Source organism: Bacillus cereus group sp. N14 (assembly GCF_016483555.1).
Lineage (GTDB): Bacteria > Bacillota > Bacilli > Bacillales > Bacillaceae_G > Bacillus_A > Bacillus_A wiedmannii.
Genome location: NZ_JAEHBQ010000020.1, coordinates 1 through 57,671 on the forward strand (window position 1 = coordinate 1; position 57,671 = coordinate 57,671).

The window sequence follows — 57,671 nt, forward strand, 5'->3', positions numbered from 1 at the left end:
GCGGAAGTAGTTCAGTGGTAGAATACAACCTTGCCAAGGTTGGGGTCGCGGGTTCGAATCCCGTCTTCCGCTCCAATAAAATTTAACATGGCGGCATAGCCAAGTGGTAAGGCAGAGGTCTGCAAAACCTTTACCACCGGTTCAAATCCGGTTGCCGCCTTTCTTTTGTGCCGATGTGGCGGAATTGGCAGACGCGCACGACTCAAAATCGTGTTCCTTCGGGAGTGTCGGTTCGACCCCGACCATCGGTATCATGAACAGCGTAAAAAACTCTATACAATTAGTATAGAGTTTTTTTGTGTTTTCTTTTCATTACATGACAAAATAAGCACAAAAAGTGTACGGTGAGTAAACTGCGAAACATTAAAAGGATAAAAACAAACATTCATTTTTATCCTTTTAAGTGTGGTATTCTATAAAATTCCAGCAAAATATTGTATATACAATATTCCCTTCGAGCACTCTAGAGAGAATTTCTCCACCCCGGTGACATGAAGTTAAATCCGATAGCACCAGTAGATATTAGTATATTATCAACGGTTAAGTTTGTAATTTCTAAAAACCTCTTTTCAAACTCTTCTTTGTTGTACTTGTACATAGTTGAGTGACACGCCCACATGTGCGTTGAAGTACTCAACCAATCTCCTAATTCCTTTAATTCAGGAAACGACTCAAATTGAATTGGTTCATCTAATTTCATGAATCTCACTTGATAGATAGTTGGGTTTAACTTCTCTCCTATTCCTTTCAGACCATGTGCTTTTTTCTCATGTGAATGTGTCATAATTCTCCCTCCATCTTTCTTCAAATTTTTTCCTGTTTTTATTATATAACAATAGAAAGTAGTTATAGGAATATTATGGAAATATGTATCGGCGATATAAAAAGACTCTAACATTTCTGTTAGAGTCTTTTTTGTTAAATTATACTATGTGCTTCTAAAATTCGTAATAAATGTAGAAATTCATGTATAATATAACTTGTCGAAAGAACAAAATGATAGTAATTTATATTATGTCTGTAATATGAATCAAAAATGAACTTTTTATATTTCTTTTAAAAATGTGTTGAATACACATTATATTTCATATTAATATTTTTATGTAGATTTAAAACGGGAAAGAGAGTGGAAAGTATGGGTCGTAAATGGAATAATATTAAAGAAAAAAAAGCATCAAAAGATGCAAATACAAGCCGTATATACGCGAAATTTGGACGTGAGATTTATGTGGCAGCAAAACAAGGCGAGCCAGATCCAGAATCAAACCAAGCGCTTAGAGTTGTATTAGAACGTGCGAAAACATACAACGTACCAAGAACAATTATTGATCGTGCAGTTGAAAAGGCAAAAGGCGGTTCAGAAGAAAATTATGACGAGCTTCGTTATGAAGGATTCGGACCAAACGGATCTATGGTAATTGTAGATACACTTACAAATAACGTAAACCGTACTGCAGCAGATGTACGAGCTGCATTTAGCAAAAACAGTGGTAACATGGGTGTAAACGGTTCTGTAGCTTACATGTTTGATGCGACAGCTGTTATCGGTCTTGAAGGTAAAACATCAGATGAAGTTCTTGAAATTTTAATGGAAGCAGATGTTGATGCACGTGACATTCTAGAAGAAGAAGATTCTGTTATCGTGTATGCTGAACCTGATCAATTCCATTCCGTACAATCTGCACTTAAAGATGCTGGTGTTGAAGAATTCACAGTTGCAGAATTAACAATGCTTGCACAAAGTGATGTAGAACTTCCTGAAGATGCTCAAGAACAATTTGAAAAAATGGTTGATGCATTAGAAGATCTAGAAGATGTGCAACAAGTTTACCACAACGTAGACTTAGGAGAATAGTACGATAGAAGCCCCTATTCATTTAACGGATAGGGGCTTTTTTTCATGAAGTTAATTAAGAGGATGAATTAGTAAAGGTATTTTGTTTTAGACAGGGAATATGCTTATAGGGATATATGAAATAATCATTATTTCTAGGAGGTTTAATATGGAACATAAAACACCAAAGCATATCGTTGCTGTAGCAGGTTATTTAACAAATGAAAAAGACGAAGTGTTATTAGCTAAAGTACATTGGCGATCGGATACGTGGGAGTTGCCAGGAGGACAGGTGGAAGAAGGAGAAGCGCTCGATCAAGCTGTTTGTAGGGAAATAAAAGAGGAAACAGGATTAACGGTGAAGCCTATCGGTATTACAGGAGTTTATTATAATGCTTCCATGCACATTCTAGGTGTTGTTTTTAAAGTGGCATACGTGAGCGGTGAAATACAAATTCAGCCTGAAGAAATACAAGAGGCTAAATTTGTTGCTTTAAAAGAAGAGAATATAGATGAGTATATAACGCGTCCTCATATGAAATCCAGAACGCTTGATGCGATGAGAGCAACACATTGTATTTCGTACGAAACGTGGGAAGTGCAGCCATATAATTTAATAGGTAGATTGTAAAGAAAAGAGTAGCCGGTTTGAGATACAATCAAATCACTACTCTTTTTTGTATACTGTTTAAGAAAAAGGTCAAAATAATAATAGTGCTAGTATTGATTTCAGGAACGTTTGTTCTGTATAATGTATGATATATTGTATACATTTAGATTACTAGATACTTACAAATATATATTTTGTAGATGATATAATGAAAATAGGATGTTTTAATAGGGAAGTATAGGCTTAAGGTATACTCTGTTATTGGTTTAGCATAATCTATATTCAATATTTCAGATGAATAGTAGATAAAAAAGGACTGTGATACAATACTTTTTTATCCAACTATTTGCCGGGCAGCCCGATTGGTGAGGGCTGATTAAAGTTTCACTTTATACCTTACAATGATGTAAGGTACGTGTAAGAGAAATCGATGGGATATTTTTTTACAACAAGGTATTCTTAAAGTAAGAGTTATACGCTGTGTGGAAAAGAGGTGTTTAAGATGAAAGAACGAGTATTATCTAGGGTGAACTATCATCAAAAAGTTGCATTAAATCCAATGACTAAATTCTTTTATAAAGCCATTATTTTATTATTATTGTTAAGTTTTACGTTATTATTCATTGGAAATGTAATGATCGAGCAAAGTGATATTAGTAAATTACATGTACCGGCTAAGTTAGAGGTGCCAGAATCATTAACACATGCATTTATTGCGACAGAGGATAAAAGGTTTTATCATCATAACGGTTTAGATTATATAGCGATTGTCAGAGCGTCTGTTGAGAATATAAAAGCTGGTGGTGTTGTGCAAGGCGGAAGCACAATTACACAACAGTTATCCAAAAATGCTTTTTTAACGAATGAACGTACATTTTCTCGTAAGTGGAAAGAAATTTTTTATACGAAAAAAATTGAACGTACATTTACGAAGGATGAAATTTTAAAATTGTATGTAAGTAATATTTATTACGGAGAAGGAGCATGGGGAATTGAAAAAGCAGCAAACCTTTACTTCGGTAAAAAGGTGAGCCAATTAACGTTGGCTGAAAGTGCAATGATGGCTGCTGTAGTAAAGGCACCCGCTTATTACTCACCTGCACAAAATTATGATAAGGCCGTAGAGAGACGAAATGTCGTTTTGAGATTAATGGAGAAAGAAGGCTATATCAATCATAATGAGTATGTGCAAGCAGTTAGTGAGAAGTTAGTAATTCGTCATGATATAAAAACAGAGCAGTCGATGTTAAATAGTGCTCGTGAAAAAGCAGTAAGCTAAAGGAAGTTCCTACATAGGAGCTTCCTTTTTTTGAATAAATTGTGACAAATTGTGACACAATATCGTCACAATTATTGTGTTTTTGTAATTTATGTGAGCGTGTTCATTGCGTGACATATATAAGTGTTGATATTATGTGTATTGTGTACAATGCTGTATACAGAATATGAATTTAAAGAGGAATGTATATGAAATCAAATAAACTCATGGCTCTTGGTGTAGTTTTTTCTATCGCAGTATTGATTGTAATCGGAACAATTGCGTATAGCATCATAAATGACAAAAAAGATAAAGGGAATGAGATGTTTGCTTATTCCACACAACAATCTTTAGGGAAAGATGATGCCCCAGTTAAGGTAGTTGAATTTGGAGACTTCAAATGTCCTGCTTGTCGTACTTGGGATGTAACAGTATTACCACGATTAAAAGAAGAGTATATCGATAAAGGTAAAGTGCAGTTATACTTTATTAACTTCCCATTTATCGGAAAAGACTCTGATTTAGGTGCAGCAGCTGGTGAAGCAATTTATAAACAAGATCAAGATTCATTCTGGATTTTCTATGATGAGATTTATCAAAGTCAAAAGAAAGACACGGAAGAATGGATTACAGAAGAATTACTTCTTAACATTGTGAAAGAAAAGCTTCCGAAAGTTGATGTAGAACAATTTAAGAAGGATTTACACAGTAAAGAAATGAAAGAAAAAGTACGTAAAGATTCAGATCGTGCTCAAAAATTAAAAGTTCAAGGTGCTCCTTCAGTATATATCAACGGAAATCTTGCAAACCCTGATTTCGATAGTATGAAGAAGGCGATTGATAAAGAATTGAAAAAGTGATGAGCTACTCATCACTTTTTCGACTTTTTTCGATAAAATTCTTGCTTCCGTTTTTTTTACATGCTATACTACTTTACATAAGTTATTCTAATATCTTATATTTATTTCATATTTGCGGGTGTAGTTTAGTGGTAAAACAAGAGCCTTCCAAGCTCTGGTCGAGAGTTCGATTCTCTTCACCCGCTCCAAATTTTATTAAATGTTTTTCTATAAATTGTGATCAACGCAGTGTTTCGTTTCTAAGATAAACGAGGCATTGCGTTTTTTAATGTTTGAAAAACATAATTGTATGCGAAAATAGAAGTAAAGAATAGTATTCCAAAAGTGAATTACTAACCAATATAGTCGTTACATATGGGATGGATTCATCTGAGGAGGCGATTAGGAATGGATTTTGAACAATTAAAGCAAGATGTCATTGCGTATAGTAAAACAATTGGTATAGATAAAATAGGCTTTGCTAGTGCTTCACCATTTGAGGAATTAAAACAGCGCTTAATCCAGCAGCAACAATTAAATTATCAATCTGGATTTGAAGAGCCTGATATAGAAAAGAGAACGAACCCACAGCTTCTACTACCTGGTGCAAAATCAATTATTGCGATTGCATTAGCGTATCCTTCAAAATTAAAAAATGCACCATTAAGTAAGCGTGGAGAACGCCGCGGGATTTTTTGTCGTGCCTCTTGGGGACAAGATTATCATCTTGTTTTACGAGATCGTTTGCAAAAATTAGAAGCATATTTAATTGAAAAACTTCCCGATATAGAAGTTAAGTCAATGGTTGATACGGGTGAATTAAGTGATCGAGCTGTTTCGGAGCGTGCCGGTATTGGGTGGAGCGGTAAGAATTGCGCTATTATTACACCTGAATTTGGTTCGTATGTATATTTAGGAGAAATGATTACAAACGTTCCATTCCCACCAGATCAGCCGATAGAAGATCAATGTGGAAGCTGCACGAAATGTATTGATATTTGTCCTACAGGTGCTTTAATACAAGGAGGACAGTTAGACTCCAAGAAATGTATTGCATTTTTAACACAGACGAAAGGATTCCTACCGGAAGAATATCGTGACAAAATAGGAAACCGTATATATGGATGTGATACATGTCAGACTGTTTGTCCGAAAAATAAAGGAATGGATTTTCATAATCACCCTGAGATGGAACCAGATCCTGAGTTAGTTAAGCCGTTATTAACGCCACTTTTAACAATTAGTAATCGTGATTTTAAAGAGAAATATGGGATTATGTCTGGTTCATGGAGAGGTAAAAAGCCGTTGCAACGAAATGCGATTTTGGCACTTGCGCATTTTAAAGAAGCATCAGCAATTCCTGATTTAATAGGTGTTATGAAAGATGATCCAAGACCGGTACTTCGCGGAACGGCAGCATGGGCACTTGGGAAAATTGGTGGAGATGGCGTGGGCGAAGCCATTGAAAAAGCGATGCAACGTGAGAAAGACGAAGAGGTTATTCATGAAATGAATCGCGGACTTGAATTGTTAGCGCAGAAAAAAGAGTAGATAATATCTCCCTTTTTCATATTGTAATATGGGAGGGAGACGAAATGGTTGTAAAAGTAAATATTGAAAAGCAAGTACAACAATTTTTAGGGTATATAACGGAGAAACGAACAAATGTGGATGGTATTGCTGAAGATTTATTACAAATAGCACAGAGAAAGAAACAATTGTTTCAAAAACGTAGTGCACATATAGTGAAAGCAACTGCGGACGTTTCTTTCATGAGACAATTAAATAATAGCAATCATCAAGAAATTGATTATCAAATACATTTTAAATATTTAATTAAGCATAAAGAATTATTTTATATCGAAGAGGAACAACTAAAACGAAGAGTTTGTTTAAATAATAGCCGGGTAATAGGTGATTATGCTATTGAAGTGCCAGAAGCAGTTGGAATGAGTGAGACGTTAGAAAGGGAAGTTACAAAAGAGAAGTACGGTTCTTATCAGTACAACCGTTTAGAGGCAGTTAAATATGCAGAGCGTTGGTGGGATGATCGAAACCCTGTATATCGTAATTTCCCTGATAATTGTACGAATTTTATTTCTCAATGTCTTCATACTGGAGAAGTACCAATGAATGGATATCCTAATATTCGCAAAGGATGGTGGCAAAGGGAGAATCAGTGGAGTTGGAGCTGGGCTGTCGCACACTCTTTTTATTGGTATTTGTCAGGTGCTACAACAGGGCTTCGAGCTGAAGCGGTAGAAAGGCCAGAGGACCTTATTCTTGGTGATGTCATCGCTTATGATTTCGAGGATGATGGTAGGTGGAATCATACGACGATTGTAGTAGCAAAAGACGCAGATGGTATGCCGCTTGTAAATGCACATTCAGCGAATAGCCGTCGGCGTTATTGGAACTATGAAGATTCTAGTAAATATACACCACAAATGAAATATAAATTCTTTCATATTATTAATGGGTAGAGATTTTTCGCTCAAGTGGTATAATACGTAGTAGACAAAAAACAGAGGTGAATATCGCGTGGGAGTACATGTTGTTTTATATCAACCAGAAATTCCAGCAAATACAGGGAATATTGCTCGTACTTGTGCAGCAACTGGAACAGAATTACATTTGATTAGACCGCTTGGATTTTCAACGGATGATAAAATGTTAAAGCGTGCAGGATTAGATTATTGGCAGCACGTGAAAGTTACGTATTATGATTCAATTGAAGAATTTTATGAGAAAAATAAAGACGGTGAATTCTTCTATTTAACAAAGTATGGCGAGAAAGCTCATACAGCATTTGATTATAGCAAACGTGAGAAGGATTACTATTTTGTATTTGGAAGAGAAACAAACGGCTTACCAGCTAATGTAATCGAAGAAAATTTCGATCATTGTTTACGTATTCCAATGACTGATAAAGTGCGCTCATTAAATTTATCTAATACAGCAGCTATTTTAATTTATGAAGCATTCCGTCAACAAAATTATCCGGGATTAGATTTAGAAATTGTTTATTAAAAGTCGCCATATGGCGACTTTTTTTCTAAAAATAAAAATAAAAATAATATGTAATCATACATTTAAAAAAGGGTACATATTCATATAGAATGGGATATATGAATAAAAATAGATTAGACGGGTTGAGATAAATATGAAGGAACAATATAATAATCAAAATACCTTTTTAAGTATGATAGATATGGATTTAATAAGAAGAGGACTATTACATGTTATTCAAGATTTAGTATTTATTGTGAAAGTTATGGATGAGGAAACCTTTAAATATATTTATGTAAACAAGATAGGTATGGATTATGCGAAGCTAGGCGAAGAATGTTATGGAAAAACGTTTGCGGAAGTATTATCAGAAGATACGGCGGAAATATTGCGAGTGCAATATGCAAAAGTAGCGAGCGAAGCGAAAGCACATACCTTTTGTGATGTAGTTAGTTTACCAAAGGGTGAGTTACATTATGAATCTTCACTTAATCCTGTATTCGACGAAGAAGGAGTATGTCAGTTTATTATTTGTATTACGAGGGATATCACAGCTCAGATTGAGGAAAAGGCAGAGATAGAGGAAAAACAAATGTTGTTTAAGTCGTTATTAGAATATAATAATGACTCCATTATATCTATAGATTCTATAGGTAGAATTGCATATGCAAATCCAGCAACGTATGAAATATTTGGATATCGATATGAAGAATTACATAATAAATTTATTTTTGAATTTATTAATAAGGAATATGAAAAAGATTTTCAAATCATATTTAAAGGAGCCCTGCAAGGAAGGGCAAAACAAATTGTTTCAAAGAAATATGTTCATAAAGAAGGGTACGAGCTCTATATTTCTTTGAGAACTATTCCGATTATTGTGAACGCCGAAATTGTTGGGGTATATATTGTTACGAGGGATGTTACAAGACAAGTATTGAATGAAATGCGAACAGAATATTTAGCTTATTATGACCAATTAACAGGATTAATGAATAGAATTTCATGTGCAAATAAGTTAAATGTTTTTTTAAATGATAATACAGAGTTTGCGCTTGTTTTTATAGATTTAGATGAATTTCACCTTATTAATGATACTTTTGGTCATAAAGAAGGAGATAAAGTATTACAAAAAGTTACAGAATGTTTAAGCAGTTTTCAAATAGACGGTATGCACTTATTTAGAGAACACGATGATCAATTTGTTATGTTAATAGAAAATATAACGAAAGAACGTGTAGAGATAGTTGCAAAAAGAATATTAAAAAAGATTAGTGAACATTTTGTAATCGAAGAAGAGGACGTCTATTTAAGTGCGTCAATCGGAATTGTAATGGCTCCAACAGATGGAGAGGATGAAAAAATATTATTCCAAAGAGTTGATGCTGCTTTGGAAAAAGCAAAAGAAAAAGGAAAAGGGCATTATCAGTTTTATTGCAGTGGATTAGATTGTGAGCGTGAACAAAGATTTATAATAGAAAACCAATTGCATCGTGCTATAGAAAAAAATGAATTCTGCTTGTATTATCAGCCACAAATGAATATTGAAACGAAAAAAATAGCGAGTATGGAAGCTTTAATAAGGTGGGAGAATAAAGAATTAGGATTTGTCTATCCCAATCAATTTATTCCGCTAGCAGAAAGAACAGGATTTATTATTAAGCTTGATGAATGGGTAGTAAATGAAGTGTGTCGGCAAATACGTGAATGGTTAAATAAAGGATATGAAGTTGTCCCGATTGCAGTTAATATTTCAGCCAGGCACTTTCGCTCGATTACATTAATAGAGATGATTACACGGGCGTTACATAAGTACAATGTACCAGCTCATCTATTAGTGATAGAGGTTACAGAAGGGGCCCTTATGCATAAAGACATATCGAAAAGGGTATTGCTACAATTAAAAGAACAAAATTTAAAGATTCATTTAGATGATTTTGGGACGGGATATTCATCTTTAAGTTATTTAAAAACGTATCCAATTGATACGTTGAAAATCGATCGTTCTTTTATGGAAGGTATACATGTGGATGAACGTGATACGAATATTACAGCTGCAATTATTCATTTAGCTCATACTTTGGAATTGAATGTAATTGCAGAAGGTGTAGAAAAAGCGGAACAAATACAATTTTTGAAGGAAAAGAATGTGAAGTTTGTGCAAGGTTATTATTATAGCCGACCTTTATCAAAATATGATGTGGAAAATGTGTATTATAAATGATTGATAAAAAAAGTGATGTGCTAAGAAGCACATCACTTTTTATGTGTACCGGGTTTATCATTGTAACCAGATGTGAAAATAGCTGTAAGAAATGTGAGTGATACACCTAAAATTAATAATAATTTCATACTAATATCCCTCCTATTTTTCAGTTTACGAATCTTAAATATGAATCAAAATGTATGTAAGGTTCTTGGAAGAAAAGAATTTATTTAAAATGAATAGAGGTGTAAAAACTTTAATACCTATATTATACAGAATTTTCTTTGAATTTTGGAGAGAATTTTATAGCAATACTGTATATTTCATTTTGATTTAAAGAATGTTTAAGGACATCCTAGCATACCTTTTATAATAATCCGATTGAACAAGGAGATGGGGGAGGAGCTATAATGGATATTCTAAAAAAGATTGAACAGCATCGAGCAGCAGAAGAACGGTTACAATGGGAAGGTACGTTTGCGGAGTATTTAGAGCTTGTGAAGGAAAGACCATGGGTGGCTCAAACAGCACACTCTCGCATTTACAATATGATAAAAGATGCTGGAATCGAAGAAGTAGATGGTAGAAGAAAGTATAACTTCTTTAGTAATCAGCTATTTGGATTAGAGGATGCTTTAGAACGTCTTGTGGAGGAATATTTTCATCCATCTGCAAAACGATTAGATGTTAGAAAACGTATTTTATTATTAATGGGTCCTGTTAGTGGAGGGAAATCAACATTAGTTACGATGTTGAAACGAGGATTAGAAACATATTCACGAACAGATCGAGGAGCAATTTTTGCAATTAAAGGCTGCCCAATGCATGAAGATCCACTTCATTTAATTCCGCATCATTTACGGGATGATTTCTTTGGTGAGTATGGAGTTAGAATTGAAGGGAATTTATCGCCACTAAACGTAATGCGTCTAGAGCAAGAATATGGTTCAAGAATTGAGGATGTAGTTGTAGAGCGTATTTTCTTCTCGGAAGATCGCCGTACAGGGATTGGTACATTTAGCCCGTCTGATCCTAAATCACAAGATATCGCCGATTTAACAGGTAGTCTGGACTTTTCAACAATCGCAGAATATGGTTCAGAATCAGATCCACGAGCGTATCGCTTCGATGGAGAATTGAATAAGGCAAACCGTGGGATGATGGAATTCCAAGAGATGCTAAAATGCGACGAGAAGTTTTTATGGCATTTATTATCGCTTACGCAAGAAGGGAATTTCAAAGCGGGAAGATTTGCGCTTATTTCAGCAGATGAATTAATTGTAGCGCATACGAATGAAACGGAGTATCGTTCCTTCATAGCAAACAAGAAAAATGAAGCGTTGCATTCAAGAATTATTGTAATGCCAGTTCCATACAATTTACGAGTGAGTGAAGAAGAACATATTTATGAAAAAATGATTCGTGAAAGTGATGTATCCAATGTGCATATTGCACCGCACACACTTCGCGTTGCAGCAATGTTTACGATTTTAACTCGTTTAAAAGATCCGAAGCGTCCAGATATTGATTTAATTAAAAAGATGCGTTTATATGATGGAGAAACGGTAGAAGGTTATAATGCGATTGATGTAGAGGAGCTGCAACGTGAATATCAAGATGAAGGTATGAGAGGTATTGACCCTCGTTATGTTATTAACCGAATTTCCTCTACAATTATTCGAAAAGAGGTACCATCTATTAACGCATTAGATGTACTTAGATCGCTCAAAGACGGGTTGGATCAGCATCCGTCAATTAGTAATGAAGATCGAGAGCGTTATATGAATTTCATCTCATTAGCGAGAAAAGAATATGATGAAATTGCGAAGAAAGAAGTACAAAAAGCATTCGTGTATTCATATGAAGAATCAGCGAAGACACTTATGGATAATTACTTAGATAACGTTGAAGCATATTGCAATAAATCGAAATTACGTGATCCATTAACAGGTGAAGAAATGAGTCCAGATGAAAAGCTAATGCGCTCAATTGAGGAGCAAATTGGAATTTCAGAAAATGCTAAGAAAGCATTCCGTGAAGAAATTTTAATTCGCATTTCTGCTTATGCGCGTAAAGGAAAACGCTTTGATTATAATTCACATGAGCGTCTTCGCGAAGCGATTCAGAAAAAACTATTTGCTGATTTAAAAGATATAGTGAAAATTACAACATCAACGAAAACGCCAGACGAAAATCAGCTTAAGAAAATCAATGATGTTGTTGCACGCTTAATTGATGAGCACGGCTATAATTCTTCATCTGCGAATGAATTATTACGCTATGTAGGTAGTCTGCTAAACCGATAGTTTGATAACAAAACGCTGTCTCTTGTATTTTGCGGGACAGCGTTTTATTATCCATTTATATGTGTAAAGTGTCATACCTTGTCCAAATGTAATAAATTAAGATGCAATTTCATGAATTTATTGTCAATTATTTTTACAATATGCATATGATAGAGTAACCAACCATTCATACGAAAAAAGCCAACACAATACAATATGTTGCAAAGTGTAAATGTGTGCAACTATGCATTGTGTTTCTTTCTTATCAACGGCTGAATATTTCTTTCTAGTATGTGAGTGGCAAAATTTTGTTTAGGATGCTCGGAGTATTATATGAAAAACGTTATATATGTTTATGGGATGAATTTCGATGGGCAGTTATCTTTCATTCTAGCTTGCACAGTATAAAACAAAATTTCTAGCTTACTGTTCATAGGGGAAGACAATTACAGTAAGGAGGGAAAGAAATGGGTGAAGAAAACCAACCAAATTATACGATTTCACAGGAAAACTGGTCCCTCCATCGCAAAGGATATGACGACCAACAACGCCATCAAGAAAAAGTACAAGAGGCAATTAAGAATAATTTACCCGATCTTGTAACAGAAGAAAGCATAGTTATGTCTAATGGTAAGGATGTTGTAAAAATACCGATTCGTTCTTTAGATGAATATAAGATTAGGTACAATTATGATAAAAACAAACACGTTGGGCAAGGAAATGGTGACAGCAAAGTTGGTGATGTCGTTGCGAGAGATGGATCAGGTGGTCAAAAGCAAAAAGGACCAGGAAAAGGGCAAGGAGCAGGGGATGCGGCTGGAGAAGATTATTATGAAGCTGAAGTCTCTATTCTAGAATTAGAGCAAGCGTTTTTCAAAGAATTAGAGCTGCCTAATTTAAAGAGAAAAGAAATAGATGAAAACCGGATTGAACATGTTGAATTTAATGACATTAGAAAGACTGGGTTATGGGGAAATATCGATAAGAAACGAACGATGATATCCGCATATAAACGAAATGCGATGCGTGGTAAAGCATCTTTTCATCCGATTCACCAAGAAGATTTAAAGTTCCGTACTTGGAATGAAGTATTAAAGCCAGATTCAAAAGCTGTTGTATTAGCGATGATGGATACGAGTGGATCGATGGGAATATGGGAGAAATATATGGCACGTAGCTTCTTTTTCTGGATGACGCGATTTCTACGAACGAAGTATGAAACAGTAGATATTGAGTTTATTGCCCATCATACGGAGGCAAAAGTAGTTCCAGAGGAAGAGTTTTTCTCAAAAGGAGAAAGTGGCGGAACGATATGTTCTTCTGTATATAAAAAAGCACTCGAGCTAATTGATAATAAATACTCACCAGACCGCTATAATATTTATCCATTCCATTTTTCAGACGGTGATAATTTAACATCAGATAATGCTAGATGTGTAAAGCTTGTCGAAGAGTTAATGAAGAAGTGTAATATGTTTGGATATGGGGAAGTGAACCAGTACAACCGCCATAGTACCCTCATGTCAGCCTATAAAAATATTAAAGATGAGAATTTTAGATATTATATTTTAAAGCAAAAAGCAGACGTATTCCATGCGATGAAGAGCTTTTTTAAAGAAGAATCCGGAGAAAAAATGGCATAACCCCCTTAAAAAGGGGGTATTTTTTTGTTACCTTTTTATTTTTTTAGTTGACAATGATAATGAAAATCATTATCATTTATTCGAGATATGATTACATTTAGATTTATATATTTTGGAGGAGATGTAAAGTTGAAAAAAAATAAAAGAAAACATATAAATGCGATGATTATCGCTGCGGCGTTATCACTTCCATTTGCTACGTATTCAACGCCTGCTTTAGCGGCAGTAGCAATTGAGGCGAATAAAACGGGCCAAGGTTTAGAAGATGGTACATATGACGCTGTTATTAAAGCGTATAAAGATAAAACAAATGAAGAGTCTATGGCGGCTGTTTATATAAAAAATCCGAAATTAACAATTGAGAATGGAAAGAAAATTATTACGGCAACGTTAAGTGATAGTGATTTCTTCAAATACTTGAAAACAGAAGATATTCATACTCCTGGTGTGTTTCATGATGTAAAAGTAATATCAGAAGATAAAAAGAAAAATGGAACGAAAGTGATTCAATTTGAAGTTGGAGAATTAGGGAAAAGATACAATATGCAGATGCACATTTATATTCCGACAATGGCTTATGATAATAAGTATCAAGTGCAGTTTGAAGTAAATACATTAAATTTAGAAAACAATGTTCCAAAAGAACAAAAGGAAAATAAAGAAGAACAAAAGGAAGAAACAAAAAATATAGTAGTGGATACAAAATTACAACAATACATTAATAGAAATACTTTAGGTCGAAAAGATATAAATGCACCAATAACGAAAGCCGATGCACTACAAATTAAAAACTTAGACATATATGGTGGGAAGGGCATCAATAATCTATCCGGTTTAGAGCATATGGTAAATTTAGAAAAGTTTACATTAAATGAGTCTGCAGTAAGTGACATATCACCAATTGCTAACTTGAATAATTTGAAGTCTTTAGATCTTTTTTCTAATCGAATTGAAAACATTGAGCCAATTGCTGGGCTGACTAAAATTCAAATTCTTTCTTTAAGAGATAATAAAATTACTGATTTGACGCCATTAGGTAAATTGAAAAAAGTTAGAGTATTAGATTTAGTCGGTAATAAGATTGAAGATATTAAGCCGCTATTTACAATGGCGTCTCTCGGTAAATTGTATTTAGCTAATAATAATATTAGTGATTTAACAGGAATGGAACAGTTAAATAAAGTAAAGGAATTATGGATTGGAAATAATAATATTACTAATCTTGAATCTATTAGTAGAATGGAGAGCCTTACTAACCTTGCAGTGAGTGATGCAGAAATTACAGATATTACACCGCTAGCTAAAATGAAAAAATTACAATCACTTGATTTAGAAGAAAATTATATTTCGGATGTTTCATCACTTAGTGGGCTAACTAATTTATACGAACTTAATTTAAGTGCAAATGAAATTTCTGATGTAAGACCTATTCAAGAGTTTGGAAAGCGTTTTGTCGTTAAAGTTCACAGACAAAAAATCTTTTTGAATGAAGGCGTAGTAAATGAAGATAGTAAAATTCCTATATACGATTTAAATGGCGAATCTCTTCAAAGTATTAAATGGATTAGCGAGGGGGGAACACAAAATAATGGTTTTGTAAAATGGGACAGCCCTGGAGAAAAATCATATGAGTTTAATTTAGAAACAGGTTCTTCAGAGAATAAATTACGTTTTAATGGAACTGTTATTCAAAAAATAGTTAAAAATCAAGAGGGGACGAATGTTGTTCAAGATAAGGAACTACAACGATATATTAATAAAAATAATTTGAATAGAACTGATTTAGAAGCCCCTATTACGAAAGAAGATTTATTAAAGATTAAAACATTTAAGATAACTAATGGGCAGGGTAACGGTATAAAAGATATTTCTGGCATAGAGTATATGTCGAATTTAGAAAGTCTAGAGTTAGAAAACTTAGAGCTGAAAAATATAGCATTTATCTCGGATTTGAGAAGTTTGAAATCTGTAAGTTTAGCACATAATCAAATCGAAAATATTGAACCATTTTCTAAACTAGAGAAGTTGGAGAAGTTAAATATAAGCAATAATAATGTGAAAAATATTGAACCATTATTTAAAGTTAATTCATTGAAAAAATTAACAGCCTCAAATAATAAAATTAATAATGATACTATACAAGGAATACAACAATTAAAAAATCTATCCGTATTAATATTGAACAGTAATGAAATTAGTAGTGTAGAAGCAATTAGTGAAATAAGTATGTTGAATGAACTGGAATTAATAGGAAATCAGGTGGTGGATATTGAACCATTAAGTAAATTGAAAAATTTACAATGGTTAAATTTATCAGATAATCGAATTAAGGATATATCAATCTTTGCTTCGATGTTAGATTTAATTAGTTTAAAACTTCCTGGAAATGAGATTCAGGATATAAGACCAATTATACAACTGTCTCAATGGTCAACAATTGATATTAGAAGGCAAAAAATTTTTTTAGATGACGCACAAGTAAATCAAAAAGTGAAAATCCCTGTATATGATGTGGAGGGGGAACCGCTTGAGAATATTACATTAAAAAGTGAGAGTGGCACATTTAATGAGGACGAGGGTACAATCGTATGGAGTACTCCAGGAGAAAAGAAATACGATTTTGTTTTTGATGGAACGGAGTATTACGGGCTTGGTATATGGTTTAGTGGTGAAGTTATACAGAATATAGTAGAGAAACCGGAAGCGAAAGAAGAAGTAAAAGAGCCAACAAAAGAAGTTGAAGGGCCGAAAGAAGAAGTAAAAGAACCAGCAAAAGAAGTTGAAGGGCCGAAAGAAGAAGTAAAAGAGCCAGCAAAAGAAGTTGAAGGGCCGAAAGAAGAAGTAAAAGAGCCGGCAAAAGAAGTTGAAGGATCGAAAGAAGAAGTAAAAGAGCCGGTAAAAGAAGTTGAAGAAACAAAAGAAGAAGTGAAAGAACCGGTAAAAGAAGTTGAAGGTACAAAAGAAGAAGTGAAAGAACCGGTAAAAGAAGTGAAAGAGGAAGTAAAAGAGCCAACGAAAGAAGTTGAAGAAGCGAAAGAGGAAGTAAAAGAGCCAACGAAAAAAGTTGAAGAAGCGAAAGAGGAAGTAAAAGAGCCAACGAAAAAAGTTGAAGAAGTAAAAGAATCAGCAACAGGATTGGATCAAGAGCCAAAAGGGAATAATCAAGTTGTTGAAAAAGAGGGAAGAAAAGCAGATACTTTAAATAAACAACATGCTAATAAGTTTGAGGAAGATAAGAAATCTTTACCATCAACAGGCGGTGAAGCTAGCACATCGACTTTACTTTCTGGAATAACACTTGTTCTTTCCGCACTAAGTATGTTCGTATTTAGAAAGAGATTATTTAAGAAATAAATAACGTTTAATCTTATTATTATATATAATTAATTTTTACTTTTTTGAGAAGACATTATCATGGCAGTTTCATTAGAAACATGCATATGATGATGTCTTTTTTTATGAGAGAAGGATATTACTGGGGATTGTCTAGGTGTATTAGAAATGGAAGAAAGCAGATTATTGTCGGGAGATAAAGGGTGATTTGTTCACGATATGTACAAATTATAGGAAGAAATAATATGAAATATTGCATTTTATATTGTTACATCTAGATTTTATGTTAAATTCTTCAAGGGAATATATAAATAGGGGGCAATGATATGAACAAGAAATCAAAGATTAATAAAGTGATGCTTAGTATTAGTACAATGGCGCTATCGTTAGGAGCAATTCAAACGAATGTATCAGCAGAAGAAAAGGTGCCATACAATGTATTGCATTCGAAACCAGTTGGAATAGAAAAACCAGTAGATGAAGTTGGGCAAATTTCGAAAGCAGAGGAAACATTATCGTTTCAAGAACGTTTAAAAGTAGGAGACTTTTCACAGCGACCAGCATCTATTATGAAGAGCTCAGAAGTAAAGCAAATTAAAGAAAGCTATTCAATGGCTGATTTAAACAAAATGAATAATCAAGAATTGGTTGAAACGCTAGGAAGTATTAAATGGAATCAAATTACAGACTTATTCCAGTTCAATGAAGATGCAAAGGCTTTTTATAAAGACAAAGGGAAAATGCAAGCAGTTATAGATGAATTAGCTCACCGAGGTAGTACGTTTACGAAAGATGATTCAAAAGGAATTCAAACGTTTACGGAAGTGTTACGTTCAGCTTTTTATCTCGCATTTTACAATAATGAATTAAGCGATTTAAATGAGAGAAGCTTCCAGGATAAATGTTTACCTGCTTTAAAAGCAATTGCAACCAATCCAAACTTTAAGCTTGGTACATATGAGCAAGATGCAGTCGTATCTGCATACGGTAAATTAATTAGTAATGCTTCAAGTGATGTGGAAACGGTTCAATACGCATCGAATATTTTAAAACAATACAATGATAATCTTCATACGTATGTAGACGATCGTATGAAAGGACAAGCTGTATACGATATGATGCAAGGTATTGATTATGATATGCAATCTTATTTATTTGAAACTCGTAAAGAAGCAAAAGATACAATGTGGTACGGGAAAATAGATGGATTTATTAATGAAATAAATCGTATTGCTCTTTTAAATGAAGTAACACCAGAAAATAAGTGGCTCGTTAATAATGGAATTTATTTTGCTAGTCGTTTAGGGAAGTTTCATAGTAATCCAAATAAAGGTTTAGAGGTTGTTACACAAGCAATGCATATGTATCCGCGTTTAAGTGAGCCGTATTTTGTTGCAGTAGAACAAATTACGACAAATTATAACGGAAAAGATTATAGCGGTAATACGGTAGATTTAGAGACGATACGTAAAGAAGGAAAAGAACAGTACTTACCAAAAACGTATACATTCGACGATGGATCTATCGTATTTAAAACAGGAGATAAAGTATCAGAAGAAAAAATTAAGAGACTATATTGGGCTGCAAAGGAAGTAAAAGCACAGTATCATCGTGTAATTGGGAATGACAAAGCATTAGAGCCAGGTAATGCAGACGACGTATTAACGATAGTAATCTATAATACTCCAGACGAATATCAGTTAAACAGACAACTGTATGGATATGAAACAAACAACGGTGGCATTTATATAGAAGAAACAGGTACATTCTTTACATATGAGCGTACGCCAGAACAAAGTATTTATAGCTTAGAAGAGTTATTCCGTCATGAGTTTACTCATTATCTTCAAGGTAGATTTGAAGTGCCAGGTTTATTTGGAAGAGGAGATATGTATCAAAATGAAAGATTAACTTGGTTCCAAGAAGGAAATGCAGAATTTTTCGCAGGATCTACTCGTACAAATAATGTAGTACCGAGAAAGAGCATCATTAGTGGATTATCATCTGATCCTGCAAGCCGTTATACAGCAGAGCGCACATTATTTGCTAAATATGGTTCTTGGGATTTCTATAATTACTCGTTCGCATTGCAATCTTATTTATATACACATCAATTTGAAACATTTGATAAAATTCAAGATTTAATTCGTGCAAATGACGTGAAAAATTATGATGCCTATCGTGAGAATTTAAGTAAAGATTCTAAACTAAATAAAGAGTATCAAGAGTATATGCAACAGCTAATTGATAATCAAGATAAATATAATGTACCGGAAGTAGCAGATGATTATTTAGCTGAACATGCACCAAAATCGTTAACAGCAGTAGAGAAAGAAATTAGTGATACGTTGCCGATGAAAGAGGCAAAAATGACAAAACATAGCTCCCAATTCTTTAATACATTTACATTAGAAGGTACATTTACAGGTAGTGTAACAAAAGGTGAATCCGAAGATTGGAACGAAATGAGTAAACGAGTAAATGAGGCACTAGAACAACTGGCGCAAAAAGAATGGAGTGGCTACAAAACTGTTACAGCATACTTCGTCAATTATCGTGTCAATAGTTCAAATGAATTTGAATATGATGTAGTCTTCCACGGTATCGCAAAAGATGATGGAGAAAATAAAGCTCCAACGGTTAATATAAATGGACCTTATAATGGGCTTGTAAAAGAAGGAATTCAATTTAAAAGTGATGGCTCAAATGATGAAGATGGAAAAATTGTTTCTTATTTATGGGAATTTGGAGATGGCAGCACAAGTGCAGAAGTTAATCCAATACATGCATATGAAAGAGAAGGAATTTATAAATTAGCGTTAAGAGTAAAAGATGATAAAGGTAAAGAGAGCAGAAACGAAACGACTGTTACGATTAAAGATGGAAGTTTAACAGAATTAGAACCAAATAATCGTCCAGAGGAAGCAAATCGTATCGGGCTAAACAGTACTATAAAAGGTAGCCTTATCGGCGGAGATCACACCGATGTTTATACATTTAATGTAGCATCAACGAAAAATATCGATATTTCCGTTTTAAATGAGTATGGAATCGGGATGACATGGGTGCTTCACCATGAATCAGATATGCAAAATTATGCCGCTTACGGTCAAGCTAATGGAAATCATATAGAGGCAAAATTTAATGCAAAACCAGGTAAGTATTATTTGTATGTATATAAATATGATAATGGCGATGGAACGTACGAATTATCAGTAAAATAAGTGCTTTTCCAATGTATGTTTAACTTTACTTTTTGTGGAAAATAGTATATTATATAGATATATAATATATCGGTTATTTACTAGGAGGAGCCTGTCACAATAGGTTTCTCCTGTTCTTTTTTAGGGGACTGTCATACAGGCTTTTCTTTAAAGGGAAAATAACTGAAAATTAAGAACTATAATCTTTGAAAGAGGTGGGGCATACATATAACAAAAAAGGGATTGTTTAAGAGAGGGGGATAAGAAATGGATTTGTTTGGTTATCCACTTGAAACAATTTATTTATACGGATTTATTATTGCTACTATACTCACTGTTATTTATATCTTTTTTGGAGATATATTTGAATCCATATTTAGTTTTGGAGGCGGATCTGTATCCGTTGTTACTTTATTACTTAGTTTTTTCGCCATGTTATGTGGACTTAGTTATATAGGAGAATATTTATTCTCCTTTAATAGCATTCTTATTTTCGGGTCTGCATTTGCTATATCCTTTATTGGTGTTTTCATAATGAAAATATTAATTTTAAAGCCGATTGCAGAAGCAGAACAAAACACTGTGCAGCGTATGGATGAATTTATTGGTTGTAAGGGAGAGGTTATTACGACTATTCCTACAGAAGGGTTTGGTGAAGTATTAATTTCCTCCCAATTTGGAAACAATGCAATCCTAGCTAAAACAGTTGGAAAGAAAGATATTTCACAAGGAACTGAAGTTATTATCGAGGGAGTCCAAGATGGTGTTCTGCTTGTACAGAACATTGCTTATTCTTTAAAGAAACCAAAATTATAAGGGGGAATTTACATGACGATTCCATTAATTATCGGTGGAGTATTACTCGCAATTTTAATTCTACTCATTTTAGTATTCATTACAAAGTATCGAACAGTTGGACCAGATGAAGCATTAATTGTTACTGGAAACTGGCTTGGTGGCGGGAAAAATGTAGTTACCACTGATGATGGAAAGAAGATTAAGATTATTCGTGGCGGCGGTACTTTCGTAGTTCCGATTATGCAAAGAGCAGAGCCTTTAAGTCTATTAAACTACAAATTAGAAGTGGGAACACGTGATACGTATACGAAACAAGGTGTTCCGATTACAGTAAATGGTGTTTCTATTATTAAAGTAGGGTCTACCATTGAAGAAGTTTCTACAGCAGCTGAACAATATTTAGGAAAAGAAACAGAAGAGTTGAAAATAGAAGCAAAAGAAGTTTTAGAAGGGCATCTACGTGCTATTTTATCTTCTATGACAGTAGAAGATGCCTATAGTAATAGAGAGCAATTTGCTCAGAAGGTACATGAAGTAGCTTCTACAGATTTAAAGAAGATGGGACTTCGCATCGTTTCCTTTACAATTAAAGAAATTATGGATAAGAACGGTTACTTAGATGCACTTGGTCAGCCACAAATTGCGATGGTTAAGCGTGATGCAACAGTTGCAAATGCAGAGCGTGAAAAAGAGGCGCGAATTGAAAAAGCTCGTGCTGAGAAAGAAGCGAAAGAAGCTGAGTATCAACGTGATGCACAAATCGCTGAAGCTGAAAAACATAAAGAGTTAAAAGTACAATCTTATAAGAGAGACCAAGAACAAGCTCGCGCAGATGCAGATCTTTCCTATGAATTACAACAAGCAAAAGCGCAACAAGGTGTTACAGAAGAGCAAATGCGCGTTAAAATCATTGAGCGTGAAAAGCAAATTGAATTAGAAGAAAAAGAGATTGCGCGTCGTGAAAAGCAATATGATGCAGAAGTAAAGAAAAAGGCAGATGCAGATCGCTATGCTGTTGAACAATCAGCAGAAGCGGAAAAAGTAAAACAAATGAAAAAAGCAGATGCAGATCAATATAAAATTGAAGCGGAAGCAAGAGCACGTGCAGAAGAAGTTCGTGTAGAAGGTTTAGCGAAGGCGGAAATCGAAAAAGCGCAAGGTCAAGCAAAAGCAGAAGTACAAAAAGCACAAGGTACAGCGGAAGCAGATGTTATCAGATTAAAAGGTTTAGCAGAAGCGGAAGCGAAACAAAAAATTGCAGAGGCATTTGAGTTATATGGCCAAGCGGCGATTATGGATATGGTTCTTAACATGCTTCCAAGTTATGCGAAGGAAGTTGCAAGCCCACTTAGCAACATTGATAAAATTACAGTTGTCGATACAGGTGGCGGTGGTAAAAATAGCGGTGCCGGAAAAGTTGCAGGTTATGCGACTGATTTAATGGCAACGATGCAAGAAACATTAAAAGCTTCTTCTGGCATTGATTTAAAAGAGTTATTAGAAGGATTTGCTGGAAAAGGAGCAGTACAACAATTATCAAACGATAAACCTGTTGTATCTGTAGTAGAAGATGCGAAAAAAGAAGTAGAAAAAGATAAAGAATAGTAAAGCGGGAGGAACCTCTAGTAAGTGAGATACTAGAGGTTCTTCTGTGAATTATAATATTTCGAATAATATACATTTTTATATATTGTTTTAATTATTTAATTTATATAGAATGAAAAAGGTATGTATCAACTCTTCAATAGAGAAAGAGATAGAGATAGAGAGTCGCATTGATACATTTAAATCGTATGATTTATATAAAGAAATTAAATGTAAAACAATTACATTTAAAACGGTATGGAGGGGTAGAAATATGTTTCAAGGGAAATTAAGGAGTAGTAGTTTAAAAGCAAAGTTACTTGTGTCATTTGTTATCATTTTGATTCTTCCAAGTATTGTAATTGGTTGGACTTCTTATCAGCAAGCGAAGACAAACTTTAATGAGACGATTTCACAATCGGCGAAAGACAATATAAAAATTTTGGATAATGTAATTAATAAAGAATTGGATAGTAAAAAAGTAGATGCAGTTTATTTTACGAAACTATTTACACAATCAAGTTACCAAACGGATCAAATACAAAATATCCAAAATAAACTAGAAGAATATAATAAGTTACATCCAGAACTGGAAGCTATCTATACTGGATCCAGCAATGGGCAGTTTCTTCAATCACCGTCTATTCAAATGCCAGAAGGATATAATCCTACAGAAAGAGATTGGTATAAAGAGGCAGTGAAAAAAAGTGGAGAAGTAATTATTACAGCTCCATATAAATCAAAAACGACAGGAAATATTGTTATTACAATAGCAAAACAAAATGAGGATAAGAGCGGTGTTCTTGGTATTGATTTAATTATTAATGATATCGTAAACACTTCAAAGATGGTTAATATCGGTAAAAGTGGATATGTAGCAATTTTTGATCAAGATAAAAATGTGGTAGCGCATCCAACGATGAAGCCAGGTGATAAGGTAGAAGAGAAACTTGAAAAAGAGTTGTACAAACAAGAAACAGGTGATTTTAATTTCAGATTAGATGGTGAAGATCGTCATATCACTTTTAAAACAAATAAGATAACTGGATGGAAAATAGCAGGAATTATGCCTGCAAAAGAAATTATTGAAGCTGCTGAACCTATTTTCTATAAAACGATAACTGTTATTGGTATTTCATTAATAATTGGTGGGATTTTAATTTACTTCATAATTGCTTCTATTATTAATCCGTTAAAACAACTTGTTATATCGTCGAAAAAGATTAGTGAAGGCGATTTAACAGAATCCATTACAGTTCATTCTAAAGATGAAATTGGACAGCTAGGAGAAAGCTTTAACGAGATGGCAGCATCATTACAGAATGTCATTTCCAATATAAATACTTCAGCAGGTCATGTAGCGGCATCTTCAGAAGAATTAACAGCTAGTATGAAGCAGACGAGTGAAGCAACTGAACAAATTACACAAGCGATAGAGCAAGTGTCGAGTGGAGCGGAAATACAAACGAAAGAAGTCGAAGAAGGCGCAACATTATTAGAAGAAGTTACAGAAGGAATTCAACGTGTGGCAGACAGTTCTTCATTAGTATCCACAGCATCTATGTATACGAAGAAAAAGGCTGAAGATGGTGGGAAGTTAGTTGAACAGACGGTGAATCAAATGCAATTAATCCATGAGTCTGTTTCACAATCAGATAAAGTTATTGTTTTGCTAGATGATAAGTCGAAACAAATTGGAGCAATCCTTGAGGTAATTCAACATATTGCAGAGCAGACAAATTTATTAGCATTAAATGCTGCAATTGAGGCTGCGAGAGCTGGAGAACAAGGAAGAGGATTTGCCATTGTAGCAGATGAAGTGCGAAAGTTAGCAGAACAATCAGGACAGTCTTCTACGGAAATTGGAAAACTAGTAAAAGAGATACAATTTGACATAAAAGAAACAGTAAGCTCTATGAAGCAAGTTGGGACAGAAGTACAATCAGGACTTGTAGTTGCAAATGAAACGAAGCAAAGCTTCGCTGAAATATTGAAGTCTACAGATGATACAGTTGTACAAATTGATAGTATGGTAGAAGTAGCGGAACAAATGACAGTAGATGCAAAACAAGTTAGTGCATCTATTAATGAAATTGCAGCTACAATTGAAGAAAATGCAGCAAGCGTTCAAAATATTGCTGGTTCTTCAGAAGAACAATTAGCTTCGGTAGATGAAATCAATGCAGCAGCAGTTCATTTATCGCAAATGGCAGAAGAATTACAAGAGATGATTGGGAAATTTAAAGTGTAATAAAAAAATGTTAAGAAACGAGGTAGTAATTGTACTTCGTTTCTTTTTTTGTGAAGATAAAAATAAAGAAATATAGAGTAACCGTGTTATGATTAGTTGTAATTACAAAAGACTGTAAATTCATTAAATTCTATCTTTAATTATGTTAGGGGAATGGTTTTGAAATTTAAAAAGTTAAAACTACAACCGAGAATTACAATAACAATTAGTACACTTATTCTAGTCGTACTTCTATTAACAAGTTATTTATTTTATTACATATTGTCTGAAACGGTAGAAGAGCAAATTGGGAAACGGGCTTTGCATGTTGCGAAAACAGTTGCTGCTATACCTGAAATAACGGAAGCTTTTCAAAAAGAAAACCCAGCTTCTATCATTCAGCCAATTGCAGAAAAAATTCGAATTGATACAGATGCTGATTTTATTGTAGTTGGAAACAAAGAGGGGATTCGATATGCACATCCTAAGCGAGATAAAATAGGAGAAGCAATGGTTGGTGGAGATAATAAAGGAGTTCTATTAGAAGGAAAATCTTATATTTCGAAAGCAACTGGATCATTAGGTCCTTCATTACGCGGCAAAGTTCCAATCCGTAATCAGGAAAATGAAATTATAGGCGTGGTGTCTGTTGGATTTTCAATAGATGATATTCATGGAGCGGTAGAAGTATATGGAAAGCGTGTATTTTGGATTACAGTAATAGGTCTTTTAATCGGGATAATTGGTTCTATATATTTAGCCGGAAGTATAAAAAGAATGATGTTTGGGATGGAGCCAGAAGAAATTTCATCTTTATATGAAGAGCATAGTACAGTGATTCAATCTGTACGTGAAGGGATTATTGTCATTGATCACAATGGCATGATTAGTTTAGTCAATCAAGCGGCTTATGATATTCTTTCGTTAGATGAACAGCGTAATATTATTGGAGAATTTATTTTAAATGTAATTCCTAATTCAACGATACTAGATGTACTTCAAACTGGTGAAGAACAGTTTGATCGTCAATTAAATATAAAAGGGCAGGCTGTTATTGCGAACCGTCTACCTATTAAAGTGAAAAATAAAGTAACTGGCGTTGTATCGAGCTTACGTTTGAAATCTGAAATGGATCAGTTAACAGCAGAGTTATCTCAGACGAAGCAATATACAGAGGCCTTACGAGCGCAAACGCACGAATATAACAATTTGTTGTATACGCTTTCGGGGCTTATCCAGTTAGAATCATATGAAGATGCTTTAGAGCTTATTCATAAGGAAACAGCGGTATATCAAGATTTTGTTCAATTTATTATGAAGCGAATTCAAAATCCATGGTTAGGTGGAATTTTAATTGGATTCTATAATAGAGCGCGAGAGTTAAAGATTGATTTTATGCTAGATCGAGAAAGTAGCTTAGATAAATTAAGCCCGCATATTGAGAGTAATTACGTCGTTTCTATTTTAGGAAATTTAATTACGAATGCATTTGAAGCAATTGAAAGAAATGAAGAGAATGATAAGAAGGTAAGGATGTTTGTAACTGATATTGGAGAAGAGATAGTAATTGAAGTGGAAGATTCAGGACAAGGGATTCATGATGAAGTCATTACTAGCATATTTTATAAAGGCTTCTCTACGAAAGAAGGCGGGAAACGAGGATATGGATTAGCAAAAGTGAAAGAGTTAGTAGAAGATTTAAATGGAAGTATTGCAATCGAAAAAGGGGATTTAGGTGGTGCATTATTTATTATTGCATTACCAAAAGAGAGAGGCGAATTGTAATGGGTGAGGAGATTGAAGTATTGATTGTAGAAGATGATATTCGAATTGCGGACATTCATCGTCGTTTTACTGAAAAGATTGAGGGATTTAAAGTAATTGGAACAGCAACGACTGGAGAACAAGCGAAAGAATGGCTAGAGCTTGTGAAGCCACAGCTCGTTTTATTAGACGTGTACTTACCTGATATGCAAGGAACGGAACTTGTCACATATATTAGGCATAATTTGCATGATACAGATATTATTATGATTACAGCTGCATCGGAAACAGATGTAGTGAGGCACGCTCTACGAGGCGGGGTAACAGATTATATCGTAAAGCCACTTATGTTTGATCGATTTAGGGCGAGTTTGGAAAGTTACCAAAAAAAGATTGTGCAGTTAAAGAAAACTAATCAATTATCTATAGAGCAAATTGAACATTTATGGTCTCAAAGAGGCGTAAAGGGAAATGAAATAGAATATGCCCCGAAAGGGATAGATCCTTTAACTTTAGCAAAAATAAAAAAGCATATGTTAACAGTTGAGGAAGAAGGTATTACGGCAGAAGTGTTAAGCTCAATGGTTGGGGTAAGCCGATCAACAGCGAGGCGCTATTTAGAGTATTTAATATCTGGAAAGAAAGTTCATGCGGAGCTTATATATGGGAATGTAGGGAGACCAGAAAGAAGGTATTTTCTTGTTTCTTCATAACAAAAAAACAGTAGAGAATTACATTTCTTCTACTGTTTTTTTACGTCTTATATTGGAATAATTCCGATTACAATTCCCGTAATTAACATCACCATTGTCGTTCCAACAGCCCAAAGTAACGTAAAGCGTTGATGTTCACCAAAATCAACTTTGGCCATTCCGACTAATAAATAAGTGGAAGCGACAAGAGGACTTAATAAGTGAACAGGTTGCCCGAGTAATGAAGCGCGTCCCATTTCAGCTGCACTAATTCCGTAAGCAGCGGCAGCTTTCGTTAAAATAGGTAATACTCCGAAGTAAAATGCATCATTGGACATGAAAAATGTGAACGGCATACTAAGAAGAGCTGTAATAATCGGTAGTTGTGGTCCAAGAGCGTCTGGTATAAGAGTGACTACACTTTGAGCCATTGCATCTACCATTTTTGTTCCTGATAAAATACCAGTGAAAATTCCAGCGGCAAATACGAGAGAAACAACGGCTAATACGTTTCCTGCGTGAGAAGCAATACGTTCTTTCTGTTGTTCTAAGTTCGGATAGTTAAGCATAACAGCAATAGCGAAAGCGATTGTAAATAAAACAGGTAACGGCATAACTTCTAGTATGAGACAGACAAGTAAGGTAACAGTTAATAAAAAGTTAATCCATAGAAGTTTAGGGCGTTTATGAACGGCAGCTTCTACTGTTGCAGCTTGCTCATCCATCGTTTGCATTTGTTTTAAATATTGTACATCCATAATTCCTAATCGTTTTCTTTCCTTTTTTCCAAGATAGTAAGCAACGAAAACGACCCAAATTGCACCAGCAATCATTCCTGGTATAAGTGGTGTAAAGAGCTCTGATGCGTCTAGTCCAAGTGCACTCATAACCCGAGCTGTCGGTCCACCCCACGGTGTAAGATTTGTCACTCCCGCACCTAACATAACAACCCCAGCTAATATAAGTGGATTCATTCCAAGGCGTTTATATAATGGGTACATTGCAGAAACAGTAATCATATAAGTTGTCGTTCCATCCCCATCTAATGAAACGATAATAGTAAGAATTGCTGTACCAACAACAATTTTTAAAGGATCTCCTTTTACAAATTTCAAAATCCTACTAATGACAGGGTCGAATAAACCGCTATCAATCATAATTCCAAAATATAAAATAGCAAACATAAGCATAATACCAGTAGGTGCTAGTTTTTGAATTCCTTCTAACATCATAGGTCCCATATTTGCATAAAAACCGCCAATTAATGCGAAAGTAATTGGAATTAATATTAATGCTACTAGTGCTGACATACGTTTCGTCATAATTAAAAACATAAAGACAAATACCATCGCAAATCCAAGTAGTGCTAACATGTAATCTCCCCCTCAAAAATGATTGCGCTTTCAAAAAAAGTAATGAAAATTCAGAAAAAGTGTTTTTTATTTATCATAAAAGCATTCATTCAAATGGTAAATAATTTGAAAAATAACATCATTAGAAGCATAATTTTTATTTTGGTCATTTTGTTCACGGTAGTTAATTTGAATTTTTAAAAAGTAAGCTGCTCTCCGTAAGAATGGTAGAATAAGATGAAAATATTGAAGTGTGAAATAGGGAGTAGATTTTATATGAAAACGAGAATGGAAGAGATTTATAGTTCTTATGAAGGAAAAGTAGAAGAGATTTTTATTAATGAATCTTCTTACGTATATGAGTGGGAAAATTTAATGATGATCCGAAAAAATAACGGTGAGCTTGAAAAAGTTGCGGTCGGTATTAGTGGAAATATAAGATTAGTAAATGTAGTTGCTGGGCAGCAAATTAATACAGATACATTATTAGTTAAGTTAGAAGACGATTTATTAATTACAGGTTGTGAATGATGAGAGATGTGTAGAAATGGCTACACATCTTTTTTGGTCTTTATATTACAAAAAGTACATTATTTTTTCACAAATCTCACACAACTTTTTGATATGCTCCTTGTGGAAGATACGGTTAGGGAGGAAGTAAAATGAGAACAAAGTATGTGACACTTGCTATATGCTTATTCTTTGTCTTTACAATAGTAGGCTGTGGTAAGAAACAAGCAGAGGCTGTAGCAATTGATGAGAAACATGATAAGTGTGATATTTGCCAAATTGGGGTAATGGATAATCAATTTGCAACAGAAGTCATTTTAGAAAATGGAAAAGCGTTAAAGTTTGATGATATCGGTTGTATGTATAAATGGATGGAGATTAATCCAGGTGAAAAGACGAAAGAAAAATTTGTTCGAGATTATGATTCGAAAGAGTGGATTTCGTTAGAAGATGCGACTTACGTATATGATAAAACAATAACGACACCGATGGCTTATAATATCATTTCATTTGAAAACAAAAAGGATGCAGAGAGTTTTGTGTCTAACTATAAAGGGAAAGTTCTTTCATATAAAGAGCTAGCAGAGCATAAATGGGAAATGAATAAAGAGATGATGGGGAACCCGAAAAAGGGAAATCACGGTGGTCATCATTAATACTAAAAAAAGACAACTACATAAGTTGTCTTTTTTTAGTATTACTCAGGTGCAAATATAGAAAAGGTGTAAAAATTTTAGAAGAACGGTTACAATGGAATATAGTAACCTAAAGCAATCATTTACCCCGTATTAACGGGCAGTAAAACTCCCACCTTAAAATTAGGCAGGAGCAAAGAAGTTAGGTGGGAGATCAACAGCCCGTAAATGCCCGATTGGTTCAACTAATAATCAGTGAGGTGAACCCTCCCACTGATTAAAGTTTCACTTTATGTACTTTTTAGAAATGTATACAAATGCGGTAAAATCGTGCTAAACTAATTGCTTCATAATGTTAATGATGAGGCCATCAGGCACATCATTCCAATAGGTTGAGAAACATAGTATAGGTTTTAAGATAATCCGATTAAAGAAGGAATATAAAGGGCTTATGGATAAATGTACTCAAGAAGAGTTATTGTATGTGATGGAGGAATGGTTAAGAAAACATTATCTTTCATAGGAGCTGTAGTTGTGAGAAAACAAAAAATTTTATTATGTATGTTATTAGGACTTTTAATGACGGTAGTGGCTTGCGATAAGCAAGAGGAGCCAGAATCGAAACCGGTTCATGTGAAAAACGAAAAGAAAAAAGAAAAGCATAAAGAACAGGAAGAACCTAAAGAAGAAAAAAGTATAAATTTAATGGACAAACAGTTGCTACTTTCTGCGACTCTTGGAGACACGGAAACAGCTATGAAGCTGATTCAAGATGGAGCCAATATAAACGTAGAAGGTGACAACGGAGAAACTCCTATCCTTGCAGCAACGTATCAAAATCATGTAGAGACAGTTAAAGCGTTAATTGGTGCAGGTGCTAATATTGAAAGGAAAGATGAGAAACAAAGTAATCCATTTCTTTATGCAAGTAGAGAAGGGTATACAGACATTGTAAAGCTACTAATTAATGCAGGGGTTAATACGAAAGAAACTACTAAATCAGGTGGAACAGCACTCATTTCTGCATCTGAACGTGGCCATGTAGAGGTCGTAAAAGAGTTATTAGAGCATACAGATATTGATGTGAATTATAGAAATGATCGTGGTGGAACAGCTGTAGTAGAAGCAATCGTATTAGGAAATGGTAGTGAAAATCATAAGAAAGTAATTCAAATGCTTATTGACCACGGGGCAGATGTAAATATGGCCAATAAGGAAAATATTACGCCACTGCAATATGCTGAAAAAAGAGGTTTTAAAGATATTGCAAATATGTTGAGGTTAGCTGGAGCGAATGAAGTCGTACAGCCACAACCGGTGGAATAACAAGATAAAGAAATAAAAAGTACGAAATAATCTCATTTAGATAGACAGAATGAAGAAGTCATTTAGTATGATGGATTCAGTAATGTGTATTTGAATGGGATTTTTATTTTGAAAAAATTGTTTGAAGAGAGGTATAGATAAGGAGTTTCAAGGAAGTAGTATTGGTGTTGTTGCCATATGGACAATATCAATACAAGAAGAAACATACTTCTGGGAGTAACTTTACTTCAAACAGTGATAAGAAAATTAAAAAACATTAATTATAGAATATTAAAGGTGGTGGGGAGTTGGTTTGTATCATTCATATGTAATGATTAATGTAAAAGGGAATATGGTGAATATTAATATTCGATTAACACCTAATTAACAATCTATCAAAACTGACTTAATAAATGCGTAATATAGTAAAGGTAACAGAATAACTAGGGTAGAGAACATTTGAGAACACCCGCTTACATATAACGTGCCACTTTCTTAGGTGTGCTCTATTTCCTAGAGTTCAAATAAGGAGAAAGGTGTTCTATGTAAGTAGGTGTTTTTAGTTTGGATAAAAATTGAAAAGCTAGGTGGAACGAATGTTTAAAGAACCTTATATTGCGATGATAAAATATTGGGAAGGGTACAAAACATACAAAAAATTACCGAAAACAGTTTTTCTTATGACTGGTTCAATGCTGGAGTTACCAGAGCGTGTATATGAATTACAGAAGCATGGACATGATGTATTTCTTCATTGTGATTTTATACAAGGTTTAAATACAAATACAGAGGAAGCTCTTTTGTATATTCAAGATGTTATCGGGGCGCAGGGTATTATTTCAACAAAAGGTTCGACAATTCGGAATGCTAATAAAATTGGATTAAAAACGATTCAACGCATTTTTATTGTTGATACTTTATCTCTTACAAAATCAATTGAGAATTGTAAAACGACTAAACCGAATGCGGTAGAGATTATGCCTGGTATTATGCCTTCCATTATTAAGCGGTTAGCAGAGGAAATAGAATTTCCTATTATTGCAGGCGGACTAATTCAAACACGAGAAGATGCGGAAATTGCTATTCGGGCAGGAGCAAGTGCAATTTCAACGAGTCATTATGAAGTATGGATACAAGAAGAAAAAAGGAGTGCAATCTTGTGATTGAATTGAAAAATGTGTCAAAGGTGTATAAAAATGCGGAAGAGACAGCGGTTAAAGGTGTATCGGTTCACATTAAAAAGGGCGAGTTTTTTGTTTTAGTTGGACCTTCAGGATGTGGGAAAAGTACACTATTACGAATGATTGCTGGCTTAGAAGAGATTTCTTCGGGGGATTTAATTATTAATGAACATGTTGCAAATGATTTAGAGCCGAAAGACCGTAATCTATCAATGGTATTTCAAAATTATGCATTATATCCACACTTATCTGTAGAAGAAAACATTTTATTTGGGCTTAAGGTAAGAAAAGTACAAAAAGAAGAGCGACAAAAGCGATTAATGGAAGCTATTGAAATGGTAGGACTGAAAGAGTATGTGAAAATGAAGCCAGGTCAATTATCAGGCGGACAAAGGCAACGTGTTGCGCTTGCCAGGGCGATCGTAAGTCAAGCGCCGATCTGTTTAATGGATGAACCACTTTCAAATTTAGATGCGAAATTACGTGCGCAAATGAGGATTGAAATTAGAGAAATTCAACAACGTCTAGGAATTACAATGATTTATGTTACTCACGATCAAATAGAAGCGATGACTATGGGAGATCGTATCATGGTCTTAAATAAAGGAAGCATACAGCAAGTTGGAACACCGCTTGATATATATAATGAACCAGCGAATGAATTTGTTGCAAGCTTTATAGGGTCTCCTTCGATGAATATAAATGATGGAGAAATGGACAAAGAAAAAGGCTTATTACATATAGGGCAATTGCAAATTCCATTATCTAATGGACGATTAAAGCAGTTACCAGAAGGAACAATTCGAATAGGTATGCGTCCTGAACATATTGAACTGTCTGAGGAAGGGCAAGAAGTTACGTTACAATCTGTAGAAGTATTAGGGAACGAATCTATATTAAACTTCGCGATAAATGGGACAACTTGGAGTGCAAAAGTCATTGGACAGCTACTCCTGGACAAAGGTGACAAAGTAAAATTATTATTCTCACAAGATAAGTTATGCTTCTTTCATCAAAATACGAATGAACGGTTAAAAGTGGTAGCTGAAGAAGAGTTGAAAGTGGTGGCGAAATAATGATTGAAGTAGGCAAGTTACCAGCCCAAGTAAAAGTGTCAAAAAAGAAGAATTTATGGAGTAGAACGAAAGATTTAAGAATAGGATTATTGTTTTTGGCGCCATCTATTTTACTGTTTTCGATTTTTCTTTTTTATCCATTATTTAGGACGATTTACTATAGCTTTTATTTAACAGATATACACGGAGAAGCTAATCTTTTTGTTGGCTTAGAAAATTATCAATACTTATTTTCTGATCCTGCTTTCTACAAAAGCATAAAGTCAACTTTATTATTTGTTGTATATACAGTGCCTACGAGTATTATATTCGCTTTATTTCTTGCATTGATTGCAAATGGAAAAGTAAGAGGTATTGGGTTATTCCGTGTGTTATTTTCTTCCACTATGGGAATATCAGTAGCTGCTAGTGCGGTAATTTGGCTATTTTTATTTCATCCAAGTGTCGGGTTATTTAATAATATATTAGCCTCTATGAATCTACCTGCAATCGCATGGCTAACGAGCCCAGATTGGGCATTGTTCTCTGTATCGGTTACAACGGTTTGGGTGAATACAGGATTTGCATTTTTAGTTATATTAGGTGGTTTACAAAATATTGATACGTCTTTATATGAGAGTGCATCTATAGATGGTGCTAGCTATTTATATAAGCTTCGCCGTGTTACATTACCGATGCTATCACCAACTTTATTTTTTATCGTGACAGTAACGTTAATTAGTGCGTTCCAAAGCTTTGGACAAATTGATATTTTAACGCACGGTGGACCAAATGATGCAACGAATTTAATTGTGTACTCGATTTATAAAGAGGCGTTTGTGAATCATCAATTTGGAACAGCAAGTGCACAAGCGATGATATTATTCGTTTTCATTTTTATTGCTACATTGATTCAATTCAAGTTTGCTGAGAGAAAGGTGCATTATAAATGATCGTTAAACAGTGGAAACAAAATTTCCTATTATACATGCTGCTCATTATTAGTGCAGTAATGGTGTTTTTTCCTGTACTCTATGCGTTTTTAATAAGCTTTATGACACCAGATGATATTCAAATGAGAAGGCTATTTCCGACCCAATTTACTTTCGATAATTTTATTAATATTTTTCAAAAAGTACCGCTTTTTACATACTTGTACAACAGTTTAATTGTATCGACGATTGTTATGATTGGACAACTTATCGTATCCAGTTTAGCAGCTTATGCTTTTGTTTTTCTTCAGTTTAAAGGGAGAAACGTAATTTTCTTCCTGTTTATTTCAACGATGCTTATTCCGTGGGAAGCAACGATGGTACCGAACTTTTTAACGATTCAAAACTTCGGTTGGATCAATAGCTTTGCTGGGATGACAGTGCCGTTTTTTGCAACAGCTTTCGGTATTTTCTTACTACGTCAACATTTTATGACACTTCCGAATGAACTGAAGGAAGCAGCTTTTATTGAAGGGATTGGAAATGTAAGGTTTTTATTCAGCGTCGTAATTCCGTATTGTAAAACGAGTTTTATTACGCTTGGAGTATATAGTTTTTTAACAACATGGAATATGTACTTATGGCCACTCTTAGTGACCACTGATGAAAAAGTAAGAACAGTTCAAATTGGTGTAAAGCAGCTTCAGTCTCAAGAAGTTGCAACTGATTGGGGAAGCGTAATGGCCGGTGTTACGGTTATTGTCATTCCAACACTGATTTTACTATTTGTAGGGCAAAAGCAATTACAACAAGGATTAACAAAAGGTGCAATTAAATAACTAAGGGAAGGTGAGATTAAAATGGGTTTAGTTAAAAAAGGTGCTGCTCTATTAATGGCAGCAACAATGGCATTATCTAGTGCCGCTTGTTCAAGTAGTAAAACGGAGGGGAAATCTGAAGCGCAGGCAAAAGTAGCACCAGTTGAAAAAAATGGTGATAAGACAGTAATTCGTTTTTGGCATGCGATGGGTGGAAAAACACAAGGCGTACTAGATGGGCTTGTTGCAGACTATAATAAGTCACAGAATAAATACGAGATAAAGGCAGAGTTCCAAGGGACATATGAAGAGTCTTTAACGAAATTTAGAACGATGTCTGCTACGAAAGAAGCGCCAGCTCTTGTTCAGTCGAGTGAAATTACAACAAAATATATGATTGATAGCAAAAAGATTACGCCAATTGATAGTTGGATAAAAAAAGATAAGTACGATACCTCAAAGTTGGAAAAAGCAATTACAAATTATTATTCAGTTGATGGAAAAATGTATTCTATGCCATTTAATTCATCTACACCAGTATTAATTTATAATAAAGATGCTTTTGCAAAGGCGGGATTAGATCCAGAGAAAGCCCCACAAACATATGCAGAATTACAAGAAGCAGCGAAAAAGTTAACGATTAAAGAAGGCGGAAATGTAAAACAATATGGATTCTCCATGCTGAATTATGGTTGGTTCTTTGAAGAATTGTTAGCGACACAAGGTGCTTTATATGTAGATAACGAAAACGGCCGCAAAGATGCTGCAAAGAAGGCGGTATTTAACGGTAAAGAAGGACAGAAAGTATTTGGAATGTTAGATGATTTAAATAAAGCTGGCGCACTTGGAAAGTATGGAGCAAGTTGGGATGATATTCGTGCCGCGTTCCAATCTGGACAAGTTGCTATGTATTTAGATTCTTCAGCTGGTGTTCGCGACTTAATTGATGCATCTAAGTTTAATGTAGGCGTGTCATATATTCCATATCCAGAGGATTCGAAACAAAATGGTGTTGTTATTGGCGGAGCATCATTATGGATGACGAATATGGTTTCAGAAGAAACGCAACAAGGTGCTTGGGACTTTATGAAATATTTAACGAAGCCAGACGTACAAGCAAAATGGCATACTGCAACAGGCTATTTCTCTATTAATCCAGATGCATACAATGAACCATTGGTAAAAGAGCAATATGAAAAATATCCACAGCTAAAAGTAACAGTGGAACAATTACAAGCGACGAAGCAATCTCCAGCAACTCAAGGGGCTTTAATTAGTGTATTCCCAGAATCACGAGATGCAGTTGTAAAAGCATTAGAAGCAATGTATGACGGGAAGAATAGTAAAGAAGCATTAGATGAAGCTGCCAAAGCAACTGATAGAGCAATTAGTATTTCAGCTCGTACGAGTCAAAAATAAGAAAAAGCCGTATCCCGAAAAAGGATACGGCTTTTTCAAGGAGATAAGGAATCAAAAAAATGAAGAAGTCTTATCTCTTTTATATGAGTAAAGGGTCTAGAATGAATCTTGTCCTTTTCATTATTTGTTTAACTCCATTGCAACTTGTTTGCCATTTACGAAAACCTCTGCCACCGCTACTACAACTTCCATCACTTTTTTCATGTCTCATCTCTCCTTGTTTTTTGTTTCATTTCTTACTTTTAGTATAAGGAAATATAGCACTTGCAACTATCGAATTGGATGACAAGAGACTTACATTGTTGTAAGGACAATCGTTTTATTTGTAATAAATGTGATTTTGAATGTGGATTCAGAAATTTCTGTTGTTTTGAACTATAATTAGAAAGAGAGTGGCTTAGAAAGAAGGGAATAATATGAAAAGAATTCTTGTTATTAGTGATATTCATGGAGAAATAGAAAAGTTCGAACGGTTATTGGAAGAAGCTCAATATGATGTAAGACAGGATCAATTAATTTTACTGGGAGATTATGTAGATCGTGGTCCAAATGCGCGTGCTGTAATTGAAAAGGTAAAAGCGTTAAAAGAAGAGGGAGCCCTCGTTCTAAAGGGTAATCATGAAGATATGATGATTAAAGCGTTAACGACTGATGAAGAACGTTCATGGAACCATTGGGTAAAAAGGAATGGTGGAGATAAGACTTTATACAGCTATGGCTTTGTAGAAGAAGATATTGTGGTTAATGAAGAAGCCTTCCAAAAACCAATTTTACAATCGCATATTTTAGAGGAACATGTAAAATTTATTCAAGAATTAGATCATTACATTGAAACAGAAGAGTATATATTTGTACATGCCGGTGTTGAGCCATTGAAGCGAGTTTCGGAATGTGAACCATATACGTTAATGTGGATACGTAATGAGTTTCATAGTGGGTATAGTGGTGAAAAGGTTGTTGTATTTGGTCATACGGAAACAAAAACGTTTCATGGTAGTGAGAATTGTGGCGTGTATTTTGGGAGTAATCGTATTATAGGGATTGATGGCGGTGCTGTATATGGTGGCCAGTTAAATTGTTTAGAATTGCCGAGTAAAAAGGTGTACGTAGTAAAAAGTTGAAAGAGATAAGGGAGTCTTATTTCTTTCAATTTTTTATTAAGAAAAATTTAAGAAAGAATTTTTATAATAAATCTTTCAAATTTTATATTGAGAAAAACGTTAAAATATAATTATAAATAGGATTGAACGATATGGTGGAAGGTGAGAATATGCGCTTACTCGTAGTAGAAGATAATGCTTCTTTATTAGAGTCTATTGTCCAAATATTACGCGATGAATTTGAAGTAGATACAGCATTGAATGGAGAAGATGGATTATTTCTAGCGTTACAAAATATATATGATGCCATTTTGCTTGATGTGATGATGCCAGAAATGGACGGTTTTGAAGTGATTCAAAAAATACGTGATGAAAAAATTGAAACACCAGTCCTATTTTTGACAGCGAGAGACTCTCTAGAAGATCGAGTGAAAGGCTTAGATTTTGGTGGAGATGACTATATTGTTAAGCCGTTTCAGGCTCCAGAATTAAAAGCAAGAATTCGTGCGTTGTTACGAAGAAGTGGTAGTTTAACAACAAAGCAGACTATTCGTTATAAAGGGATTGAACTGTTCGGAAAAGATAAAGACGTTCAAGTAGATGGACAAAGTATGAAGTTAACATTAAAACAATATGAGCTTCTAGAGTACCTTGTTCAAAATAGCGGAAAGATTTTAATGCGTGAACAAATTTTTGATCGTGTTTGGGGATTTGATTCAGATACGACAGTAGCAATTGTAGAAGTATATGTACATCATTTACGTAAAAAATTAGAGCCATTCGGTTATCAGAAAGATATTCAAACTGTTCGAGGTATTGGATATATATTAAAAGAACAATGAAAAAGGGAAGCATGTTTCAGAAAACACGTATTCGATTGACTATATTGAATTCATTAGTATTTATTATCTTGATAGGTGTATTAGGCAGTATCATTTATTCATACACATATAATCGTATTTATAATGAAGTAGATAAATCGATAGGAAAATCCGTTCAGCATAGAAAGAATTCAGATGATAAAAAACTACCTAAAAAAATCAGGGGATATCCTCCGATTGGGGATCCAAGGATAATGGAGTTAACTTGGCTTGGAAACACAGTGGAGATAGGTATTGAAAACGGCAAACGCCGTTTTATCTTTGAAGATAATTTGGAAAAGTTTTCTCCAAAGAAATTAGGAACTTTGCAAGATATAGAAGTGCAAGGGCAATATTTTAGAACGTTTTCATTTCAACAAGATACAAAAATAGTTCAAATTGTACGCGATATAACAGCTGAAAAAGAAATGTTAAATACTTTATTTTTAATTCTTGTTATTGGTTGTAGTGTAGGAAGTTTATGTGCAATAGGCATCGGCTTTTTCTTAGCCGGCAGGGCACTCATACCCATTCAAAATTCGTGGGAAAAACAGCAGCAGTTCGTTTCGGATGCATCGCATGAATTAAGGACACCACTTGCGGTTATTCAATCAAAAACGGATGTGTTATTCCAGTCACCATCTGCGACAATAGAAGAAAAAGCGATGGATATTTCTACGATTTCAAAGGAGTGTCGACGATTATCTAAGCTTGTAACTAATTTATTATTGTTAGCACGTTCGGATTCTAATCAAATTGAGATGGATAAGAAAACATTTGAAATGGATAAATTGTTAGAAGAAATAGTAGATCCATATAAGGAAATTGCTTCATATCAAGAAAAAGAGATGATATTGAAAGTAGAACATGACATATCATTTATGGGTGATAGAGAGAGAATTCATCAAATGATGGTCATATTGTTAGATAATGCGATGAAGTATACAAATGGGGGCGGGCATATTCAAATCGATTGTACGCAAACGAGCAATTCAATTCGTATACGGGTGAAAGATGACGGGATAGGGGTTAAAGATGAGGACATCCCAAAATTATTTGATCGTTTTTATCAAGGTGATAAAGCGAGAAGTGCGTCAGAAGGAGCGGGATTAGGCCTTTCAATCGCAAATTGGATTGTAGAAAAGCATTATGGGAAAATATTAGTAGAGAGCAAATGGGGAGAGGGTACTTGTTTTGAAGTGAATTTCCCTAAAAACCAAAGAATATAAGTGAGAAGACGATCTTGTTTTTGCAAGGTCGTCTTTTTTTAAGGGAAAGTTAAGAAACTATTTATAACATGTATGATATACAGAAAGTTCGCCCTATGAAGAAGTGATTATAAAAAGGTATTTGAGCAGATTATATCGATCATAATGTTATTTCGATTATGTATAGGGAATGATGGAAAAGAAAGTGTAAGAGGGAGGAATTAATTTTGAAAAAGAAAATGATGACGGTATTCACTATTGGAGTAATGAGCTTAAGCATATTAGGGGGGGCCTCTCCTTCTGAAACATCAAAAGGAAAGACAAATTACACGCAGCGCAGTAAAGAGCAATTAAATAATGGAAAGATACATGCGGTGCATACAGAAGAAAAGGCGGAGAATCTAGGTATTGAAACGGAAGGGAAAGAACAAATTACGCTAGAAAAAGAAATTCATGAGACGGAAGTAGGAAGAGAAGCTGAACAGTTAGGAATTTCGATTGAAGGAAAAGACGTTGGAACCCTTTCAGAAGAAATCTATGAAACAAAAGTGAAGCAAGAAGCGTTAAAGCTAGGCATATCTATAGAGAATACAACGATTGTAAATTTAATTAATCAAATTAATACGATTAAAATTAATGATGAAGCGGATAAATTAGGCATTTCGACAAATGGAAAAGAAATAGAAGACATTGAGGAAGAAATCTATGGAACGAAAGTAAGAGAGGAAGCAGGGAAGTTAGGTATTTCCCAAAAAGGAAAAGAGATAGAAACGTTAGTGCAAGAAGTGTACGAACAAAAAGTGCAGGAAGAAGCAAAAAAATATCATATTGATTTGTATGGTAAAGATATATATCAAGTATTAAGCGAAATTAATGAACAAAAAGTGTTACAAATGGCAGATGAGCTTAATATGGATAAAACGAATATGAACGTTCAAGAATTAGCAGAAAAAATTAAAAAAAATCAGCCTGAAAAAGGAAAAGAACTAAATTTTGTACCGGTGATTCGCACGGATGCTGACGCGTTTTATTCTTATTTAACGAACTAAAAAGGGCGTGAGAGTGATAAGGAGATGGAAGTGGTATATATGTATGGCTTTACTAGCTATAGCAGTATGGAATGTATATACAAATGGCATTACAAAGTATGTGGAGAAGTTAACATTCTTCAATATACAAAGCGGAAAAGAAGCAGATTTTAGTAATAATGATGAAAAGGTCATCTTATCGAATGTACCTTTAATTCAGCAATTACCAGAGCTAGATAGAGGCTGTGAAGTGACTAGCTTAGCGATGATGTTACAATATGCAGGCATTACAGTGGATAAGATGAAATTAGCAAATGAAATAAAGAAAGTTGATTTTATGAACGATGGTGTACGTGGGAATCCGAATGAAGGATTTGTAGGGAATATTTATACCTTTTCTGAATCTGGATATGGTGTATATCACGGACCACTTTTTCAATTAGCGAAAAAGTATTTACCTAATAAAGCTGTGGACTTAACAGGGAAGAGTATAGAAGAACTTTATAAGAGTGTAAAATCAGGACAACCGGTAGTTATGATTACGAATGCAACATTTGCGCCATTAGATGAAGATGAATTTACTACATGGGAAACAAATAGCGGAGATGTTTCTATTACGTATAATGAACATTGTGTAGTACTGATTGGATACGATAAAGAATTTGTATATATTCGGGATCCTCTCGAGGATAGCCTAGATGTAAAAGTGCCGAGAGGAACATTTGAAAAGGCATGGATGCAAATGGGGAGTCAGGCGATTAGTTATGTGAAAAGCTCTAAATGAATTAGTAAGGAAATAGATGTAAGGAACTGTAAGAGGAGTTTTTGTGGGTGTTTTTTGTTAAGAAATAAGAGAACTTCAGCTTATTATATAAGCTGAAGTTCTCTTATTTTTTATGATTAAATATTTAGAAGTAGTGAATATGTAAAAATGCATAATTGACAAAAAAATTACATGTTATCATTATATATTGTTTTATATATGTTACTTGTATAAAATTACACAAGTATCCACATTACATAAAGGAGGATTATTATGCAAAAAATATTTAACTGGGTTAAATGTATGAGTATTAAGAAAAAATTAATCATTTCATTTTTTCTTATTTTAACTATACCAGGACTTATTATCGGTGGTGTTTCATATCAAACTGCCAAAACAAATTTTGAACAACAAATTACAGGTAAAGCAAAGGAAAATATTTCAGTTTTAAATACTGTTATTTCTCAAAATATAGAAGAGAAATTTGTTGATGCGGCGTACTTTGCAGACATTTTAACAGAGGATACATATCCAAACGGACAAGAAGAAATAGTAAGAACGAAGTTAGCGCAATATATAAAACTTCATCCAGAAGTAGAAGGTATTTATATTGGAACACAGGCAGGGAAGTTTATAAGAGAACCATTTATCCAAATGGCTGATGGGTATAATCCAACAGATAGATCTTGGTATAAAGAAGCACATGAAAATAAAGGGAAAGTAATTGTTACTGCACCATATCAATCAGCATCTACTAAAAATATGGTAGTGACAATTGCTAAAGAAGTAAAAGATGGTAAAGGTGTTATAGGAATTAACTTAAATTTAGATAACATCTTAAAAATTTCCAAAATGATTAACATTGGTGAAAAAGGTTATGCAGTTATTCTAGATCAAAATAAGCAAATTGTTAGCCATCCCTCTAGAAAACCAGGTACAAAAGTTACTGATCCGTGGATTAAACCAATTTATGAAGAAAAACAAGGAAATGTGTCTTATACAGAACAAGGTGATAAAAAGAATTTAATCTTTGCAACAAATGAGAAAACAGGATGGAAAGTAGTCGGGGTTATGTTCGACGAAGAAATTACCCAAGCTGCGAATCCAGTGTTTTATAAGACTTTGATTGTCATTGCTATAGCTATTGTATTTGGTAGTGTATTAATTTATTTCATTACAAAGTCTATTACAAGACCATTAAGAAAAATAGCTGACTCGGCACATAAAATTAGTAAGGGAGATTTGACAGAGAAAATTACAATCCATTCCAAGGATGATATAGGGAAATTAGGGAATTCATTTAATGAAATGTCTGCCTCTTTACAAGATGTGATTACTCAAATTAGTTTTTCAGCAGAACATGTCGCTGCATCGGCTGAAGAGTTAACAGCGAGCGTACAGCAAGCAAATGATGCGACAGATCAAATTACAATTGCAATGGAACAAGTATCAGGTGGGGCTGAGTCACAAAGTCAAGGTGTTGAAGAAGGTGCGGCTACATTACAACAGGTAAATACAGCAATTCAAGATGTAACTGGAAGCGCGGAATCAATTTCTATCTCCTCATTACATGCGAGAGAAAGAGCTGAAGAAGGAGAAGAATTGGTTGAACAAACAGCAAAACAAATGCAGTCTATTTCTAGATCGGTATCCGAGTCAGATGCCATTATTAAACTTCTTGATGAGAAATCAAAGCAGGTAGGAGCTATTTCTGAAGCGATTCAAAACATAGCTACTCAAACGAACTTATTAGCTTTAAATGCGGCTATTGAAGCGGCAAGAGCAGGTGAACAGGGCCGAGGGTTTGCTATTGTAGCTGATGAGGTTAGAAAATTAGCGGAGCAATCAGGAGAATCATCTGGAGAGATTGCAAATTTAATTGCAGAAATTAAGGCGGATATTGAACATACTGTTAAGGCGATGGATAATGTGAATGGAGAAGTTCAACAAGGCCTTGATGTTGTAACAAAAACGAAAGCAAGTTTTACGGAAATTTTAATTTCTACTACACATATTGTTTCTCAAGTTAATCAAATGGTAGAAACAACGAAGAGAATTGCTGGAGATGCAAATGAAGTGACAAATGCTATTGATGAAATTGCAGCGGCTGCAGAAGAAAATACAGCTAGTATGCAAAGTGTTGCTGCTTCAACAGAAGAACAAGTGAATTCAATGGAAGAAATTAGTTCAGCTTCGCAAAACTTAGCTGGGATGGCCGAAGAACTACAAGCCATGACTAGTAAATTTAAAGTATAATAACAGCAGATAAGTAAGGTGATATTATTTTCACCTTACTTATTTTTCTATTCAGCAATTAGGGGAGTCATTAACGGGATGAAAAAAAGAAAAAGACTATGGAATTTATGGAAAACGATTACATTGTTAGTTTGTACAGTTGTAATTTTTTCTTTACTTGTGACAGATATATTAATTAGTCATAATGTAGAACGGACGACGGAGGATAGCCAAGCAGAGAAAGCAAAAACAATTGCACACATTGTGGCGAATGATTCAATTGTAATCGATGGTTTGATTGGGAAGGCAGATACTTCTGCAATCCAAACGTATACAAATAGAATATTAAAAAACACAGGTGTTCAATTTATTGTAGTTATGGACATGAATGGAATAAGACAATCACATCCAAATCCTCAAAAAATAGGCCATCATTTTATTGGGGGAGATGAAGGGCCTGCATTGAAAGGAAAGGAACATGTATCGCTGGCAGAAGGAACTTTAGGTATTTCAATGCGAGTGTTTGTACCTGTATTTTCTGAAACAGGTGAACAACTTGGAGCGGTGGCCGTTGGTATTTCAGCAGATAATGTAAAAGAGAGAGTTAAGGAAAGTAGATATATCATTTACATTGGTGTCGGAGTTGGAGTACTAGTCGGAATTATAGGAGCAATATTACTAGCTAGACATATAAAGAAAAGTTTATTTGGTCTTGAACCTCACAGGATAGCGAAAATTCTTGAAGAAAGAAATACGATGCTACAATCTGTAAAGGAAGGTATTATTGCTGTAGATAAAGAAGCCAATGTAACTTTAATAAATAATGAGGCAAAACGATTGTTTAAGAAAAGTGGACTTGAAGAAGATTTTATCGGTAAAGATGTTGAGTTGTATATGCCTAATTCACGTATAAAAGAAGTATTACAAACGGGAGAGGTACAATTAAACGAAGAACAAAATATTTATGGAATTACGATTGTGACGAATCGTGTTCCTTTATATGTAAAAGGAGAAATAGTTGGTGCAATTGCAACATTTCGTGATAAAACAGAGGTTAGAAAATTAGCAGAAGAATTAACTGGTATTAGACTATATGCGGAAGCATTACGGGCACAATCGCATGAATTTATGAATAAAATGCATGTCGTATTAGGACTTACACACATGAAGCAGTATGAAGAATTACAGAAGTATATAAGCGGTATGGTATCAGAGCATCAATATGAAATTGGTGGGGTTATGGAGAGAATAAAAAGTCCAGTATTTGCTGGTTTTTTACTTGGGAAACTTAGCTATGCTAGAGAGAAAAATATAAAATTAATCATAAGTGAAGATTCTTACATGCCGGAAATAGATGATGAAAGTATTATTCATGAACTAATTACGATTGTCGGAAATTTAATTGATAATGCATTAGAGGCAGTGACGAATTGTGAAAAGAAGCAAGTTGAACTTGAGATACAATATGGGGATACATTAATCATTACAGTACAAGATACGGGGAAAGGTATACCAGAAGAAGAAATAGGGGCATTATTTACGAAAGGTTATTCCACAAAGGGAGATAACCGTGGTTATGGTTTGTATCTTGTAAAAGAAAGTATACAGCGAATAAATGGGGAAATTCATATGCATTCATTAGTAGGAAAGGGAACAACGATAACAATTGAAATACCTAAAGGTAGGGATGAGAGGCAAATATGATTAAAGTTTTAATTGTAGAAGATGACCCGATGGTAGCAATGTTAAATACGCATTATTTAGAGCAAGTAGGAGGGTTTGAACTTGTTCAAGCAGTTAACTCCGTTAAAGAAGCTATAGAAGTATTAGAGGAATCACGAGTAGATTTAGTATTACTTGATATTTTTATGCCTGAAGAAACTGGATTTGAGCTTTTAATGTATATTCGAAACCAAGAAAAAGAAATCGATATTATGATGATTTCAGCTGTACATGATATGGGGAGTATTAAAAAAGCATTACAATATGGCGTAGTAGATTATTTAATTAAACCATTTACATTTGAACGATTTAAAAAGGCGTTAACTATATATCGAGAAAAACTTACTTTCATGAAAGAACAACAAAAAATTAGTCAATCGGAATTAGATTCGTTAATTTTGCAAAAAGAAAAAAGAGAGCCTACTGTCACTAAAGAGCTTCCGAAAGGATTAACGAAGCAAACGATGCAATTAATTTGGCAGAAGATCGAGTCGCTGGATGGACGAGCATTTACAACAGAGGAAATGGCGCAATTAGTTGGAATTTCAAGAGTTTCTATTCGAAAGTATGTAATGTTTTTAACTGAAATTGGAGTATTAGAAAACGAAATGGTGTATCAACATGTAGGAAGACCAGTGAGTAAATTAAGATGTATTGACCAAAATAAAATAGAGTTTTACGTATAAGCGACTTATTATAAGTCGCTTATACTTTTTTTAATTACAAAATCAATTACAAAACTTACAAAAACTATTTTTACTATTGAAAGCGTTTTAATATTGTTATTAAGAAAACAAGGAGGTGCCATATGGGAATTCAAAAGAATGTGGAAGCGGTATCATTTTCTGAAGGAAATGAAGTACAAAGAGAATCTTTCGCTTCTAAAATTATGAATGTAAAAATCGGTGTTATACCTTTACCGTTATATGTAGTATTGGCTGCTATTATTTATGGGGCATCTGTATATAATAAATTGCCAGCAGATATGATTGGTGGATTTGCAGTTATTATGATCATGGGTATTTTCTTAGGCGACATTGGAATGAGAATTCCAATTTTAAAAAATATCGGCGGTCCGGCAATACTTTCATTATTTATTCCATCATTACTTGTATTTTTTAACTGGATGAATCCAGCTTCAATGGAAGCTGCGACTATGTTAATGAAAAAATCGAACTTTTTATATTTATATATTTCTTGTTTAGTAGTCGGAAGTATTTTAGGAATGAATCGTAAAGTGTTAGTACAAGGTTTCGTTCGTATGTTTATACCTTTAGTAGTAGGGACGTTAGCTTCTGTAGCAGTAGGATTATTGGTCGGTTCACTATTTGGGTTTGAAATGAAGCAAACATTTTTCTTTATCATCGTACCAATTGTGAGTGGTGGTATTGGGGAAGGGATTTTACCATTGTCGCTAGCTTATAGTGATATTTTAAATGAATCATCAGCAACGTTTGTATCACAACTTATTCCAGCGGCTATTATTGGAAATATGTTCGCAATCGTGAGTGCAGGATATATGAAGCGTTTAGGTGAGAAGAAACCGGAGCTTAGTGGTAACGGTGTATTAGTGAAAACAGACAATCAAGCAGAGTTATTAAAAGAACAAAATAAAGAGAAGCCAATTGACTTCTCATTAATGGGAGCAGGTTTATTAATTGCGTGTACGTTCTTCATCTTCGGAGGATTTGCTTCTAAGTTCATCGGTATTCCTGGGGCAATCATTATGATTTTCTCAGCAGCACTTGTGAAATACTTTAAATTAATGCCAGCAAAAATGGAGCAAGGAGCATTCCATTTATATAAATTTATTTCAAAGAATTTAACTTGGCCGTTAATGGTTGGACTAGGATTGCTATATATTCCGCTAAAAGACGTAGCAGCAGTTCTTTCAGTAGGGTATGTTGTTGTGTGCGCATCAGTTGTTCTTACAATGGTAGCATCAGGTTTTCTTGTAGGGAAAGTGATGAAAATGTATCCAGTTGAATCAGCAATTGTAACGGGATGTCATAGTGGTTTAGGTGGAACTGGAGATGTTGCTATTTTATCAGCTTCAAATCGTATGGAATTAATGCCGTTTGCGCAAATTTCAACACGTTTAGGCGGGGCAGCAATGGTTGTAACAGCGACAATTTTATTAAAAATGTTTTCATGATCAAACAAGCTAGCTATATTCATATAGCTAGCTTGTCAAATTAAGGGGAGATTATAAGTATGTTAGAAAATCAAATTAATGAAAGATCATTGTTACTGCATAAAGAATTAGTAGGGAAAATTGAAATTACAAGTAAAGTAGAAGTAAATTCAGCGGATGATTTAAGCCTGACATATACACCAGGTGTAGCGGAGTCTTGCAAAGCAATTGCGGCGGATGAAGAAGCAGTGTATGACTATACGGCACGCGGTAATATGGTAGCAGTTGTCTCAGATGGAACAGCGGTACTTGGTTTAGGGAATATTGGACCGAAAGCAGCTATGCCTGTTATGGAAGGAAAGAGTATTTTATTTAAGAAATTTGCGAATGTAGATGCTTTCCCATTATGTTTAGGTACGACTGATGTGGATGAAATCGTTACCCTTGTGAAAAATTTAGAGCCTACGTTTGCAGGAATTAACTTAGAAGATATTGCGGCACCACGCTGTTTTGAAATTGAAAAGCGATTAAAAGCAGAAACGAATATTCCTGTATTCCATGATGATCAACATGGAACAGCTATTGTCGTCTTAGCAGCTGTTATTAATGCATTAAAAGTTGTTAGCAAACAAATGGATAATGTGAAAATTGTTATTAACGGTGCGGGTTCGGCAGGAATTGCAATTGGAAAATTATTATTAAAAGCTGGTGCAAAGCGCATTACGTTAGTTAGCTTAGAAGGTATTGTTTGTGAAGGTGAATCATGGATGAACGAAGCACAAATTGAAGTTTCCAAAAAGACAAATCGAGAATATGTGCGTGGAACGTTAAAAGAAGCGATTCATCAAGCTGATATTTTTATTGGCGTATCTGCTCCTAACGTATTAACGAAAGAACTTGTACAAACGATGAATGAGAAAGCAATTGTGTTTGCTATGGCGAATCCAATTCCAGAAATCTTCCCAGAGGATGCATTAAAGGCTGGGGCAGCTGTAGTAGGAACCGGGCGCTCAGATTATGCGAATCAAGTAAATAATGTATTGGCGTTCCCAGGGATATTCCGTGGTGCGTTAGATGTGCGCGCGACTGATATTACAGAAGAGATGAAATTAGCGGCAGCATATGGGATCGCTAACATCATTACGGACGAAGAACGTAATGCGAATTATGTAATCCCGAATCCGTTAGATAAAAGAGTTGTTCCAAGTGTTGCGGAAGCTGTAGCGAAAGCAGCCATTGATTCAGGTGTGGCGCAAATTATGAAAATACCAAGTTATTAATAGCTAAAAGCAGTGCCTAAAAAGGCACTGCTTTTTTGAGATAAGAAATCAAAATAATGAAGAAGTGTAAAATTATTTATTTGTGTTTCTTCACTATTTATTTAATTCCATTGCAACTTGTTTACCATTTACTAAAACCTCAGTTACTGCTACAATCACTTCTATCATTTTTTTCATCTCTCATCTCTCCTCGTGTCATTTCTTATTTTAAGTATAAGAGAAGAGAGATACTTCAACTATCGAAGTACATGACGTAGAAATTACATTGTTGTAAGAAAGTGTTTTAGTTTTGTCACTTTACTCAGCAGTAATTACAAACTGATCATAATATTTTTCATTCACATATATATTTAATACCCATAATCCAGGTGAAGGTAGTGACATAGTGAGAGGAAGTTCGTTTGTAGTGGAATCAATTGTATTTGAAGTAGTCCAAGTTGGTTTGGAAGTTTCTTGTTGAAAGAGTACTGGTGTTGGAGTTACTGATCCTTGTTTTAGTGCAATAATAGATAGTTTTCCAGTGGGCATTTCAGGATCTAAAAAGTACCACATTATTTCATTTTTTTCATTTACGATAATAGGGCTATCAGCCATTGCAATTTTTTCTTCGATGCCTTTTAAAGGTATTTTTTCTTGTATGAAGGAGGGTGTTTCTTCCCAATTTACATCTTTTAAAACGCTAAGATGAAAGAAGGAAGGTGCATTAACTTGAGTGGATGACGTGGCGATGGCTTCTTTTTTAGGTGCTTCTGAATCAGGTTGCGCTTGTGTGCATCCAGCGATGAGAAAAGAGAAAAGTAGCATAGTTCCAATTTTTTTCATGGTGTCACACTCCTAATTTTTATTGTTAGTGTAATTGTATTTGCTAGAAAGCGGGACAATTCCTTTAAAACGTCAAAAGAGGTCGTAAGTTTTGTACGACCTCTTTTGACATTTTTTATATTTGTTCAGTTGAAAAGGTAGGTTCATTCTCTTTTTGCGGCATCGTTAAGAAAATAACAGAAAGAACGATACATACGCCGCCTAATAATTGATAGGCTCCAAAGGATTCATTCAGCCAAGCGATTGAAACGATGGCAGCTACAAGTGGTTCAATGCTAGATAAAATGCTCGTTTCTGTTGCTGCTAAATATTTCAGACTACCGATATAAAGGAGGAAAGAAAGAGTGCCACTTATGATGATAAGAATAAGCATAGAAAAAGTTTTTTGTGTAAAAGTTTGTGAAAGCTGATTCCATTCAAACGAGCGATTACAAATAAGCAGGGCAATGCCACCGATTAACATCCCCCAGCCAATTACTACAGTTGTTCCGCATTCTTTAATAAGAGAAGCTGGATGAAGGGTATAAAATGCAAAGCCAATTGCTGTTAATAGGCCGAAAATAATGGCTTCTTTCGATAAAACAATATTTTCAATTGAACCGTTTGTAATAATAAAGTACGTTCCTGTTAGGGCAGTTATAATTGCAAGTAGTTGCATAGAAGCAGGGAATTTTCTTTGTCCAAATGCGACATAAATGGTAATAAGAACAGGGCCAAGAAATTGAAATAATGTCGCTGTAACCGCGTTACTAATATGAACTGTTTCAATAAAGGCGTATTGCGCACCGAGCATGCCGAGAATAGAGAAAATAATAAGTTGTATAGAATGTCTAGGATGTTTCCAAATTTGAAATATGTTTTGTTTCTTTATAAGCAAGAAAGATAAAATAAATATTCCCGCAAGCAACAAGCGAATTGTTAAAAAATCAATTGATGATACGTTAGTATGTTGAAATAGCCACTGAATCATCGGGCCAGATAATCCCCATAAGGTAGCTCCTGTAATAATCATAATGAGTCCAATCCGTCTATTGTTGTTCATAATCATGCATCCCCTCTCGAGTATTTGATTTTTTATGTGTGACATGATACAAGGAATTATATATAACTTCTGGTACTGTAAAAAGTATCAGATTTTAGTTTTATTAAGGGGTCAGATATTATGTTAGAATTAACGCCTAATTTAAATACGAAAAGTAAAATAGCATTGTATGTGCAATTGTATGAGTATATAAAAAAAGAGATTAAAGATGGAACGATTCCGGCTTTTACAAAATTACCTGCTAAAAGAAAGCTGGCGAGCTATTTACAAGTGAGTAAGAATACAGTAGAAGCGGCTTACGAGCAATTACTTGCAGAAGGTTATATTGAATCGGCATCGAGAAAAGGTTATTTCGTATGTAAAATTGAACAAATGATTTATGTAGAAAGAAGCGAAGCGAAAGTAGAAGAAGTATCGTTTCAGGAGGAGAACTATAAATTTGATTTCACCCAAACAGGGGTTGATACGGATACTTTTCCGTTCACTACGTACCGCAAGCTTATAAATGATGTATGGCAGCCACATAATAATGAGTTACTTTTTCTTGGACACCCTCAAGGGGAATTGAGCTTAAGGGAGGAAATTGCGAACTATTTGTATGAATCTAGAGGTGTGCGTTGTTCAGCTAGCCAGATCGTATTAGGGGCGGGTACACAAATATTAGTAAAGCTACTGTTTCAATTGTTAAAGGGAAGCAATTATGCAGTTGAAAACCCAGGTTATCACAGGAAAATGGTTGTTTTTGAACAGGGAGAAAAGAAGGTTCAAATGTTGTCTTTAGATAGAGACGGAATTTGTATGGCAGAGTTAGAAAATAGCGATGCAAATGTTGTATTTGTAACTCCTTCTCATCAGTTCCCATATGGAATGATTATGCCTATTACGAGAAGGACGCAGCTTTTACAATGGGCAAAGAAAGAAGAAGACAGGTATATTATTGAAGATGATTACGATAGTGAATTTCGCTATTCAGGAAAGCCAATTCCGGCACTACAAGGATTAGATACAGACGGGAAAGTTATTTATATGGGGACACTATCAAAAGCTTTGTTACCCTCATTACGGATGAGCTATATCGTATTACCGAAGAATTTAATTAAAAAATATCAAAAGGAATATTTGTTTTATACACAAAGTGTTTCAAGAATGGACCAAGAAGTGATAAGAAAGTTTTTAAATGAAGGGTATTGGGAAAAACATATTCATAAAATGCGTGTTGTTTACCGAAAAAAGAGGGATCGACTTGTTTTTGAAATAGAGAAGTATTTCTCTAATCGTGTTGAAGTGATCGGAGAAGATTCTGGATTACACATTTTATTACAAGTGCATAATGGAATGCGAGAAGAAGAACTCATTAAAGAAGCTGCAAAATATAGTATTAAAATATATCCTGTTTCTACGTACTATAAAGACGGTACTGCGCCTGAAAATGTAGTTTTACTTGGGTTTGCAATTTTATCAGAAGACGAAATTGCGAAAGCGATTCAATTATTACATAAGGCATGGTATACAAGAAAGTAAAAAACATCCTCCAGGCATGAGGATGTTTTTTATTATTTATTTTCATCTAAGAATAAGACCATATGCTCTTCGTCCCAATACTGTCCGTTATATTTCAGTGAACGTTCTTGTACACCGAATGTTTTAAAACCTAATGATTCATAAAGTTTCTTCGCACCATCGTTGCCAACAACAACATCAAGCATAACTTGTTCCACCTCTAAAGATTTAGCAAGTTCAAGACATTCTTTAATAAGTGCTTTTCCTGCTCCAAGTCCGCGTGCTTTTGGAGAAACATATACAGAACCGATTTTAGCTTTATGTTCTTGTTTTACGTATGGTTTCGTTTCCAGTGTTGCAACCCCGATTAATTGTCCATCTTTAAATGCACCTAGCGTATAGTTTTCATCTTGTGCTAATTTTTGTGCTTTATATTCAATCGCACACTCTTTATTAATAATATCTTCATAAGAAGAGCTGAAAGCTTCAGGGTTTTGCTTTAACCCTTCTACACGAAGTTCTAAGTAAATTTCCGCTTCGTCTTTTGTTAATACATGGATATCCAATTGTATCACCCTCCAAATCTTTGCAAATGTACCTTTATTTTATATTGAAATAAGAATAATTTCAAAAGCTTAGCTTATATAAGCTGATTTTACGAACAAAATAACACCAGTAGTGTTTACTACTACTGGTGTTTTCACACGCATCTTATTCAAAAGGTAGCTCGATTCTAAAGTTTGTTCCTACTCCTAATTGGCTTGTTACTAGAATGGAGCCGTTATGCAATTCTACAATTTCTTTTGCAACAGCTAGCCCGATACCTTTTCCTCCAGTAGCTCTCGTTCTCGATTTATCAACACGATAAAAACGATCAAAAATATGCGGGATATCTTCTTCAGGAATACCTTCTCCTTCATCGGCTACACTTATTGTAAAAGAATCTGTTTCTGTGAGTACGCGTATCGTAATAGTAGTGTTTTCTGGCGAATGTTGATAAGCATTGTGTAATAAATTTAACATAACTTGTTCCATACGTCTTTCGTCTATGCAAACTTCTAAATTATCTTTGCAATATACATGGAGTTGCATTTGTTTATTTGTTAATGTTGTTTTTGTTTTTTCAACCATTCGTTCTAAAAATGGCCTAAGAATTACTTTTTGTTTTTTTATAACAAACTGGTGTTGTTCTAATTGCACCAGCATAAATAAATCTTGGACGAGATCTGTTACACTATCTGTTTCATCCTCAATGATTTGTAAGTATTCTTCACGCTCTTCTTTCGTTAAAGAGTCTCTCTTTGCTACCTTCGCATAACCTTTCATATAGGTTAATGGAGTTAATAGTTCATGGGCAACACTAGCGAGAAATTCATTGCGTTCTTTTTTCATATAAGCCAGTTCACTAGATAAATCTTCAATCGTTTTTGCTAAACTTCCAAGTTCATCATTCCGTTTAATACCTAATTGAATTGGCTTATTTAACTTTGACATTTTTTCTGTTGCCTTCTTCATTTTTATAAGCGGTTCTGTAATAACACGAGAAAAAACAAAGACAGAAATAGTCGTTAAAATAATTGTCAAAACACTAATGATAAGAAATTGATTCATGAGTTTAAGTAACATATTTTCTAAGAAAGATGTCTTTAATAACATATACAACTTACCTTGAAACCCTTGAAGTTCCAGCGGGCTTACCGTTGTGATGAATTTTGATTTTTTCCAGTTCTTTTCGACGATTAATCCGCCTTTTGGAATAGGTTCTGTTTTACAAGTAAGTTGTTTCTGCATTGCCTTTGTTACGGGTTCTGAAGTGGAAATGACTTTGCCATTATTGTCTGTTATTATGATGGCTATATCAGAGTTAGCAATTAATTCTGATTCTACTAAGTGTTCAGCTTCATCCGCGATATCGAACTCTGGATACACAGGACGGTTAGGATTTTTATTGTATTCGGCGCGTTCGAGGTATTTCTTTTCTTTAGCAATGGCACTCCACTTTGTGCGGTTTTTAATTTTGTTACTATAGCGATTACCTTTTTCTAAAAGAGCAAGTGTTTCTTCCTCAATGCGCATTGTTGAAATGCTTTTGTAAAAAGATACAAAAGCAATTGTTTCAATACATAAAGCTAATATTAAAAAGTATGTCCCAATTTTAAGTGAAAGTTTACTCATTTCCTCACCATACCTTATTTCATATAAAGGGTCAGTGGTATACTATTGTCCACTGACCGAAGTAATTATTCACTTTTCCATTTATACCCGACTTTATAGACAGTTTCTAAGTAATCTTCAACAGGAAATCCTTTTTTACGTAATTTATCGCGGATATTACGAATATGTGAATCGATTGTTCTATATTCAATGTCTGTTTCATAACCCCAAATTTTTTCGATTAAATCATCTCGGCTATAAGCACGGTTTGTATTTTGTAAAAATAGTCCAAGTAACGAAAACTCGATAGGTGTCAGGGAGATTTTGTCATTATAAACTGTGACAGTATGTTTCGTTTTATCCCACTCGATACCATTGAAGCTAACAAATCCATCTTTCTTTGTACGACGTAATATAGCTTCGATTCTTGCGACTAATACATGCTCATCAAATGGTTTTGTAATATAGTCATCCGCGCCCATAGTGAGGCCTTTCACCATATCGTAATTTTGATTACGAGCTGTTAGCATAATGATTGGAACGTTGGAAATTTGACGGATTTGATAGCAAGTATCCCATCCATCCATATTCGGCATCATAACATCTAACAAAATAATATCGAAGTCTTTTTGTTCTATTAACTTTAGTGCTTCAAGGCCAGAGGTAGCTTTCATACAAAAATAGCCACGAGGACTTAAGAACAGATCTAATAATCGTAACATGCGTTCTTCATCGTCTACTAATAAAATTTTCACCATAATCTTGTGCACCCCAAACTGTTCATTCTACTTGTATAGTTTACATGAAAATAATAAAAAACTCTTTTTATGTGATTGAGTGGAAGAGTTTTTTTACGCTCAGAGTAATTGACATAAAAAATGCACTAGTTTTGCACAACTATTTTTTATAATAGAAAACGTAGCGACACAAAATACCCTATGTTGCGACATAACGTCATGTCATTTTATTTATAAAATGACAATTCCATTCTATTGTGTATGTGAGATAGAGAGGGTTTTCGTATTCACCTCGCATCGGATAAGAAAAATTTCCTATCTCACACTTTTTTTAAAAGGAGATCATACACATGAATCCAAAAGAAGAAATTTCAAAAAAAGAAAAGCAAGATCGTAATACGGTTGTCATGTGCATTGCCGTATCTATGGTTATTATTATAAGTTGTGTAAATAAAATTTTGGGGATTTTATAATATAGAAAAAGCTTATTGCTTCTTAAGAAGCAATAAGCTTTTTTCGTTGTTAGGGGGAGTATTTTTATATAATAAACCAAGGTAAAATTGCTAATCCAGAAGTTACAATTGCTGTAGTAAATATTAAAAGCATAGCTCGTTTGTTTTGTTTCATGTCACATTCTCCTCTACATATCAAGTACATGCGATTAGCGTGGGATGTAGTTCCCCACTGAGTAAAGTTTCACTTTATACTTTTAGTATAATGAATGGAAAGGTTTGGTACGATCGATAAAGGTGACATGAAGATTACATTGTTGTAATGAAAAAAGCACCTTCCTTAATAAGAAGATGCTTTTAAAAAACTATATTGAAGTATTAATCATTTAAGAACAGAACCATATGTTCCTCGTCCCAATATTGACCGTTATGTTTTAAAGAACGTTCTTGTACGCCGTAAGTTTGGAAACCTAATGATTCATATAATTTTTTGGCCCCAGTGTTACCAGCTACAACATCGAGCATAAGTTGTTCTACATGTAGTTTATCGGCATTTTCAATAATTGCTTTAATTAGAGCTCGTCCTGCTCCAAGGCCACGCGCTTTTGGGGAAACAAAAACGGAACCGATTTTTGCTTTATGTTCTTGTTTAATGAAAGGCTTTGTTTCTAAAGTAGAAATGCCGATTAAATCGTTATCTTTGAAGACCCCTAGAGTATACTTATCCGGATTGCTTAATCGTTTTGCCATAGCAGCTACAGGATCCTCATGTTTAAGAACATCTTCATAAGAAGAGCTAAAAGCTTCCGGGTTCTTCGTTAAACCTTCCATACAAACTTTTAAATATATTTCTGCGTCCTCTGTCGTTAATAAGCGAATTTCCATAGTTATAACCTCCTTGGTCGATTTCAAATAAAATAAATCCATTACTTCTATAAGATTGTGTATGCGTTTTGTTAGCAGTCTCTTTTAATTTGTAAAAGAATGAAAAGATATATGCTACAATGTTTTGTTTTTAATATGTAATGAAATTATATATTAACTTTATTAACTATTCAAGTCTTTAATATATTACATTTTTATAACTAAAATAACTCCTCAACCGAGGAGTTATTTTAGTTATTCGATTGATAACCATCAATTCGATGTGGATGTGTGTAAATATTGCAAGATTCGTTTCTAATAAATCCTACGACTGTAATGCCTAAATCATGAGCGAGTTGTAATGCTAATTTTGTTGGAGCGGATTTAGATAGAACCATTTCACATCCGATTTTTGAAACTTTGAGTAAAATTTCGGATGAAATACGCCCACTAAATGCAATGATTTTTCCTTTAACAGATATATCGTTGCGCAAACAATGGCCATATATTTTATCTAATGCATTATGTCTTCCGATATCCATTCTTGATAGGAGGATATTATTTCGATCACATAGCGCGGTATTGTGAACCCCGCCGGTTTGGCGAAAGGTAGTGGAAGATTGTTGTAAAGTATTCATTAAGTAAAAGCATTCTTCAGGAGTAATTTTTACATGTATATCATGTAAATCTTTTGCTTTTGCTGCATCGTTAACGAAAATGAAACCTTGTCTACCTTTTCCGCAGCAAGAAGTGATGTATCGTTTATTATATAAAGTTTGATAGAGTGGATTTACTTTTGATGATGTTACATGGACAATTCCGTTATCTTTTTGCACCCATAGTTCTTCAACATCTTTATAGGAAGCAATAATTCCTTCAGAAATTAAAAAACCAATTACCATATCTTCAATATAATTTGGTGTGCATACAACTGTTACATATTCTTCACCATTTAATTTAATAGTAATAGGAGATTCTGTAACAATCTCATCCAGTTGTTTTGAAAATGTACCAGATTGATAGCGTACAATTGTATAAGTCTCTTGCGTAGGCCCCATATTAAATTCCCCTTTTATATGTATTTCTCTCCCATATTTATCATAAAACAATGGGGAAATAAAAACACCTATTAGCAAGGAAATCACAGATTATTTTGGTTATTATTGTATATGTACGATATAATAGAACCGTAGAATAGTGATATTTTCAAGCTTTCGTAGTTATACCTTATAACATCTAGAATCGACTTCATAAGAAAAGTATTCGGGCAGAGCG

Annotated in this window: 46 protein-coding genes, 4 tRNA genes and 2 pseudogenes; 43 read left to right on the plus strand and 9 right to left on the minus strand. The window is 34.3% G+C overall.

What is annotated here, in order from left to right; all coding sequences use genetic code 11:
- The 3 genes from JDS82_RS22645 (at nucleotide 1) to JDS82_RS22655 (ending at nucleotide 251) form a co-directional block, all read left to right on the plus strand.
- Nucleotides 1–75: transfer RNA gene (locus tag JDS82_RS22645), tRNA-Gly, on the plus strand.
- A gap of 14 nt (nucleotides 76–89) precedes the next feature.
- Nucleotides 90–160: transfer RNA gene (locus JDS82_RS22650), tRNA-Cys, on the plus strand.
- A gap of 9 nt (nucleotides 161–169) precedes the next feature.
- A tRNA-Leu gene (locus JDS82_RS22655) sits at nucleotides 170–251 on the plus strand.
- 212 nt (nucleotides 252–463) lie between these two features.
- Here the strand turns inward: JDS82_RS22655 and JDS82_RS22660 are convergent.
- Nucleotides 464–784 (minus strand): DUF3884 family protein, encoded by a 321-nt coding sequence (locus JDS82_RS22660; protein WP_199713978.1) that lies wholly within the window; start codon nucleotides 782–784, stop codon nucleotides 464–466.
- A 351-nt stretch (nucleotides 785–1,135) separates the two neighbouring features.
- On the opposite strand from JDS82_RS22660, the gene JDS82_RS22665 reads away from it, so the two are divergent.
- The 19 genes and pseudogenes from JDS82_RS22665 (at nucleotide 1,136) to JDS82_RS22750 (ending at nucleotide 27,309) form a co-directional block, all read left to right on the plus strand.
- Nucleotides 1,136–1,855 (plus strand): YebC/PmpR family DNA-binding transcriptional regulator, encoded by a 720-nt coding sequence (locus tag JDS82_RS22665; RefSeq protein ID WP_199713979.1) that lies wholly within the window; start codon nucleotides 1,136–1,138, stop codon nucleotides 1,853–1,855.
- A 148-nt stretch (nucleotides 1,856–2,003) separates the two neighbouring features.
- Entirely contained in the window at nucleotides 2,004–2,465 is a 462-nt protein-coding gene (locus JDS82_RS22670) for an NUDIX hydrolase (protein ID WP_199713980.1), read from the plus strand.
- Nucleotides 2,466–2,946: 481 nt separating this feature from the next.
- The gene (locus JDS82_RS22675) at nucleotides 2,947–3,723 is read left to right on the plus strand and encodes a transglycosylase domain-containing protein (protein ID WP_000664710.1); all 777 of its coding nucleotides are present in this window, start codon (nucleotides 2,947–2,949) and stop codon (nucleotides 3,721–3,723) included.
- A 188-nt stretch (nucleotides 3,724–3,911) separates the two neighbouring features.
- Complete coding sequence (locus JDS82_RS22680) at nucleotides 3,912–4,562, plus strand: DsbA family protein (RefSeq protein WP_000841324.1); 651 nt, start codon at nucleotides 3,912–3,914, stop codon at nucleotides 4,560–4,562.
- A gap of 114 nt (nucleotides 4,563–4,676) precedes the next feature.
- A tRNA-Gly gene (locus tag JDS82_RS22685) sits at nucleotides 4,677–4,750 on the plus strand.
- A gap of 199 nt (nucleotides 4,751–4,949) precedes the next feature.
- On the plus strand, nucleotides 4,950–6,092 hold the full coding sequence (gene queG, locus JDS82_RS22690) for a tRNA epoxyqueuosine(34) reductase QueG (protein WP_000345211.1): 1,143 nt from the start codon (nucleotides 4,950–4,952) through the stop codon (nucleotides 6,090–6,092).
- Between the two features lie 44 nt (nucleotides 6,093–6,136).
- Nucleotides 6,137–7,024, plus strand: a complete 888-nt coding sequence (locus JDS82_RS22695) for an amidase domain-containing protein (protein WP_000260689.1) — start codon at nucleotides 6,137–6,139, stop codon at nucleotides 7,022–7,024.
- A 58-nt stretch (nucleotides 7,025–7,082) separates the two neighbouring features.
- Complete coding sequence (gene trmL, locus JDS82_RS22700) at nucleotides 7,083–7,571, plus strand: tRNA (uridine(34)/cytosine(34)/5-carboxymethylaminomethyluridine(34)-2'-O)-methyltransferase TrmL (RefSeq protein WP_000538149.1); 489 nt, start codon at nucleotides 7,083–7,085, stop codon at nucleotides 7,569–7,571.
- 133 nt (nucleotides 7,572–7,704) lie between these two features.
- Nucleotides 7,705–9,774, plus strand: a complete 2,070-nt coding sequence (locus JDS82_RS22705; protein WP_199713981.1) for a sensor domain-containing protein — start codon at nucleotides 7,705–7,707, stop codon at nucleotides 9,772–9,774.
- Nucleotides 9,775–10,166: 392 nt separating this feature from the next.
- Nucleotides 10,167–12,062 carry a PrkA family serine protein kinase gene (locus JDS82_RS22710; protein WP_000353275.1) on the plus strand — a complete coding sequence of 632 codons (1,896 nt, stop codon included), beginning with the start codon at nucleotides 10,167–10,169 and terminating at the stop codon, nucleotides 12,060–12,062.
- A 446-nt stretch (nucleotides 12,063–12,508) separates the two neighbouring features.
- Nucleotides 12,509–13,684, plus strand: coding sequence for a sporulation protein YhbH (gene yhbH / locus JDS82_RS22715; RefSeq protein ID WP_000503501.1), 1,176 nt, complete (start codon nucleotides 12,509–12,511; stop codon nucleotides 13,682–13,684).
- Between the two features lie 129 nt (nucleotides 13,685–13,813).
- Complete coding sequence (locus JDS82_RS22720; protein WP_199713982.1) at nucleotides 13,814–17,038, plus strand: leucine-rich repeat domain-containing protein; 3,225 nt, start codon at nucleotides 13,814–13,816, stop codon at nucleotides 17,036–17,038.
- A 305-nt stretch (nucleotides 17,039–17,343) separates the two neighbouring features.
- Nucleotides 17,344–20,241 carry a collagenase ColA gene (gene colA, locus JDS82_RS22725; protein ID WP_199713983.1) on the plus strand — a complete coding sequence of 966 codons (2,898 nt, stop codon included), beginning with the start codon at nucleotides 17,344–17,346 and terminating at the stop codon, nucleotides 20,239–20,241.
- Nucleotides 20,242–20,487: 246 nt separating this feature from the next.
- Nucleotides 20,488–21,036 (plus strand): NfeD family protein, encoded by a 549-nt coding sequence (locus JDS82_RS22730; protein ID WP_000362893.1) that lies wholly within the window; start codon nucleotides 20,488–20,490, stop codon nucleotides 21,034–21,036.
- A gap of 12 nt (nucleotides 21,037–21,048) precedes the next feature.
- Nucleotides 21,049–22,623, plus strand: a complete 1,575-nt coding sequence (locus JDS82_RS22735) for a flotillin family protein (protein WP_000154996.1) — start codon at nucleotides 21,049–21,051, stop codon at nucleotides 22,621–22,623.
- 253 nt (nucleotides 22,624–22,876) lie between these two features.
- Nucleotides 22,877–23,911, plus strand: a pseudogene (locus JDS82_RS30410) (HAMP domain-containing protein); the annotation flags it as partial.
- A gap of 81 nt (nucleotides 23,912–23,992) precedes the next feature.
- Entirely contained in the window at nucleotides 23,993–24,853 is an 861-nt protein-coding gene (locus JDS82_RS30415; protein WP_371399490.1) for a methyl-accepting chemotaxis protein, read from the plus strand.
- 153 nt (nucleotides 24,854–25,006) lie between these two features.
- Nucleotides 25,007–26,617, plus strand: a complete 1,611-nt coding sequence (locus JDS82_RS22745; protein WP_080483126.1) for an ATP-binding protein — start codon at nucleotides 25,007–25,009, stop codon at nucleotides 26,615–26,617.
- Nucleotides 26,617–27,309, plus strand: a complete 693-nt coding sequence (locus JDS82_RS22750) for a response regulator (protein ID WP_199713985.1) — start codon at nucleotides 26,617–26,619, stop codon at nucleotides 27,307–27,309. The genes JDS82_RS22745 and JDS82_RS22750 overlap by 1 nt, the downstream gene beginning before the upstream one ends.
- A 47-nt stretch (nucleotides 27,310–27,356) precedes the next feature.
- Here the strand turns inward: JDS82_RS22750 and JDS82_RS22755 are convergent, their stop codons facing one another.
- Complete coding sequence (locus JDS82_RS22755) at nucleotides 27,357–28,661, minus strand: CitMHS family transporter (RefSeq protein WP_000880452.1); 1,305 nt, start codon at nucleotides 28,659–28,661, stop codon at nucleotides 27,357–27,359.
- Between the two features lie 255 nt (nucleotides 28,662–28,916).
- Here JDS82_RS22755 and JDS82_RS22760 point away from each other — a divergent pair, with 255 nt between their 5' ends.
- From JDS82_RS22760 to JDS82_RS22845, 19 genes and pseudogenes are all read left to right on the plus strand, one after another.
- Entirely contained in the window at nucleotides 28,917–29,171 is a 255-nt protein-coding gene (locus JDS82_RS22760; protein ID WP_000857648.1) for a hypothetical protein, read from the plus strand.
- A gap of 131 nt (nucleotides 29,172–29,302) precedes the next feature.
- Nucleotides 29,303–29,806 (plus strand): nitrous oxide reductase accessory protein NosL, encoded by a 504-nt coding sequence (locus JDS82_RS22765; protein ID WP_001259408.1) that lies wholly within the window; start codon nucleotides 29,303–29,305, stop codon nucleotides 29,804–29,806.
- A 438-nt stretch (nucleotides 29,807–30,244) separates the two neighbouring features.
- A complete protein-coding gene (locus JDS82_RS22770) occupies nucleotides 30,245–31,111 on the plus strand; it encodes an ankyrin repeat domain-containing protein (RefSeq protein ID WP_098086099.1) in 867 nt (288 codons plus the stop codon).
- 575 nt (nucleotides 31,112–31,686) lie between these two features.
- On the plus strand, nucleotides 31,687–32,253 hold the full coding sequence (locus tag JDS82_RS22775) for a glycerol-3-phosphate responsive antiterminator (RefSeq protein ID WP_199713986.1): 567 nt from the start codon (nucleotides 31,687–31,689) through the stop codon (nucleotides 32,251–32,253).
- Nucleotides 32,250–33,347, plus strand: coding sequence for a sn-glycerol-3-phosphate ABC transporter ATP-binding protein UgpC (locus JDS82_RS22780; RefSeq protein ID WP_199713987.1), 1,098 nt, complete (start codon nucleotides 32,250–32,252; stop codon nucleotides 33,345–33,347). Before JDS82_RS22775 ends, JDS82_RS22780 begins: the two co-directional genes overlap by 4 nt.
- Nucleotides 33,347–34,279, plus strand: coding sequence for a carbohydrate ABC transporter permease (locus JDS82_RS22785; protein ID WP_199713988.1), 933 nt, complete (start codon nucleotides 33,347–33,349; stop codon nucleotides 34,277–34,279). Before JDS82_RS22780 ends, JDS82_RS22785 begins: the two co-directional genes overlap by 1 nt.
- Nucleotides 34,276–35,097, plus strand: a complete 822-nt coding sequence (locus JDS82_RS22790; protein WP_048541609.1) for a carbohydrate ABC transporter permease — start codon at nucleotides 34,276–34,278, stop codon at nucleotides 35,095–35,097. The genes JDS82_RS22785 and JDS82_RS22790 overlap by 4 nt, the downstream gene beginning before the upstream one ends.
- 21 nt (nucleotides 35,098–35,118) lie before the next feature.
- A complete protein-coding gene (locus tag JDS82_RS22795) occupies nucleotides 35,119–36,495 on the plus strand; it encodes an ABC transporter substrate-binding protein (RefSeq protein ID WP_199713989.1) in 1,377 nt (458 codons plus the stop codon).
- Nucleotides 36,496–36,911: 416 nt separating this feature from the next.
- Nucleotides 36,912–37,616 (plus strand): metallophosphoesterase family protein, encoded by a 705-nt coding sequence (locus JDS82_RS22800; RefSeq protein WP_000821991.1) that lies wholly within the window; start codon nucleotides 36,912–36,914, stop codon nucleotides 37,614–37,616.
- Nucleotides 37,617–37,765: 149 nt separating this feature from the next.
- A complete protein-coding gene (locus JDS82_RS22805; RefSeq protein ID WP_001238626.1) occupies nucleotides 37,766–38,437 on the plus strand; it encodes a response regulator transcription factor in 672 nt (223 codons plus the stop codon).
- Nucleotides 38,434–39,684 carry a sensor histidine kinase gene (locus JDS82_RS22810; RefSeq protein WP_472926242.1) on the plus strand — a complete coding sequence of 417 codons (1,251 nt, stop codon included), beginning with the start codon at nucleotides 38,434–38,436 and terminating at the stop codon, nucleotides 39,682–39,684. Before JDS82_RS22805 ends, JDS82_RS22810 begins: the two co-directional genes overlap by 4 nt.
- A 206-nt stretch (nucleotides 39,685–39,890) precedes the next feature.
- Nucleotides 39,891–40,712, plus strand: coding sequence for a hypothetical protein (locus JDS82_RS22815; RefSeq protein ID WP_061673516.1), 822 nt, complete (start codon nucleotides 39,891–39,893; stop codon nucleotides 40,710–40,712).
- Nucleotides 40,713–40,725: 13 nt separating this feature from the next.
- Complete coding sequence (locus JDS82_RS22820; RefSeq protein ID WP_199713991.1) at nucleotides 40,726–41,475, plus strand: C39 family peptidase; 750 nt, start codon at nucleotides 40,726–40,728, stop codon at nucleotides 41,473–41,475.
- Between the two features lie 282 nt (nucleotides 41,476–41,757).
- Nucleotides 41,758–42,771, plus strand: a pseudogene (locus JDS82_RS30420) (HAMP domain-containing protein); the annotation flags it as partial.
- Between the two features lie 120 nt (nucleotides 42,772–42,891).
- Complete coding sequence (locus tag JDS82_RS30425) at nucleotides 42,892–43,710, plus strand: methyl-accepting chemotaxis protein (RefSeq protein WP_472926243.1); 819 nt, start codon at nucleotides 42,892–42,894, stop codon at nucleotides 43,708–43,710.
- 78 nt (nucleotides 43,711–43,788) lie between these two features.
- Nucleotides 43,789–45,393, plus strand: coding sequence for a sensor histidine kinase (locus JDS82_RS22830; RefSeq protein ID WP_048562846.1), 1,605 nt, complete (start codon nucleotides 43,789–43,791; stop codon nucleotides 45,391–45,393).
- Nucleotides 45,390–46,097 (plus strand): response regulator, encoded by a 708-nt coding sequence (locus JDS82_RS22835; protein ID WP_048562847.1) that lies wholly within the window; start codon nucleotides 45,390–45,392, stop codon nucleotides 46,095–46,097. Before JDS82_RS22830 ends, JDS82_RS22835 begins: the two co-directional genes overlap by 4 nt.
- Before the next feature lie 122 nt (nucleotides 46,098–46,219).
- Nucleotides 46,220–47,566, plus strand: a complete 1,347-nt coding sequence (locus JDS82_RS22840) for a 2-hydroxycarboxylate transporter family protein (RefSeq protein WP_088057266.1) — start codon at nucleotides 46,220–46,222, stop codon at nucleotides 47,564–47,566.
- A gap of 59 nt (nucleotides 47,567–47,625) precedes the next feature.
- On the plus strand, nucleotides 47,626–48,825 hold the full coding sequence (locus JDS82_RS22845) for an NAD(P)-dependent malic enzyme (protein ID WP_199713993.1): 1,200 nt from the start codon (nucleotides 47,626–47,628) through the stop codon (nucleotides 48,823–48,825).
- A gap of 297 nt (nucleotides 48,826–49,122) precedes the next feature.
- Here JDS82_RS22845 and JDS82_RS22850 read toward each other — a convergent pair whose 3' ends face one another.
- Nucleotides 49,123–49,647, minus strand: a complete 525-nt coding sequence (locus tag JDS82_RS22850; RefSeq protein ID WP_000719656.1) for a DUF4871 domain-containing protein — start codon at nucleotides 49,645–49,647, stop codon at nucleotides 49,123–49,125.
- Between the two features lie 115 nt (nucleotides 49,648–49,762).
- Nucleotides 49,763–50,689, minus strand: a complete 927-nt coding sequence (locus JDS82_RS22855) for a DMT family transporter (protein ID WP_001063914.1) — start codon at nucleotides 50,687–50,689, stop codon at nucleotides 49,763–49,765.
- 120 nt (nucleotides 50,690–50,809) lie between these two features.
- Here JDS82_RS22855 and pdxR point away from each other — a divergent pair, with 120 nt between their 5' ends.
- Nucleotides 50,810–52,210, plus strand: a complete 1,401-nt coding sequence (gene pdxR / locus JDS82_RS22860) for a MocR-like pyridoxine biosynthesis transcription factor PdxR (RefSeq protein WP_199713994.1) — start codon at nucleotides 50,810–50,812, stop codon at nucleotides 52,208–52,210.
- 32 nt (nucleotides 52,211–52,242) lie between these two features.
- Here the strand turns inward: pdxR and JDS82_RS22865 are convergent, their stop codons facing one another.
- From JDS82_RS22865 to JDS82_RS22875, 3 genes are all read right to left on the minus strand, one after another.
- Nucleotides 52,243–52,755, minus strand: a complete 513-nt coding sequence (locus JDS82_RS22865) for a GNAT family N-acetyltransferase (RefSeq protein WP_000351216.1) — start codon at nucleotides 52,753–52,755, stop codon at nucleotides 52,243–52,245.
- A 145-nt stretch (nucleotides 52,756–52,900) separates the two neighbouring features.
- A complete protein-coding gene (locus tag JDS82_RS22870) occupies nucleotides 52,901–54,364 on the minus strand; it encodes a HAMP domain-containing sensor histidine kinase (protein ID WP_199713995.1) in 1,464 nt (487 codons plus the stop codon).
- A 65-nt stretch (nucleotides 54,365–54,429) separates the two neighbouring features.
- Nucleotides 54,430–55,101, minus strand: coding sequence for a response regulator transcription factor (locus JDS82_RS22875; RefSeq protein WP_199713996.1), 672 nt, complete (start codon nucleotides 55,099–55,101; stop codon nucleotides 54,430–54,432).
- 329 nt (nucleotides 55,102–55,430) lie between these two features.
- On the opposite strand from JDS82_RS22875, the gene JDS82_RS30090 reads away from it, so the two are divergent.
- Nucleotides 55,431–55,553, plus strand: coding sequence for a hypothetical protein (locus tag JDS82_RS30090; protein WP_001068388.1), 123 nt, complete (start codon nucleotides 55,431–55,433; stop codon nucleotides 55,551–55,553).
- A gap of 357 nt (nucleotides 55,554–55,910) precedes the next feature.
- Here the strand turns inward: JDS82_RS30090 and JDS82_RS22880 are convergent, their stop codons facing one another.
- Together JDS82_RS22880 and fdhD are read right to left on the minus strand one after the other, a co-directional pair.
- Nucleotides 55,911–56,417: a GNAT family N-acetyltransferase gene (locus JDS82_RS22880; protein WP_046953838.1), complete on the minus strand. Its 507-nt coding sequence runs from the start codon at nucleotides 56,415–56,417 to the stop codon at nucleotides 55,911–55,913.
- Nucleotides 56,418–56,647: 230 nt separating this feature from the next.
- A complete protein-coding gene (gene fdhD, locus JDS82_RS22885) occupies nucleotides 56,648–57,454 on the minus strand; it encodes a formate dehydrogenase accessory sulfurtransferase FdhD (RefSeq protein WP_000529227.1) in 807 nt (268 codons plus the stop codon).
- Between the last annotated feature and the right edge of the window lie 217 nt (nucleotides 57,455–57,671).

What these genes read in the sequence shown, in the direction of transcription:
- JDS82_RS22870 (WP_199713995.1), bottom strand. Translation starts at nt 54,364, where the DNA reads ATGAGTAAACTTTCACTTAAAATTGGGACATACTTTTTAATATTAGCT.
- yhbH (WP_000503501.1), top strand. Translation starts at nt 12,509, where the DNA reads ATGGGTGAAGAAAACCAACCAAATTATACGATTTCACAGGAAAACTGG.
- JDS82_RS22660 (WP_199713978.1), bottom strand. Translation starts at nt 784, where the DNA reads ATGACACATTCACATGAGAAAAAAGCACATGGTCTGAAAGGAATAGGA.
- JDS82_RS22805 (WP_001238626.1), top strand. Translation starts at nt 37,766, where the DNA reads ATGCGCTTACTCGTAGTAGAAGATAATGCTTCTTTATTAGAGTCTATT.
- colA (WP_199713983.1), top strand. Translation starts at nt 17,344, where the DNA reads ATGAACAAGAAATCAAAGATTAATAAAGTGATGCTTAGTATTAGTACA.
- JDS82_RS22705 (WP_199713981.1), top strand. Translation starts at nt 7,705, where the DNA reads ATGAAGGAACAATATAATAATCAAAATACCTTTTTAAGTATGATAGAT.
- JDS82_RS22770 (WP_098086099.1), top strand. Translation starts at nt 30,245, where the DNA reads ATGTACTCAAGAAGAGTTATTGTATGTGATGGAGGAATGGTTAAGAAA.
- JDS82_RS22790 (WP_048541609.1), top strand. Translation starts at nt 34,276, where the DNA reads ATGATCGTTAAACAGTGGAAACAAAATTTCCTATTATACATGCTGCTC.
- JDS82_RS22775 (WP_199713986.1), top strand. Translation starts at nt 31,687, where the DNA reads ATGTTTAAAGAACCTTATATTGCGATGATAAAATATTGGGAAGGGTAC.
- JDS82_RS22710 (WP_000353275.1), top strand. Translation starts at nt 10,167, where the DNA reads ATGGATATTCTAAAAAAGATTGAACAGCATCGAGCAGCAGAAGAACGG.
- JDS82_RS22830 (WP_048562846.1), top strand. Translation starts at nt 43,789, where the DNA reads ATGAAAAAAAGAAAAAGACTATGGAATTTATGGAAAACGATTACATTG.
- queG (WP_000345211.1), top strand. Translation starts at nt 4,950, where the DNA reads ATGGATTTTGAACAATTAAAGCAAGATGTCATTGCGTATAGTAAAACA.
- JDS82_RS22680 (WP_000841324.1), top strand. Translation starts at nt 3,912, where the DNA reads ATGAAATCAAATAAACTCATGGCTCTTGGTGTAGTTTTTTCTATCGCA.
- JDS82_RS22755 (WP_000880452.1), bottom strand. Translation starts at nt 28,661, where the DNA reads ATGTTAGCACTACTTGGATTTGCGATGGTATTTGTCTTTATGTTTTTA.
- JDS82_RS22785 (WP_199713988.1), top strand. Translation starts at nt 33,347, where the DNA reads ATGATTGAAGTAGGCAAGTTACCAGCCCAAGTAAAAGTGTCAAAAAAG.
- JDS82_RS22695 (WP_000260689.1), top strand. Translation starts at nt 6,137, where the DNA reads ATGGTTGTAAAAGTAAATATTGAAAAGCAAGTACAACAATTTTTAGGG.
- JDS82_RS22745 (WP_080483126.1), top strand. Translation starts at nt 25,007, where the DNA reads ATGGTTTTGAAATTTAAAAAGTTAAAACTACAACCGAGAATTACAATA.
- JDS82_RS30090 (WP_001068388.1), top strand. Translation starts at nt 55,431, where the DNA reads ATGAATCCAAAAGAAGAAATTTCAAAAAAAGAAAAGCAAGATCGTAAT.
- JDS82_RS22855 (WP_001063914.1), bottom strand. Translation starts at nt 50,689, where the DNA reads ATGAACAACAATAGACGGATTGGACTCATTATGATTATTACAGGAGCT.
- JDS82_RS22795 (WP_199713989.1), top strand. Translation starts at nt 35,119, where the DNA reads ATGGGTTTAGTTAAAAAAGGTGCTGCTCTATTAATGGCAGCAACAATG.
- JDS82_RS22800 (WP_000821991.1), top strand. Translation starts at nt 36,912, where the DNA reads ATGAAAAGAATTCTTGTTATTAGTGATATTCATGGAGAAATAGAAAAG.
- JDS82_RS22730 (WP_000362893.1), top strand. Translation starts at nt 20,488, where the DNA reads ATGGATTTGTTTGGTTATCCACTTGAAACAATTTATTTATACGGATTT.
- JDS82_RS22835 (WP_048562847.1), top strand. Translation starts at nt 45,390, where the DNA reads ATGATTAAAGTTTTAATTGTAGAAGATGACCCGATGGTAGCAATGTTA.
- JDS82_RS22765 (WP_001259408.1), top strand. Translation starts at nt 29,303, where the DNA reads ATGAGAACAAAGTATGTGACACTTGCTATATGCTTATTCTTTGTCTTT.
- JDS82_RS22880 (WP_046953838.1), bottom strand. Translation starts at nt 56,417, where the DNA reads ATGGAAATTCGCTTATTAACGACAGAGGACGCAGAAATATATTTAAAA.
- JDS82_RS22840 (WP_088057266.1), top strand. Translation starts at nt 46,220, where the DNA reads ATGGGAATTCAAAAGAATGTGGAAGCGGTATCATTTTCTGAAGGAAAT.
- JDS82_RS22665 (WP_199713979.1), top strand. Translation starts at nt 1,136, where the DNA reads ATGGGTCGTAAATGGAATAATATTAAAGAAAAAAAAGCATCAAAAGAT.
- fdhD (WP_000529227.1), bottom strand. Translation starts at nt 57,454, where the DNA reads ATGGGGCCTACGCAAGAGACTTATACAATTGTACGCTATCAATCTGGT.
- JDS82_RS30415 (WP_371399490.1), top strand. Translation starts at nt 23,993, where the DNA reads ATGAAGCAGACGAGTGAAGCAACTGAACAAATTACACAAGCGATAGAG.
- JDS82_RS22810 (WP_472926242.1), top strand. Translation starts at nt 38,434, where the DNA reads ATGAAAAAGGGAAGCATGTTTCAGAAAACACGTATTCGATTGACTATA.
- JDS82_RS30425 (WP_472926243.1), top strand. Translation starts at nt 42,892, where the DNA reads ATGGAACAAGTATCAGGTGGGGCTGAGTCACAAAGTCAAGGTGTTGAA.
- pdxR (WP_199713994.1), top strand. Translation starts at nt 50,810, where the DNA reads ATGTTAGAATTAACGCCTAATTTAAATACGAAAAGTAAAATAGCATTG.
- JDS82_RS22675 (WP_000664710.1), top strand. Translation starts at nt 2,947, where the DNA reads ATGAAAGAACGAGTATTATCTAGGGTGAACTATCATCAAAAAGTTGCA.
- JDS82_RS22850 (WP_000719656.1), bottom strand. Translation starts at nt 49,647, where the DNA reads ATGAAAAAAATTGGAACTATGCTACTTTTCTCTTTTCTCATCGCTGGA.
- JDS82_RS22875 (WP_199713996.1), bottom strand. Translation starts at nt 55,101, where the DNA reads ATGGTGAAAATTTTATTAGTAGACGATGAAGAACGCATGTTACGATTA.
- JDS82_RS22735 (WP_000154996.1), top strand. Translation starts at nt 21,049, where the DNA reads ATGACGATTCCATTAATTATCGGTGGAGTATTACTCGCAATTTTAATT.
- JDS82_RS22750 (WP_199713985.1), top strand. Translation starts at nt 26,617, where the DNA reads ATGGGTGAGGAGATTGAAGTATTGATTGTAGAAGATGATATTCGAATT.
- JDS82_RS22670 (WP_199713980.1), top strand. Translation starts at nt 2,004, where the DNA reads ATGGAACATAAAACACCAAAGCATATCGTTGCTGTAGCAGGTTATTTA.
- JDS82_RS22760 (WP_000857648.1), top strand. Translation starts at nt 28,917, where the DNA reads ATGAAAACGAGAATGGAAGAGATTTATAGTTCTTATGAAGGAAAAGTA.
- JDS82_RS22845 (WP_199713993.1), top strand. Translation starts at nt 47,626, where the DNA reads ATGTTAGAAAATCAAATTAATGAAAGATCATTGTTACTGCATAAAGAA.